At 66.7% G+C, this 57671-nt stretch carries 36 protein-coding genes and 4 pseudogenes (1 of these 40 only partly in view); 22 read left to right on the top strand and 18 right to left on the bottom strand.

What is annotated here, in order from left to right; genetic code table 11:
* Positions 1-52 precede the first annotated feature (52 nt).
* Positions 53-1270: an FAD-dependent monooxygenase gene (locus HD593_RS40595; protein WP_185107574.1), complete on the bottom strand. Its 1218-nt coding sequence runs from the start codon at positions 1268-1270 to the stop codon at positions 53-55.
* Between the two features lie 217 nt (positions 1271-1487).
* On the bottom strand, positions 1488-2633 hold the full coding sequence (locus HD593_RS40590) for an NDMA-dependent alcohol dehydrogenase (protein ID WP_185107572.1): 1146 nt from the start codon (positions 2631-2633) through the stop codon (positions 1488-1490).
* Between the two features lie 295 nt (positions 2634-2928).
* Here HD593_RS40590 and HD593_RS40585 point away from each other — a divergent pair, with 295 nt between their 5' ends.
* The 6 genes from HD593_RS40585 (at position 2929) to HD593_RS40560 (ending at position 11284) form a co-directional block, all read left to right on the top strand.
* Positions 2929-4509: an acyl-CoA synthetase gene (locus HD593_RS40585; RefSeq protein ID WP_185107570.1), complete on the top strand. Its 1581-nt coding sequence runs from the start codon at positions 2929-2931 to the stop codon at positions 4507-4509.
* Positions 4510-4521: 12 nt separating this feature from the next.
* The gene (gene mftG, locus HD593_RS40580; protein WP_185107568.1) at positions 4522-6111 is read left to right on the top strand and encodes a mycofactocin dehydrogenase MftG; all 1590 of its coding nucleotides are present in this window, start codon (positions 4522-4524) and stop codon (positions 6109-6111) included.
* 257 nt (positions 6112-6368) lie between these two features.
* Positions 6369-7730 (top strand): MFS transporter, encoded by a 1362-nt coding sequence (locus tag HD593_RS40575; protein WP_185107566.1) that lies wholly within the window; start codon positions 6369-6371, stop codon positions 7728-7730.
* Positions 7731-7753: 23 nt separating this feature from the next.
* Positions 7754-8629, top strand: a complete 876-nt coding sequence (locus HD593_RS40570) for an alpha/beta fold hydrolase (protein WP_185107564.1) — start codon at positions 7754-7756, stop codon at positions 8627-8629.
* Positions 8630-8666: 37 nt separating this feature from the next.
* Entirely contained in the window at positions 8667-10163 is a 1497-nt protein-coding gene (locus HD593_RS40565; protein WP_185107562.1) for a flavin-containing monooxygenase, read from the top strand.
* Positions 10164-10417: 254 nt separating this feature from the next.
* Complete coding sequence (locus tag HD593_RS40560) at positions 10418-11284, top strand: mycofactocin-coupled SDR family oxidoreductase (protein WP_185107560.1); 867 nt, start codon at positions 10418-10420, stop codon at positions 11282-11284.
* A 244-nt stretch (positions 11285-11528) separates the two neighbouring features.
* Here HD593_RS40560 and HD593_RS40555 read toward each other — a convergent pair whose 3' ends face one another.
* Both HD593_RS40555 and HD593_RS40550 read right to left on the bottom strand, forming a co-directional pair.
* Positions 11529-11765, bottom strand: a complete 237-nt coding sequence (locus HD593_RS40555) for a hypothetical protein (RefSeq protein ID WP_185107558.1) — start codon at positions 11763-11765, stop codon at positions 11529-11531.
* Positions 11766-12431: 666 nt separating this feature from the next.
* Positions 12432-13784 carry a flavin monoamine oxidase family protein gene (locus HD593_RS40550; protein WP_185107556.1) on the bottom strand — a complete coding sequence of 451 codons (1353 nt, stop codon included), beginning with the start codon at positions 13782-13784 and terminating at the stop codon, positions 12432-12434.
* A gap of 184 nt (positions 13785-13968) precedes the next feature.
* On the opposite strand from HD593_RS40550, the gene HD593_RS40545 reads away from it, so the two are divergent.
* Positions 13969-14205, top strand: coding sequence for a hypothetical protein (locus HD593_RS40545; protein WP_185107554.1), 237 nt, complete (start codon positions 13969-13971; stop codon positions 14203-14205).
* Here the strand turns inward: HD593_RS40545 and HD593_RS40540 are convergent.
* A complete protein-coding gene (locus tag HD593_RS40540; protein WP_185107552.1) occupies positions 14186-14740 on the bottom strand; it encodes a TetR/AcrR family transcriptional regulator in 555 nt (184 codons plus the stop codon). The genes HD593_RS40545 and HD593_RS40540 overlap by 20 nt on opposite strands.
* 959 nt (positions 14741-15699) lie before the next feature.
* Between HD593_RS40540 and HD593_RS40535 the strand changes: the two genes are divergently transcribed.
* Both HD593_RS40535 and HD593_RS40530 read left to right on the top strand, forming a co-directional pair.
* A complete protein-coding gene (locus HD593_RS40535) occupies positions 15700-16572 on the top strand; it encodes an NAD(P)-dependent oxidoreductase (protein WP_185107550.1) in 873 nt (290 codons plus the stop codon).
* A gap of 204 nt (positions 16573-16776) precedes the next feature.
* Positions 16777-17544, top strand: a complete 768-nt coding sequence (locus HD593_RS40530; RefSeq protein ID WP_221526407.1) for an IS30 family transposase — start codon at positions 16777-16779, stop codon at positions 17542-17544.
* A gap of 89 nt (positions 17545-17633) precedes the next feature.
* Here HD593_RS40530 and HD593_RS40525 read toward each other — a convergent pair whose 3' ends face one another.
* Genes HD593_RS40525 through HD593_RS40510 form a run of 4 tightly spaced genes read right to left on the bottom strand, consistent with a single transcriptional unit; the run spans position 17634 to position 23886 of the window.
* Positions 17634-19745, bottom strand: coding sequence for a dipeptide ABC transporter ATP-binding protein (locus HD593_RS40525; protein WP_221525224.1), 2112 nt, complete (start codon positions 19743-19745; stop codon positions 17634-17636).
* Positions 19746-19770: 25 nt separating this feature from the next.
* Positions 19771-20871, bottom strand: a complete 1101-nt coding sequence (locus HD593_RS40520) for an ABC transporter permease (protein WP_185107548.1) — start codon at positions 20869-20871, stop codon at positions 19771-19773.
* A 12-nt stretch (positions 20872-20883) separates the two neighbouring features.
* Positions 20884-21873 carry an ABC transporter permease gene (locus HD593_RS40515; RefSeq protein WP_185107546.1) on the bottom strand — a complete coding sequence of 330 codons (990 nt, stop codon included), beginning with the start codon at positions 21871-21873 and terminating at the stop codon, positions 20884-20886.
* Between the two features lie 12 nt (positions 21874-21885).
* Positions 21886-23886 (bottom strand): ABC transporter substrate-binding protein, encoded by a 2001-nt coding sequence (locus HD593_RS40510; protein WP_185107544.1) that lies wholly within the window; start codon positions 23884-23886, stop codon positions 21886-21888.
* 272 nt (positions 23887-24158) lie between these two features.
* On the opposite strand from HD593_RS40510, the gene HD593_RS40505 reads away from it, so the two are divergent.
* Genes HD593_RS40505 through HD593_RS40495 form a run of 3 tightly spaced genes read left to right on the top strand, consistent with a single transcriptional unit; the run spans position 24159 to position 28091 of the window.
* Positions 24159-26057, top strand: a complete 1899-nt coding sequence (locus HD593_RS40505) for a DUF2264 domain-containing protein (protein ID WP_185107542.1) — start codon at positions 24159-24161, stop codon at positions 26055-26057.
* Complete coding sequence (locus tag HD593_RS40500) at positions 26041-27102, top strand: LacI family DNA-binding transcriptional regulator (RefSeq protein WP_185107540.1); 1062 nt, start codon at positions 26041-26043, stop codon at positions 27100-27102. The genes HD593_RS40505 and HD593_RS40500 overlap by 17 nt, the downstream gene beginning before the upstream one ends.
* Positions 27099-28091, top strand: a complete 993-nt coding sequence (locus HD593_RS40495; protein ID WP_221525223.1) for a hydroxyacid dehydrogenase — start codon at positions 27099-27101, stop codon at positions 28089-28091. Before HD593_RS40500 ends, HD593_RS40495 begins: the two co-directional genes overlap by 4 nt.
* Before the next feature lie 416 nt (positions 28092-28507).
* Here the strand turns inward: HD593_RS40495 and HD593_RS65320 are convergent.
* Positions 28508-28726: pseudogene (locus tag HD593_RS65320) on the bottom strand (hypothetical protein); the annotation flags it as partial.
* A gap of 710 nt (positions 28727-29436) precedes the next feature.
* On the opposite strand from HD593_RS65320, the pseudogene HD593_RS40485 reads away from it, so the two are divergent.
* The 3 genes and pseudogenes from HD593_RS40485 to HD593_RS40475 form a co-directional block, all read left to right on the top strand.
* Positions 29437-30213: pseudogene (locus tag HD593_RS40485) on the top strand (IS256 family transposase); the annotation flags it as partial.
* A gap of 49 nt (positions 30214-30262) precedes the next feature.
* A complete protein-coding gene (locus tag HD593_RS40480; RefSeq protein ID WP_185101737.1) occupies positions 30263-32362 on the top strand; it encodes an ISAzo13 family transposase in 2100 nt (699 codons plus the stop codon).
* A gap of 7 nt (positions 32363-32369) precedes the next feature.
* Positions 32370-32849: pseudogene (locus HD593_RS40475) on the top strand (transposase); the annotation flags it as partial.
* Between the two features lie 225 nt (positions 32850-33074).
* Here the strand turns inward: HD593_RS40475 and HD593_RS60630 are convergent.
* A complete protein-coding gene (locus HD593_RS60630; protein WP_221525222.1) occupies positions 33075-33359 on the bottom strand; it encodes a carbohydrate-binding protein in 285 nt (94 codons plus the stop codon).
* A 33-nt stretch (positions 33360-33392) separates the two neighbouring features.
* Between HD593_RS60630 and HD593_RS40465 the strand changes: the two genes are divergently transcribed.
* The 5 genes and pseudogenes from HD593_RS40465 to HD593_RS40450 all read left to right on the top strand — a co-directional run bounded on the left by HD593_RS40465 (position 33393) and on the right by HD593_RS40450 (position 38192).
* Positions 33393-33725: a tyrosine-type recombinase/integrase gene (locus tag HD593_RS40465; protein WP_185107538.1), complete on the top strand. Its 333-nt coding sequence runs from the start codon at positions 33393-33395 to the stop codon at positions 33723-33725.
* A 643-nt stretch (positions 33726-34368) separates the two neighbouring features.
* Positions 34369-35220, top strand: coding sequence for a hypothetical protein (locus tag HD593_RS40460; RefSeq protein ID WP_185107537.1), 852 nt, complete (start codon positions 34369-34371; stop codon positions 35218-35220).
* A gap of 60 nt (positions 35221-35280) precedes the next feature.
* The gene (locus HD593_RS40455) at positions 35281-36816 is read left to right on the top strand and encodes an ISL3 family transposase (RefSeq protein WP_312904063.1); all 1536 of its coding nucleotides are present in this window, start codon (positions 35281-35283) and stop codon (positions 36814-36816) included.
* A gap of 78 nt (positions 36817-36894) precedes the next feature.
* Positions 36895-37377, top strand: a pseudogene (locus HD593_RS63795) (transposase); the annotation flags it as partial.
* Positions 37378-37412: 35 nt separating this feature from the next.
* Positions 37413-38192, top strand: a complete 780-nt coding sequence (locus HD593_RS40450) for an IS256 family transposase (RefSeq protein ID WP_281402497.1) — start codon at positions 37413-37415, stop codon at positions 38190-38192.
* 137 nt (positions 38193-38329) lie between these two features.
* Here HD593_RS40450 and HD593_RS40445 read toward each other — a convergent pair whose 3' ends face one another.
* Together HD593_RS40445 and HD593_RS40440 are read right to left on the bottom strand one after the other, a co-directional pair.
* Positions 38330-40072: an AIPR family protein gene (locus HD593_RS40445; protein ID WP_185107535.1), complete on the bottom strand. Its 1743-nt coding sequence runs from the start codon at positions 40070-40072 to the stop codon at positions 38330-38332.
* Positions 40073-41006: 934 nt separating this feature from the next.
* Positions 41007-41810 carry a transposase gene (locus HD593_RS40440; RefSeq protein ID WP_341850715.1) on the bottom strand — a complete coding sequence of 268 codons (804 nt, stop codon included), beginning with the start codon at positions 41808-41810 and terminating at the stop codon, positions 41007-41009.
* Positions 41811-42257: 447 nt separating this feature from the next.
* Here HD593_RS40440 and HD593_RS60625 point away from each other — a divergent pair, with 447 nt between their 5' ends.
* Complete coding sequence (locus HD593_RS60625) at positions 42258-42974, top strand: integrase core domain-containing protein (protein ID WP_221525221.1); 717 nt, start codon at positions 42258-42260, stop codon at positions 42972-42974.
* Between the two features lie 183 nt (positions 42975-43157).
* Here the strand turns inward: HD593_RS60625 and HD593_RS40430 are convergent, their stop codons facing one another.
* From HD593_RS40430 to HD593_RS40415, 4 genes are all read right to left on the bottom strand, one after another.
* Positions 43158-43700, bottom strand: a complete 543-nt coding sequence (locus HD593_RS40430; protein WP_185107533.1) for a hypothetical protein — start codon at positions 43698-43700, stop codon at positions 43158-43160.
* A 128-nt stretch (positions 43701-43828) separates the two neighbouring features.
* On the bottom strand, positions 43829-50749 hold the full coding sequence (locus HD593_RS40425) for a DNRLRE domain-containing protein (RefSeq protein ID WP_185107531.1): 6921 nt from the start codon (positions 50747-50749) through the stop codon (positions 43829-43831).
* A 1346-nt stretch (positions 50750-52095) separates the two neighbouring features.
* Positions 52096-52392 carry a hypothetical protein gene (locus HD593_RS40420; protein WP_185107529.1) on the bottom strand — a complete coding sequence of 99 codons (297 nt, stop codon included), beginning with the start codon at positions 52390-52392 and terminating at the stop codon, positions 52096-52098.
* Positions 52389-53759, bottom strand: a complete 1371-nt coding sequence (locus tag HD593_RS40415; RefSeq protein ID WP_185107527.1) for an ISL3 family transposase — start codon at positions 53757-53759, stop codon at positions 52389-52391. Before HD593_RS40415 ends, HD593_RS40420 begins: the two co-directional genes overlap by 4 nt.
* Before the next feature lie 300 nt (positions 53760-54059).
* Between HD593_RS40415 and HD593_RS40410 the strand changes: the two genes are divergently transcribed.
* Complete coding sequence (locus tag HD593_RS40410; protein ID WP_185107525.1) at positions 54060-56510, top strand: hypothetical protein; 2451 nt, start codon at positions 54060-54062, stop codon at positions 56508-56510.
* 179 nt (positions 56511-56689) lie between these two features.
* Here the strand turns inward: HD593_RS40410 and HD593_RS40405 are convergent, their stop codons facing one another.
* Positions 56690-57671: the 3' portion of a hypothetical protein gene (locus HD593_RS40405; protein WP_185107523.1), read on the bottom strand. 1463 nt of this gene lie beyond the right edge of the window; only the last 982 of its 2445 coding nucleotides appear in the window; the start codon falls outside the window, past its right edge; it ends in the stop codon at positions 56690-56692.

The raw sequence follows: 57671 nt of genomic DNA, 5'->3' as shown, positions 1-57671 counted from the left end.
CGGGCATTGAGCCTGAGCGCCGTCACGGTGTGTGCGAGTGCCAGCCCGCCGGTCAGGCCGCGGCGACGTCGAAATTCTTGTTCGCCATCTCATCGCCGTTGTCAATGGCCTTGCCCATGAAGGCCCCGAGCACCGGCGTGTGGATGAGACGCAGCCAGAGGCTGCGGTAAAGGTGTTCCTTGCGGTCGTGGGGAGTGAAGAGTGTGCGCAGTTCCAGAGCGCCCTTCTGCTCGTGCAGGACGAATGGCCGCATGCGCTCCTCCCACCTCATGAGAGCTTCCGCCATATCCCCCCGGTGACGGTCCAGCATGGTGCCGAGCAGTTCGCCGCCGGCGATGGCTGTGGAGGCGCCCATGCCCGAGTAGAGGGACAGGCACCACGCGGCGTCGCCCACCAGGACGATCCGGCCGCGATGCCAGCGTGGCATCTTGACCTGGTTCACCGAGTCGAACAGGAATTCCGTGGCCTCTCCGAACTCGACCAGCAGGTGCTCCAGCAGAGCGCCGGGAGGTTCAGGGCCGAAGGCCGCCCGGATGGACTCGATCGGCGGCCGGGTGAACTCGCGATCGACATCGGCGGTGCGATAGGAGAACATCAGGCCCGGTCCACGGTTGCTGAAGGGGAAGGTCCATACCGAACGTCCCGGCTCCGCCAGCACCAGCCCCTCGTTCAGGGAGAAGCCTTCGACCGGCTCGTTCAACGTGGTCGTACCGATCATGTACTTCAGCGGGCGCAGGTATTCGGGGTGCGGGCCGAAGACCAGTTGACGGATGGTGGAGCGGGTCCCGTCGGCGCCGATGACCAGGTCGAACCGATCCGTGGTCGTGGCGCCTGTGGCGGTGTTGCGCAGGGTGACCTCGACGCCCTGGTCGTCCTGAACCAGCTGCGCCGGCACGGTGGAATAGCGGATCTCCACATCGTCGGGCAGTGCGGAGAACAGCCCCCGCTCCACATCGCCGCGCAACAGGGTCCGTGGCCTGCCGGGCAGGTCGGCGAAACCCACGCCTGGGCGACGGCGTCCCGCGCGGTTCACCTCGTACGCGGCGAAATCCTGGTGGGTGCGATCCCCGATGGCGTCCAGCACGCCCAGCCGCCGCGCGGAAGCGGCGCCGGCACCGAACATCGCGATGAAATGGCCGCCGGAGCGACGCGCGGAGGCCCTTTCGACAAGAAGCGGTGTCCAGCCGATCTGTTGCAATCGCAGGGCGGTGGCGATTCCGGCGATGCCCAGTCCTACGACAAGTGCCCGGCGACGCGCCCGGTTCGACATATGCAGCCTCCTTCGGTGCGGTCCCGACGGGCCTGGGCCTCGTATCGGGGCTCACCGTGTTGCCTTCTCATGCGTTAGGTAGGCGTGGACGCACTTCACCCCTTGTCGTTGGAAGACGCCCCCGCCTCCGGAAGAGGCTGCCAGCCGGCGCCCGGTCCGCCATAGGACGAAAGCGTCGCCCAGTTGCACAAGGAGGCCGATGGCCGAAGGCGAACTGTCAGAAGGTGATGAGACCGCGGATGTTCTTGCCGTCCCGCATGTCCTGGTAGCCCTGGTTGATCTCGTCCAGCGTGTACGTCGCGGTGATCATCTCGTCGAGCTTGAGCCTGCCCTCCTGGTAGAGGCGCAGCAGGCGAGGGATGTCGCGGCGGGGATTGGCGTTGCCGAAGATGCAGCCGACGAGCTCCTTGCGCTGCATCGACAGATCGAACAGATTGAGCTTGACGTCCTCCTGGTGGATCGGGGCGACCGCGGTGACGACGCCCCGGCCACCCTTGGTGACCATGTTCATCATCGGCTGGATGAGGTCGCCGGTCGCGACGCCGGTGCACAGGATCGCCTTGTCGGCCATCGCGCCCCAGGTCAGCTCGCCGGCCTTGGCCGTGGCCTCCTCCATGGAGGCCGCCGTGTGGGTGGCGCCGAACTCGGCGGCCTTGTCCCGCTTCCAGCCGACCGGGTCCACGGCCAGCACGTGACGCGCGCCGGCGAGCGCGGCACCCTGCACCGCGCCCATGCCGATCCCGCCCAGCCCGATGACGACCACGGTCTCTCCCGCGCGTACGTCGGCCGCGTTGACCGCCGAACCCCAGCCGGTCGTGACGCCGCACCCGACGAGCGCGGCCTTGTCCAGCGGAACCCCGTCATCGATCTTGACGCAGGAGCTCTCGGCCACGACCGTGTACGGGGCGAACGTCCCCGCGCAGGCCATGATGCCCAGATCGACGCCGTCCGCCGTGTGGTGCCGGGCCGTCATGTCGGTGACCTGACGCCCGGCCAGCAGGAACGCGCCGAGGTCGCACAGATGCTGCCGGCCGCGCGCACAGGACGAGCATCGGCCGCACGCCGGAATGAAGGACAGCACGACGTGGTCGCCCTCCTTCAAGGTGGACACCCCGGGCCCCACCTCGACGACCTCGCCCGCGCCCTCGTGACCCCCGATGATGGGGAACTGCTTGACGCCCGTCAACGCCGCGACTTCCGGGCTGAGCACCATGTCACCCGTGAGGATGTGCTCGTCGGAGTGGCACAACCCGGAGGCCGCGAGCTTGATCTTCACCTCGCCGGCCTTCGGGTCGTCCAGCTCGATGTCCTCGACGTGCCAGGGCTTGTTCTGTTCCCACACGATCGCTGCCCGCGTCTGCATGCTCTCACCCTTGAGGTAGGACCATCGCGGCAGTCGCGCTCGTCCTCGAGACGGCCCCCCGATGGAGAGTTTGTCGTAGGTGATTCTGCGCGCGAGCAGAGCGATGCTTATTGGCTTACAGCGCCATCGGATCGCACGCATGCGACAAGTCGCGGCACCTTGGGAAGCGAATGACGCTGAGGTTCCACCGGTCGGCACGGACCGGCAAGTCAACTGCCGATGGTGACCGCGACGCTGTCCTCACACCACCTCGAACCCCACCGAAGCGGCCCGGAACGAAGACGAGGAGCCCCCCTTGACCGAGCGCACCTACAACCTGGCCGACCTCCTGGAGATCCTCGCGACAGCGGACCCGGACAGGCCGGCGCTGGTGGCCGGCGACGTGCGGCTGTCCTACGGCGACCTGAACGCGCGGGCGAGCAGGGTCGGCCATCACCTGGAGCGGGTGGGCATCGAGCCGGGCGATCACGTGGCGATCCTGGCGTACAACAGGGCCGAGTGGCTGGAGTCGATGTTCGGGACACACAAGATCAGAGCTGTGCCGATCCCCGTCAACTACCGCTACGTCGCGGCCGAGCTCCGGCACGTCCTGGCTGATTCCGACTCCGTCGCGATCATCGGGGAGCGCTCGCTGCTGGCCCGCGTCGAGGAGGTCCGCGGCGAACTGCCGAAGCTGCGCCACGTCATCGTCATCGAGGACGGGGGAGAGGAGACGATCCCCGGCGCGGTGCCCTACGAGGAGGCCCTCGCGGCGGCCTCGCCCGCCGACGATTTCCCGCCCCGCTCCAGCGATGACCGCTACATCATGTACACGGGCGGCACCACGGGTTACCCGAAGGGCGTGGAATGGCGCTGCGAGGACATCTTCTTCGGCGCGCTCGGAGGCGGCAGCTCCGGGAACACCCCGATATCCCGCCCCGCTGAGATCGCGGAAGCCGCGAACCAACCCGGCACCGTCATCCTGAACTGCGCGCCCGTGATGCACGGGGCCGGTCAGTGGATGACGCTCATGGGCCTGTTCATCGGGGCCAAGGTCGTGCTCTACACCGAGCGGGCGTTCGATCCCGAGCAGGCACTGGACCTGCTGTGCGCGGAGGGGGCGAACGTGGTGATGATCGTGGGTGACGCCATGGGCCGCCCGATCGCCTCGGAGCTGGCCAAGGGCCGGCATGACACCGGTTCGCTGTACGCGCTCTCGTCCGGTGGAGCGCCGCTGACCCCCGCCGTCCGCGACGCTCTTCGCGACCAGTTGCCCGACGTCCGTTTCGTCGACAACTACGGCGCTTCGGAGACCGGGGTCGGCGGCGCCTCCGCCGCGGGCAGGAGCACCGGGACCGCGAGGTTCACGATGGGCCCCGACTGCACCGTACTCGACGACGATCTGCGCGTCGTCGCACCCGGTCAGATCGGCAAGCTGGCGCGCAGCGGGCACATCCCCCTGGGCTACTACAACGACCCGGTCAAGACCGCGGCCACCTTCTTCACCGACAGCGCAGGCACCCGCTGGTCGATCCCCGGAGACTTCGCCACCCTCGAGCCTGACGGGACCATCGTGCTGCTCGGCCGCGGCTCCTTGGTGATCAACAGCGGCGGCGAGAAGATCTTTCCGGAGGAGGTCGAGGCGTCCCTCAAGGAGCATCCCGATGTCTGCGACGCGATCGTCATCGGTGTGCCCGACGAGCGGTTCGGCCAGAAGGTCGCGGCGGTGATCTCCTCTCATCCCGGCAAGGACATCCTCCTGGAGGATCTCCACGCGTTCCTGGCCGACAGGATCGCCGGTTTCAAGCTGCCTCGCGAGCTCAAGCTCGTCACCGAGGTCAAGCGCACGGCCGTCGGCAAACCCGACTACAAATGGGCCGCCTCCGTCTTCGGCTGATCCGGTTCTGCGATGTCGAACGCCTCGGGGGCCAAGGAAGGGAATGGCCTGCATGGGTCATCCCGCGAGCCCGGCAGCCGTCCCGACGTGCTGATCGTCGGCGCCGGCGGAGCCGGTGCGGTGCTCGCGGCGAGGCTCAGCGCCGATCCCAGCCGGTCGGTGCTGGTCCTCGAAGCAGGGCCGGTCCCGGCCGGCGGATTTCCCGCCGGCCTGCTCGACGCGCGGCTGGTGCCCGGCGCACGGCCTGACCTGCCTGCCACGAACGTCTATCCGGCAGAGCTCACGCCAGGACGGCCCTACCTCGCGGTACGCGGCAAGGTGCTCGGCGGCTCGACGACCGTCAACGGCGGCTACTTCATCCGGGCCCGGGAGGCCGACTTCACCCGCTGGGCGGCGGCGTCCGGAGATGCCCGCTGGTCCTACGCGGCGGCGCTGCCCTTGCTGCGCCGGCTGGAGAACGATCTCGACATGGGAGATCCGGACCTGCACGGCAGGACCGGGCCGATCAAGGTCCGGCGGACTTCCCTCACCCACCCCGCGGCACACGCCTTCGCGCAGGCCGCACGGGAACTGGGCCACGCCGCGGAAGCAGACAAGAACGCCCAGGGCCCGCCGGGGTTCGGGCCGGTCCCCGTCAACGCGGACGGCGGCGTCCGGATCAACACCGGGGCCGCCTACCTCCTGGGCGTCCTGGCCCGCCCGAACCTCACCGTGCACGGCGACTGCACCGTGCGCTCCATCGTGCTGCGGCGAGGACCGGGTGGCCTGCGCGCGGCGGGCGTTCTCGCGGTCCGGGACGGCCGTGCCGAGGTGATCGAGGCGGGCCGGGTCGTTCTGTGCGCCGGGGCGTTCGGCTCCGCGCACCTGCTCCAGGTGTCGGGGATCGGCCCGGCCGGCGTACTGGCCGCCGCCGGGATCGAGGTCGTCCATGAGCTCCCCGCCATCGGCGCAGCCTTCAGCGACCATCCGCAGGTCGTCGTGGACTGGACGCCGAGCCGTCCGCTGCCGGAGCCTGAGGAGAGCTGGCTGGGCGGTGCGCTCCATCTGAGTTCGGACGGAGGCGAGCCCGGCGACCTGGAGATCCTTCAGTCGCTCGTGCCTATGGCAGGCCTCGTCCGGGGTGAGACGGCGGTGCCGGGAGCGCCCCATGCGCTCCTCGTCTCAGTGCAGACTCCCCGGGCGCTCGGCCGGTTGTGCGCGACCTCGCCCGACCCGGACACCCCGCCTCGCATCCGCTACCGCTATCTCGCCGAGGCGGAGGATCGGCGGCGGATGCGAGAAGCGGTCAGGGCCGCCGTGGCGATCGTGGGATCGCACGCGTTCGCCGAGCTGACCGCCGGGCCGGCCGAGCCCGCGGGCCTGGACGACACCGCACTCGACGGGTGGGTCGCCACCCGGCTCGGCACGTCGCAGCACACCTGCGGGACGGTCCCGATGGGCCGCTCCGGCGATCCGGCGGCGGCCGTGGACGGCTGCGGCGCGGTGCACGGAGTGGCCGATCTGACCGTCGCGGACACCTCGATCCTGCCGACCGCCCCCCTGCGCGGCCCGGCGAACTCGGCCGTGCTGGTGGGAGAGGTGATCGCGGCAGCGCTGGCCTGAGAACTCGGGAACGGCGCACATCGCCGACACCGTGGCACGCAGACGCAATGCGTAGATCGCCGCAACAACCAGACTTTTCGGCGTATGTCGGGCGGTGCCGAGGTTCGCCCACGCCCGACAACGGAGGGGGACCGAGAGTGCTTGACGACAGCGGCGCCAGAGGAACGGATACGGAGGAGCCCGTCCCGGGTGGTGTCGTGCCCAGGCGTGGCAGGAAAGGCCCAGAAGACGGATCTCCTCGGCTGATCCTGCTGACCATGGCCAGCGCCGGGTTCCTCCTGTCGATGATCCAGAGCACCGTGGTACCGGCCCTGCCGCTGATGGCCGCCCAGCTGAACACCTCGCCCGCCACGGTGGCGTGGGCGACCACCGTCGTCCTGCTGAGTGCGTCCGCCATGACCCCCTTGATGGGCAGGCTGGGGGACGTCTACGGCCACAAGGTGGCCTTCGTCGGTGTGCTGACCGTGACCCTGGCCGGCAGCCTGCTCGGAGCCCTCACCCACAGCGTGGGACTGCTGATCCTGGCGCGGGCGCTCCAGGGCGTGAGCCTCGGTCTCTTCCCGCTCTCCATGAGCGTCCTCCACCGGGAGATGCCCTCGCACCGGCTGGCCGGCTCGATGGCCATCACCGCGTCCGCGATGAGCGTCGGCGGATGTCTCGCCCTCGTCGCGGGCGGGCTGCTGACACTGAACGGCGCGGACTACCGCCGCATCTTCTGGCTCAGCGTGGTGCTGTGCTGCCTCGTCCTGTTGCTCGCCACGCGGCTTCCACGACGGCGCGGGCCGGGCGGACGGGTGGACTACGCAGGCGCCGCACTGCTGGCGTCGGGCCTCTCGGCGCTGTTGCTGCCGATCTCCCAAGGAGAACGCTGGGGCTGGGCCTCGGCCCTCGTGCTCGGGCTCTTCGGCATCGCGGCGTTCGCACTCTGCGCCTTCGTATGGCGTCAGGCCCGATCGCCGCATCCCCTGGTCGCCATCGGCATGCTCAAGAAGGGCCCCGTGCTGGCGGCGAACGTCGCCGGCTTCTGCGTCGGCCTCGCCATGCTGATCCTCTACATGGGCGCCACCTACTTCGTACAGGCGCCGGCCGGCTCGGGATACGGCTTCGCCGCGGACGGCCTCAGGACGGCGTTCGTCTACATGCTGCCGGGCGCCATCGCCGCCATCCTGGCAGGTCCCGTCCTCGGCTCGCTGGTCCAGCGATTCGGCCCCAAGATCGTTCTGGTGTCGGGCGGCCTCGTCGGTCTCGGGGCGATGCTCATGTTCACGTTCCGGCATGACACGACCGCCGACGTCGTCATCGCCATCGTGATCGGCGACCTCGCCATCGCCGCCGCCTACGCCTCGATGCCGGTGCTGCTCGTCGCGCATGTGCGGCCCGAAGAGACCGGAGTCGCGAACTCGATCAACTCGATCACCCGCACCATCGGCGGAGCCGTCGGGGCGGCGGTCGTGGGGGCTCTGATGGTGAGCGACATCAAGACGGTCGTCACCGCTACAGGGCCGATCGAAGTGCCGCTCGAGGGCGTTTACAACGAGATCTTCCTGCTCGGAGCCGTCTTCTTCGCCGCAGCCGCCGTGGCGGCCGCACTCGTCAGGACCTCCCCTAACAGAACGTGACCATGAACCCGGTAAGGAGAGCCATGTCAACGGCCAACACGCTTGCGGCGACCGCCGGAGGCGTCAGCGAGAACCACGGTTCACTTCACATCGGTGACCTTGAGGTGAACTTCTTCGACTCGGTCGAGGAGCGCGGCGATTTTCCTCCGATCGTGCTGGTCCACGGGACCGGGGGCAGCACCCGCAGCCATTTCAGCTTCCTGTTCCCCATGCTGGCGGCCAGGCAGAGAGTGGTGGCGGTGGACCTGGCCACGCCGCAGGGCCCGCCGGAAGAGGGAACGGCCCGGATGGCGGAGCAGGTCCAGGCGGTGATCGAGAAGGTCCTGCCCGCCCGCCCCGTGACCCTCGCCGGCTATTCGCTCGGTGCGGTGGTCGCCGCCACGGCCGCCGGCGCCCGACCGGACCTGGTGGGCGGGCTGGTCCTGATGGCCGGCTGGTTGAAGACCGACGCGCAGCAGAGGCTGCGCAACGATGTCTGGCACGCCCTGCGGCAGTCGGACGCCGCAGCGCTCCGGCGTTACCAGGCCTTCTGCGCCTTCAGCGCACCTCTCCTGGCGATGTTGAGCGAGGGCGAGATCGAAGCTCTCGTCGCGAGCTTCCGTACGGACGACGTCATGGCGGCCCAGATGGAGATCAATCGGCACGTGGATCTCACGGAGATCGCGCCGAAGATCACCTGTCCCACCCTCATCGTGGCCGGCACGGACGACTTGATGACGCCGTTCAGGCAGTCCAAGCGGCTCTTCGGCGCCATCGCGGACGCCCGGTACACCGAGATCACCTCCGGCCACGCGATGGTCGTCGAGCGGCCCGCCGAACTGGTCCACCTGATCGCCGCGTTCAACGCCGACCCGAACGAGTATCCCGCGGGCGCGACCCTGCCGGCCCGTCGCCCCTGACCGCATCCCTCCGTACTTCTCCTCGAAGGAGCCTGACGTGCCCACCTCCACCCCAGACGCGTTGCGCGACGTTTCAGTGATCATCGTCGGCGCCGGCTTCTCCGGCCTCGGCCTCGGCATCCAGCTCCGCCGGCGCGGCGAGACCTCGTTCGTCATCCTGGAACGCGCCGATGACGTCGGCGGATCGTGGCGGGACAACACCTACCCGGGCGTCGCATGTGACGTTCCCTCGCCGCTCTACTCCTACTCCTTCCGGACCAACCCCGACTGGTCGCGGATGTTCGCGCCCGGCCAGGAGATCTGGGACTACCTGCGCACGGCCGCCCGGGAGGAAGGCCTGGAGCCGCACCTGCGCTTCGGCGCGGACATGCTCGAGGCCCGCTGGAGCGAGACCGACCACCGCTGGACGGTCCGGACTCCGCAGGGCGAGTTCCACGGTGACGTCCTGGTCGCCGCGACAGGACACCTGACGGACATCAAGCTTCCAGAGGTCCCGGGCCTCGACACCTTCACGGGCGAGCTGTTCCACTCCGCCCGCTGGAACCACGACTTCCCGCTGGACGGAAAGCGCATCGGCGTGGTGGGGACCGGAGCCTCGGCGATCCAGATCGTTCCACAGCTCGCGGAGATCGCCGAGCGGTTGGTCGTGTTCCAGCGTTCGGCGCCCTACATCCAGCCGCGCCGGGACCGCGACTTCTCCGAAGCGGAGAAGAATCTCTTCCGCCGTGATCAGCGCACGGTCGAGGAGATGCGGGAGATGCTGTTCTGGTACAACGACTCCCGGTTCGCCGCCCGTCGTCTCGTCGACGACTTCCTCGCCGAGGCCATGTGGCAGGCGTTGAGCCATCTGGAAAAGCAGGTCCCAGACCCTGAGCTGCGCGCGACGCTCACCCCCGACTACACGATCGGTTGCAAGCGGGTCCTGCTGTCCGACGACTACTATCCGGCCGTCCAAAAGCCCAACGTGCACCTCGAAGCGGCAGCCCTGGAACGGGTGGCGGGCTCGACGGCGTTCAGCGCCTCCGGACAGGGGTTCGAGCTCGACGTCCTGGTCGTCGCGACCGGCTTCGAGACCTACGACCTTCCGTCGTCGTACCGGATCTTCGGACGTGCAGGGCGGTCCCTCGCCGACCACTGGTCGAACGGGATGCAGGCCTACAACTCGATCGCCACGGCCGGGTTTCCCAATCTCTTCCTGCTGAACGGGCCGGGGACCAGCTTGGGGCACAACTCGGTCATCTACATGATCGAAGCCCAGGTCGACCACCTGCTCGCGGCGCTGGACTGGCGCTCCGCGCACGGCGGGCGGGTCCTGGAGGTCTCTTCCGAGATCGAGAACGCCTTCGCGAGGCGCCTGGACGAGGTGGCCGCAGAAACGGTGATCATCCGGGGCGGATGCAGCAGCTGGTACCTCGACCCCCGCAACGGGCGGGCGACGCTGTCCTGGCCGGACTTCGCCCACCGCTTCCGGGACGAGTGCGCGCCCTTCGACCCGGCCGCGTACGACGGGGACGAGCGGGCCTTGCGCGTCTGACGGAACACCGCACGGGAAGCCGGCTTTGGGCCCCTCCGAAACGTCGATCGGAGTCCGCAGCCTCCGATCGACCGCCTGCCGTCCGGGGCGCCGAGTTCAACGGCGCACTCCACGCTCCGAACGGCAGGCTTCAGCCGGCAGCTCTGGGTCGAGGTGGCGTCTCGCGGCGATGGCATGGCGCGGATTTCCTATGGGGCCGCGCTGATGGCCCAGGAAAGTAGGTGTGCCCCAACTTCACGTATAAGGAGACGCTCATGGGCCTGCTGGACGGCAAAGTGGTGTTCATCACCGGCGGAGGCCGCGGACAGGGCCGCGCCCACGCTCTCGCGTCGGCACAGGAGGGCGCGGACGTCATCCTCACGGACATCGACGCTCCCATCAGGACGGTGCCGTACGACCTGGCAGGCAAGGAAGACCTCGCCGAGACGGTTCGCCTCGTCGAGGATCTGGGCCGGCGTGCTCTGCCGTTCGTCGCGGACGTGCGTTCTCAGCAGGCGCTGGACGACGCCGTCGCCCAGGGCATCGCCGAGTTCGGCAGGATCGACTGCCTCATCGCCAACGCGGGCATCCTCACCGAGGGGAAAGTCTGGGAGCTGGACGACGAGACCTGGCAGGACATGATCGACGTCAACCTCACGGGGGTATGGCGCTCGGTCAAGGCGGTCCTGTCCCACATGATCGAACGGAAGAGCGGCTCCATCGTCATCACCGCCTCGTCCAACTCCGACGACCCCGACCCCGGCATCGCGCACTACACGGCGGCGAAGGCCGGCGTCATCGGCCTGATGAAGAACGTGGCGGTGGAGGTCGCGCCCTTCGGCATCCGCTGCAACGCGATCAAGCCCGGCTTCATCGCCAGCGAGATGACCTCGTGGCAGGGCATGCTGGACCGCTACGCCGGCCACGAGGGCGGGACCGTCGAGCACATGCACCAGGCCGGCTACTACTTCAACGCGCTGCCGATGCCCATGATGCAGCCGGAGTCGACCGCCAGGGTGGCGCTCTTCCTGAACTCGGACCTGGCCGCCTATGTCACCGGCCAGCACTTCTTCGTGGATGCAGGCCACTCCGTCCTCTCGCGGACCAACCTGGGCGCGGTCATACCGTCCGCCGAAGACTGACGTACGGACGGGTTCTCCCTTACGCGAGGCGCCAGCGTGGCACTTCAACAGCATCGCCCCGGTCGTCAGGCAGGCCCCAGCACCGTCGCGGGCCTGCCACGTCCTGTCGAAGTCCGCCCGCTCACGAGACGAGATCTGGGTGCGGTGGATGGCCTCGGGTCCGCACGGCGGCGTCGTCCTGCGCGAATCAGAACAGGCAGTGGGACATGCGGCCGGGTGCGGAGGCCCCCTTCCACAGGGAACCTCAATCCGCCAGTAGGTGGCGCAGGACGTAAGGCATGATGCAGCCGTGCCGGTAGCAGGCGGCTTCGCGGGCGGTGTCGAGGCGGAGGCGGGCCTGGAAGGTGATGGCGTCGGCGGCCACGGTGAGCGTGGGCGGGCGGTCCGGTCCGTCGAGCGCGGCCCGCCCGGAGACCGTGATGGTCTCACGGCCGGTCAGGCCGAGCCCGTCCGCGCCCTGACCGGGGAGCAGCGGGAGCACACCCCCGCTGGTCGAACCGCTGCAGCACCTATCGCCTGGCGTGGCCCGCGCCCAGGAGGCTGACCTCGCCCGTCAGCAGTGGCCGGGTCGTGATCAAGAAACGGTGGTGCGTCTTGGATGGCGGGGCAGCGGGACAGCAGGATGCGTTCGGCGTCGGGGGTGGCTGATGAAGATCGGCGGTAGTTGCGTGATATCCGGTATCTGTGCAGTGGCGGTCTCCTCGGCGGTCACACCGATGTGCCGCAATCGGCGCACTCGGGCTTCGGCCGGCTCCGGCCGGGTGGACGAAGGACTTCGCGGCTAAGGACCGCTTGGGGGCCGAATCACGGGGTGAGACGGTGTCAACCAAAGGATGTAGCTCGATTCCTCAGATGGCAGGAGGCCGTGCGGACAGCGCCTGAATGGGGTGTTTCGAAGACTTGGCCCGACCAAATCCCTCGAAAGGATTCTTCATGGCCTCAGCCCGTAAAACGCTTGTCACCGGCTCGATAACTCTTGTGGCAGGGCTGGCGCTCTGGCTGTTGGGATCAGGACTCGGATCGGAGTCAGGGTGAAGGGCATGATCGTGGCACCGGCCATCGCGAGCACGGCATGCGCCCCCGTCCGGCGAGGAAGAGCGGCAGGTAGGAGAGCGGGGCCGCCGCGGACCGATCCGAGTGGGCGTGGTCACTTCCCGGCGTCCAGACGGGCGGCCACCTCGGTTGCTGCCCGCCGGCCCGACAGGATCGCGCCGTTCATGGTTCCCGACGTCTCATCGGCTGTCTCGGTGCCGGCCCAGTGCGCCAGCCCGACCGGCTCGCGAAGGAACCGTCCGAATGTCGTCCATGCTTTCGGCCCGACCGCCGGATTCGGCCCGCCGGGGGCGAACGTGTCGTTGCCCCAGGAGAAGTCGGTGTAGTCGATGGCGTGGCGCGCGGGCTCACCGTACATGTGGGTGAGCTGCCTCACGACGCGGCGGTGTCGCTCGTCCTTGTCGTACGCGTCGAACCCGCGTGCGTCACAGAACACCATGAGGATGCCGGGGCTGCCGGCGGCGGGGGTGACGTCGAAGGTGAGGAAGACGGTCTCGTCGTCGGACATTCCCTCTCCCGACAGGCCTTCGTCTCGCCAGAAGGGGCGGTCGTAGGCGACGAAGGCCTTGCTGAGCGCTCCGAGCCGCCAACTGCGGGAGAGCCCGTAGTGGGGCTCCGGGAGGGCGGGCGTGAACTCGATGGTCGAGCGGTGTGCCGGCGACGCCGTCACGATGACGTACCGCGCCTCGATGGTGTGCTTGCTGGTCTCGACGGTGACGCGCTCACCGACTGTGGTGATGCGCTCTACGGGGGAGTCGACGAGCACGGGGGACTCCAGCGTGTCGGCGAGCCTGCTGACCAGCGTGTACGTCGTTCCCAGCACGCGGTCCTGCTGGTCACCGCCCTCGACGGAGAGCATGTGCTCGATGCCGCCCAGGGTCTTGATGTAGCGCATCACGTTGAACAGCGACACCTCGCCGACGGGCGCACCCCAATGCACCAGGCTGAGGACATTCAAGAACTTCCGGGTGTCCTTCAGGGCGTGCTCCGCGGTCAGCCACTCGCCGAGCGACATCGAGTCATGCCGCGCGGCATGGGGGTGCTCCCAAGGCGATGAGACGGGAAGGTCGTCGACCATCTTCTGCAGCTCTCTCAAGATGCGCCAGACGTCGAGCATCACCCAGGGCGCCAGGGCGGTGAGGCCGTCGATCTTGCGCCTGCCCCCGAAGGAGAGGACCCCCTTGCCAGGGCGGAACTGGGGCATGAACTCGCAGCCGAGCCGGCTCGCGAGATCGCGTACCGCTGCGTGGCCCGGAGCCACCCACGTCGCTCCGGCATCGACGGAGACACCCGCGATCTCGGCCTTGCGGATACGTCCGCCGACGCGATCGCGACCCTCGACGACGACGTCATGCCCGGCTCGGGCGAGCTGATCCGCCGCCGTGAGCCCTGCGAGTCCGGCACCGACCACGACGACGTCGGTGGATCGGGTACTGGCACTGTTCATGTTCGCGCTCCGTTCGTGTGTGGCCTGCCGGCCTCTGCCAGTTACTGTACTGACAAGTCAGTACAGTTCCAACTCGGTGAGTTCACTCGTCGGTACGGATGATGGGGAGAACCCATGGGGACAACCGGCCCGGTCGCCAGCCCCTCCACAGCGCAGACATGTCGCTCGGCCGACGGTGAGTGCCGTGGCCGTGCCGGGCGCGAGCCTGCTCAGGCGCACGATGGACATGACGATCCTGGGCCACGCGCTGCTGGACGCGGCGGCCGAACAGTGGCTCTTCCGCGCCCGCATCAACCGGTCACGGCCCGCCGTGCACGAGGTCATCGCCAGAGGAGCGAACAGGCCGGACCTCGCGGCACCGGCGGCGCCGAACGGAGGTCGTCGATGCGCCCGAAGCGGTGTTAGGAGCCGGGAGTGGTGAGGTTCTCCAGCTCGGTGCGCAGGGCGACGAGCTCCGCGCGGTCGGGCTTGAGCCCCCATCCCGTCATCAAACCGGCGCCGTCGACGGCGTTGAGGATGACGGTCCGTGCTCCCAGGGAGAGTCCGTCTTCGGCCATCTCCGCCTTCCAGCGGACCCCGTCCTCGGCGACGAGCTCGGGGACACCAGGGGCAGCCGCGAGGGCGGCCAGGAGGAACAACCGCTCGCCGACCGCGTCGATCTGGTCGCCCTCCAGCGACGCACGGATGAAGGCGCGTGCCAGACGGCCAGGCGCCCGGCCGTCCTCGACGCGGTCCTGCACTGCCTGGTGGAACTGGGCAATCGCGTCGCGGGCCAGCGCGATCCACAGCGCGTTCTTCGAGCTGTAGTGGTAGATCACCGCCCCGCGGGTCAGGCCGGCCGCGACTGCCACGTCGTCAAGGGTCGCCCGGGCTCCCTGCGACACGACGACGCCCCTTGCGGCGTCCAGGATCAAGCGCTTGGTGTCTTCGGGCCCTCGTCCTGCTGTGCGTCCCATCAGTCTCTCTCACGTGCAGTAGTGACATCTCTCGGGGCCAGTGTGCTCGGCCACCACGCGACCAGGCGAATGGCCCGCCTGCGGCTGTTGAACCTCGTCAGCGTCGCCGGGATGGTGGCGCTGCGTCCCCGGTGCTGAGCCCCGCGGTCCGCGCTGTGATGCTCTGTGCCGTTCTGGTGAAGGGCCGGACGCCGGACTCGAACCGTGCGAAGGCGGACGTGACGTCATCCGTCTCCCGCAGGGACTCGGCCGCCGTCTTCGCGCCCGGCAACGACGCATACGCCCCCACCCCGCACACCGGGTTGATGCAGTGCGTGGCGTCGCCCAGGAGCACGGCCCGGCGGGTGTGTCTGCGCGGCAGCCGCACGTGCGAGATCCGGGTGTCAGTTGGATGTCCTCTGGCTTCCGTGCTGCCACCGCAGCCCGTCAGTGAATGGGCCCATGGTCTCAGAAGCTCTGAACTGGCCTGACTGGTCAGTATAGTTACTGAGAAGGAAGATGATGTCAATCTCCTGTAGGTGTAGAGACGGGTCCTAACCCAGCGGCCTCAATCGGAGCCGATGACGCCTGCCTCGGCCCATGGTCGGGATGAAGATTCCGTCCACGGTCCCGCCCCCGTGTCACGCTCGACGGCTGCTGGCGAGTGTCATTGGCGATCTTGATCGCTAACCCCGGCAGAGCCCCTATACGGCCAGGCGCTGAGAGTACGAGAAGCCGGGTGCCGGTCCGGTGGAAACCTCCCAGAACTGGTGATCGATCGTCCTGGAACCTGGCTCACACCCCATTACCGGGGCCGGTGACGTTTCCTTCAGATCGCGTGGCACGTGGGATCAATCACGGCCTGGCTCACCGGGCGCAGGCTTACCTGGGAAGGCGCGGTCGGCCTGATGAGCTCATGACCGCTGATTCCGCTCATGCACGGGACCGATCGAGCAATTGACACACGAAGGGACACGCGGATGTCTGCTCAGCTCGATGTGGCCGTGCTCGGCTGCGGCTTCATGGGGTCTGCTCTGGCCAGGACGTTAGCGGCCAGGGGAGCGAACGTCACGGTGTGGAACAGGACTCCGGAGCGCGCACAGGCTCTGACGGCCTCGGGGTGCTCCGCCGTCGCGACCGTACAGGAGGCCGTGGGGCGCGCGCGGATCGTGGTGATCTGCCTCAGCACCTACGAGGTCGTCCAGGCCGTTCTCGGCGACGCCGGGACGCTGGCCGGCCGCGTCGTCGTCAACATGACCACGGGCAGTCCTGATCAGGCGCGGCCGATGCGGGATCGGGTCGCCGAGCAAGGCGGCGGCTACCTCGACGCTGTGATCGTCGGTTATCCGGAACAAGTCGGACGAGACGATTTCCTGCTCCTGGTCTCCGGCAGCGAACCGGAATGGGAGACCGCCCGGCAGCCACTGGCGCTTCTCGGCGGCATTTCTCGCCACGTCTCCGAGTCCCCGGAGGGCGCGAACGTCCTGGAGGCCGCCACGGTCGGCGCCTTCCACATGACCATCCTCGCCGCGTTCGCTGAGGCCGCCCGGTACGCCAAGGCGCAAGGGATCTCGCCGAAGGAGTTCATGCCACTGGCGGTGCGGGTGGCCAGCGTGCTGGAGTTCCAGCAGGAGGAGATAGCCCAGCGGCTCGCCGACGAGGACTTCAGCACCGACCAGGCGACCCTCGCCACCTATGAGAAGGCGGCCCGGACGTTCCAGCACGCGCTGTCCTCCTCCGGCACGCGGGCCCCGCTGTTCGACGCGGCCGTGGCCGAGTTCGGGCGCGGTGTCGCGCAGGGCCGGGGCGAGGACGCGGTCTGGACGCTCGCCGCGAACCGGGACGACGCCTGAGGACGGCCGTCCTGGCTGGTTGCCCAATCCGGCAACGCCTGAACTGCCGCAGCGAGCTGGTCTTCGTCATGGCCTCGCACTGTCGCGGGGCGGCTGCATGATCTCCGCCGTGGTGCCGTCGCTGATACTGGCCGCCGGGGTCGAATTGATGGCCGTGCAGGAGGCCCTCGGCCACGCCAGCGTCTGCCCTCGAGGTAGCACCCGCTGTCGCGGAATCGGGGGCTCACCGGGGCAGGGCCCATCGACCTGCTCGACAATGAGTGGTCCCCGGAGCAGATCGCGGGAGACCTGCGGCTGATGCACGCCGGCAACCCGCTCATGCGGATCAGCCACGAAAGCATCTACCGCGCGATCTGCACGACCCGCTGGAAGCTGATCCCGCGTGAGCTGTGCACCAAGCTGCGCACCCACCGTCCCATCCGCAAGAACAAGAGGAACACGGTCAAGGGCCAGTGGCGTTCCCAGATCACCGGGGCACGGCCGATCGAGGAACGGCCTGACACAGCCAACGCCCGGACCGAGCTCGGCCACCTCGAAGGCGATCTCATCGTCGGAGCCAGGAACAGCCAGATCGCGACGCTGGTCGACCGCAAGTCACGCTACCTGACCATGGTCGCGCTTCCCAGCCGTCACACCACGACGGTCATCCCCGCCCTGCAGCAGGCATTCTCACGGATGGATGCCCGCCTGCGCAGCACTCTGACCTGGGACCGCGGTATGGAACTCGCCGGCCACCGGCTGCTGACCGAAGCGACCGGCGTCGACGTCTATTTCGCGGCACCGCGCAGCCCATGGCAGCGGGGTACGAACGAGAACACGAACAAACTGATCCGGCAATGCCTGCCGATAGGCATCGATCTGAGCTTGTACAGCCAAGCCGACCTTGACGCACTGGCCGCCCGACTGAACAACCGCCCCCGCAAGTGCCTCGGCTACCGAACCCCGGCCCAATGTGTTGCCTTGAATCTTTGAATCTAAGCTAACCACTGCTGCGACCTCACGCACCGCCGGCCGGATCCATCCCATCACGCCGGCCCCGAACCGGTCGTGACCGTCACCGGCTACGCGTCGCGTCCCGCCGTGAGACCGCTCACCTCCACGTCATGAGCCGTCGATGCCATCCCGGCGAGGGTGAGATCGGCTGCGTGATGGCAGGCCGCCTGCCGCCACTCGCCGAATGCCCGCAGCTCGGGCACGACGGTGCGGCACAGTTCGTCGCGTACGTGCGTGCACCGGGTGTGGAACCGGCAGCCGGGCGGCGGCGCGGCCGGGTCGGGCAGGTCGTCGGCGATCTCGTACGCGTGCCGCTCCCGCCGCAGGCCTGGGTCGGGCACCGGCACGGCGTGCAAGAGCGCCTCGGTGTACGGATGGAGCGGCTGCCGGTAGAGGTTGGCCGTGTCGGCGTCCTCCGCGACCTTGCCGAGGTACATGACCGTGACGCGATCGCTGATGTGCTCGACCACGGAAAGGTCGTGCGAGATGAACAGGTAGGTGAGCCCGAGCTCGTCCTGCAGGTCGGTGAGCAGGTTCAGTATCTGGGCGCGGACGGACACGTCCAGCGCGGAGACTGGCTCGTCGGCGATCACCAGCCGGGGCTCGGTGATCAGGGCCCGCGCGATGTTGATGCGCTGCCGCTGCCCGCCGGAGAACGCGTGCGGATAGCGCTGCATGTACTCGGGCCGCAGTCCGACGCGGACGAGCATGTCCGCGACCCGGTCCTTCAGTTCGCTGCCGCCGGCGATGCCATGGGTCTTGAGCGGCTCGCCGACGATCTGCTGGAGCGTCATGCGGGGGTTCAGTGATGAGAACGGATCCTGAAATATCACCCGGATCTGCCGCCGGAACTCCTTCAGCCTGGCACCCGTGACCGTGACGAGATCGACCTCGTCTCCCTCGGCGGTGCGATAGAGGATCCGCCCCGAGGTCGGGTCGATCAGCCGGGCGACGCATCGGCCGAGCGTGGTCTTCCCGCATCCCGACTCCCCCACCAGGCCGAGCGTCCGCCCCGCCGGGATCGCCAGGTCCACCCCGTCCACGGCGCGGACGGCTCCCGACGGCCTGCGGAACAGGCCGCCGCCGCTCGGGTAGTGCTTGGTCAGTCCCTCGATTCTGAGCAGCGGCTCCGCCTCGCTCGCGGAGGCGCGCTCGGCGACCCTGGCCACGACCGGGGCGGAGCGCTCCGCAGGGACCTCGTCGAGGTGGCAGTAGGCCAGGTGCCCGTCGCCGCCGTACGTCCTGAGCGGGGGCGGCGCGGTGTCGCACAGGCCTTCGATCGCGTGGTCGCAGCGGGTGTGGAACGGGCAGCCGTCCGGCACCCGGCGCAGCGCCGGCACCATGCCGCGAATCGCGGTCAGCCGCTGCCTGGCCCCGCTCCCGCGCAGCTTCGGGATCGAGCGCAGCAGCGCCCGCGTGTACGGGTGGCGCGGGTCGGAGAAGATCTCGTCTACCGTGCCGTGCTCGACGACCTTGCCGAGATACATCACGGCGACCTCGTCGGCGATCTCCGCGACCACGCCGAGGTCGTGCGTAATGAACAAGATCGCCATGTCGTTCTGCGCGCGCAGGTCCATCATCAGGTCGAGGATGCGCGCCTGGGTGGTGACGTCGAGCGCGGTGGTGGGCTCGTCGGCGATCAACAGCGCCGGGTCGCAGCACAGCGCGATCGCGATCATCACACGCTGGCACATGCCGCCGGAGAGCTGGAACGGGTAGCTGTCGAAGCGCTGCTCGGCGTTGGGGATGCCGACCTTGCGCAGCAGCGCTATGCTCTCCTGCCTGGCCTCCTGCTTGGTGAGGTCGCGATGCAGGCGCAGCGCCTGAGAGAGCTGGGCGCCCACGGTGTACATGGGCGACAGCGAGGCCATCGGCTCCTGGAAGATCATGCCGATCTCGCCGCCGCGCACCCGCCGGATCTCCTCTCCCGCCGGGTGCAGCCGGGCCAGGTCGACCTTGCCGTTCCAGCGAATCGAGCCATCCACGATCTTGCCCGGCTTGTCCACGAGCTGGAGGATCGAGCGGGCGGTGACGGACTTGCCGCAGCCCGACTCGCCGACCAGGCAGACGGTCGTGCCGGCCGGCACCGAGAGGTCCATCCCGTCCACGGCCTTCAGCACGCCTTCCGAGGTGAAGAAGTGGGTGCGCAGCCCCTCGATCCTGAGCAGCGGTTCTTCCACGAGTTCCTCCGTGCGTCCGACAGGGTCAGTGTTTGTAGGGGTCGGCCGCGTCACGAAGACCGTCACCGAAGAAGTTCATGGCCAGGACGGTCACCACCACCGCGACGCCGGGGACCAGCATCCATGGCGCGGTGGACACCGCCCGGATGTTCTGCGCCTCCTGCAGCAGCACACCCCAGCTGATCATCGGCGTCTGCAGGCCGATCCCGATGAACGACAGTGCGGTCTCGGCCAGGATCACCGTCGGGATTGACAGTGACAGGTTGGCGATGATGTGGCTGGTGAAGGACGGCAGCATGTGCCGGAACATGATCCGGAAGCGGCCGGCACCGTCGGCGGTCGCGGCCATGACGTATTCCTCGCCCCGTACCGCGAAGAACTTGCCCCGCACCTCCCTGGCCATGCCGGTCCATCCGACCAGCGAGATCACGACGGTGAGCGCGAAGTAGCGTTCGAGCTGGCTCCACGAGGCCGGCACGGCCGCGAACAGCGCCATCCAGAGCGGGATCGTGGGGATCGACATGATGATCTCGATGATCCGCTGGATCACCGTGTCCGTCCGCCCGCCGACGTAGCCCGACACCCCGCCCAGGACGATGCCCAGCAGCAGCGAGAGCAGCACGCCGACCAGGCCGATCGACATGGAGACCGTGGTGCCTCTGATGATCCTGGACAGCAGGTCCCGGCCGACCGAGTCGGTGCCCAGCAGATACATGGGCGGGCCGTTCGGATCCTCGGGCCCGAAGAGGTGCCGGTCCCAGGGGATGAAGCCGAGCAGTTCGTACGGCTCACCCTTGACGAAGAACCCGACCGGCACCTTCTTGCTCTCGTCGGTGGTGAACGACAGGGCCAGCGTCTCCGGGTCCTGCTCGAAGGTGTACGGGTTGACGTACAGGCCGGTGTCGAAGTCGAAATGGAGCGACTGGGGCGGGGCGTAGGTGTAATCGGCGTTGGCCTTCTGGCCGGAGCCCGGGGCGAGGAACGGCGCGAAGACCGCCACCAGGTAGATCGCGATGGTGACGAACCCGCAGATCAGCGCGACCCGGTGGCGCTTGAAGCCCCACCAGACAAGCTTCCACTGCGACGCGACGGCGAGGGTCTCATCCTTGACTGACGAGTCGTTCATGGCGCGTCCCTCCTAATACCTCAGCCGGACGCGCGGATCCAGCCACCCGAGCGCGATGTCGGAGATCAGCGTGCCCACCACCACCAGCACCGCGCTGATCAGCAGGATCGCCCCGGCGAGATACATGTCCTGGGCCAGCAGCGCGCGCAGCATCAGAGGTCCCGTGGTCGGCAGGTTCAGCACCTTGGACGTGATCGCGTCGGCGGCGATCAGTCCGGGCAGGATCCAGCCGATGGTGGAGAAGAACGGGTTCATCGCCACCCGCACCGGATACATGATCGCCATCTTCCGCTCAGGCATGCCGCGCGCCCTGGCCGCGACCACGTACGGTTTGCGCAGCTCGTCCAGCAGGTTGGCACGCAGCACGCGGATGTTGCCCGCGGTGCCGGCCGTGCCCCAGATGACGATCGGGATCCACAGATGCGCCACGAGGTCGCCGAACTTGGCCAGGCTCCAGGGGGCGTCGCGGTATTCAGGCGACAGGATCCCTCCGGGGCTCAGGTCGAAGAACTGCAACCCGATCCACATCAGCACGAGCGCGATGAGGAAGTTGGGCACGGCCAGCCCGAGGTATCCGAGGAAGGTGAAGCTGTAGTCGCCCACGGAGTACTGCCGGATCGCGGAGTAGACGCCGATGGGGAACGACACCGCCCAGATGAAGAGCAGCGTCGCCACCGACAGCCCGATCGTCAGCGGCAGCCGCTCGCCGAGCAGCGCCACCACCGGCCGGCCATAGTCGAAGGACTCGCCGAAGTCGCCGTGGAACAGGATGTTGCTGATCCACTGCCAGTACTGCACGATCACCGGTTTGTCCAGACCGTAACGCTCGGTCAGCCGGGCCAGCTCGCCCGTCGGCAAGGCATCGCCCTGAGAGGCTCGCTGCGCGGTCAGCGTGGTCAGATAGTCACCCGGCGGAAGCTGAATCACCACAAACGTAATGACCGTGATCGCGGTCACCGTCGGGATGAGGATGAGCAGTCGCCTGCCGATGTAACGGAGCATGAGCCGGGTTCCTCAGGCTTCGAAGTACCAGGTCGGCACGTTGGCCGGGCCGGGTGCGAGGTGCAGGAACGCGTCCGGGTAGCTCTCCGGCACGTTCTTCAGCTTCTTGCTCGCGATCGCGTACCCGTCGGTGGGCAGGACGATACCGATGACGTAGAACTGCTCCTTGGCGATGGCCAGGATCTGCCGGAACAGCTCCTTGCGCTTGGCCTGGTCCGGCTCTCTGCCCATCTGCCAGTAGAGCTCCATCTGCTTGAGCGTCTCGGCGGGCGGCTTCTGAGCGTCATCGCCCTCGCCCCGGGTCTGGAAGTAGTTGCCCCAGGGGGTGGCGTAGTTGGACTCATCCCCGTTGGGGAACCACCAGCGGGCCTCCTCGATCTCGACGCGGTAGCCGCCGTCACCGGCCCAGATGTTGGCGTCGTGCTGGTTGTTCGCGACCGCCTTGCGGTCGTAGAAAAGGGTCCGCTCGATCGGATTGACCTTCATCTCGACGCCGACGGCTTCCCAGTTCTGGCGCACCAGCTCGGCTGCGTTGGCCCATTCGGGGAACAGCGTGGTCAGGTCGAGAGAAAAGCGCAGCCGCTCGCCGCTCGGCAGCAGGCGGAAGCCCTTGTCATCCTTCTTCGTCAGCCCCGCCTTGTCGAGGTGCTGGTTGGCCAGGTTCACGTCGAATTCCGTGTACTGCTTGGCCATCTGCTCGTCGAAGAACTCCGAGTTGCGGTGCGGGGCGGCCTGCCACGGCTCGCCCTGCCGCTGGTAGGCCGTGTTGATGATGTTCTGCCGGTCGATGGCGTGGGACAGGCCAATGCGGAAGTCCTTGTTCCTGAAGACGTCACGCAGGTCCTTGTCCTTGTGGCACAGGTTGAGCGAGATGATCATCCGGTTCATCGAGGTGGGCTCGACCTTGGTGAACCGGTAGCCGCCCTTCTGCCGCCCCTCGGCCAGCACCGGCTTGTTGGCGTCGGAGTTGATGTGCCGCGCGTGGAAGTCGAACTTGCCGTCCACCGCCTGGAGCACCATCACCTCGGCTTCCTGGATGATGGCGAACTCCATCTTGTCGATGTACGGCAGCTGCGCGCCGCCGGAGTCGACCTTCCAGTAGTACGGGTTGCGCTCGGCCACCACCCGGTCGCCGGTATTCAGCGGGTCGGTGATGATCCACGCGTGCAGGGTCGGCCGCTCAGGGTTGTTCCACCACTTGATCCGGTCCTCCCAGTAAGGAAGGAACTCACCGAACCCCCTCTCCTTCATGTCCTTCTTGTAGTCCTTGTTGTATTTCGGGTGAAAGTCCTTGAGGTAGTGCCTGGGGAAGAACCCGAAGTTGACCGACCACCAGATGGCGCCACGACAGTTGTCGAGGAAGTCGCCCTTGGGCTCGGCGAAGGTGATCTTCACGGTGAGGTCGTCCACCTTCTCGGCCTTGGCCGGCTTGCCGTTCGCGAGCAGCAGGGGCGGCGGCCCGGTCGCGGTGACCTCGTCGTTGAGGTAGACGTCCTCGATGGCGAACATCACGTCGTCCGCCGTGAACGGCTGGCCGTCCGACCAGCGCATGCCCTTGCGCATGTGGATGGTGTACTCGGTGCCGTCGGCGTTCGCGGCGATCTCCTTGAACGCGCCCGGCATGCTGGTCTTCATCGTGGGATCGACGCGCAGCATCGGCTCGTAGCCGATCAGGCGCTCCAGCCACGGGTCGTCGCCCTCGCCGAGGCAGCCGCCGCGGTAGGTACCGCCGTAGGTGCCCAGACCCTCGGGCCCGTCCACGACCAGGCGGTCGGCCACTTCCGGCAGGCGTCCGGCGAGTGGCGGTAGCTTCCCCGCCTTGACCTGCTCCGCGAGCATCGGCGATTCCAGCGGCCGGTTGGCCGGCGGCGCCGCGCTCTTCGACGCCTGGGCGGCGCCTGGTGATCCTTCACTGGTACACGCCGTGAGCGTCGCGGTGACGAGGAGGGCACCACTGCCGAGCCTGATCAGGTCGCGACGGCTGAAGCGCTGTGGGTCGATTCGATCTGCCATTCGAGACTCCAAGGGCAGCCGGAGGGGGGAGGTCGTCGTAGTAACCGGTTAACTCGACAAGTTGCGCTGAACGTTAAGAGCGGGTTACACCCGCGTCAACCCCGTCTGCCGGATGCGGATCCCCGCGCCGACGCGCTGAACAGCACGTCCAGCATGGAACGCGACAGAGTTGTTAGCTTTTTGTTATGTTGAGATTTGTTGGGCATTGACGGTAGTTGCGGGATATGTCTATCTTCGGCGTAATGTTTGGTAACCGATTACTAGGAGGTGCCGTGCGTAATGACCGTCCCCGCGAGCACTGGGTGAAGGTGGCGGACGGGCTGCTGGAGGCCGTGACGCCGTACGCCACGCCCGGCTCCGCGCAGTACCGCCTGCCGGGCCGGGCCGGCAGGGCGGGGCCCGCGTCCGACGGGCTCGAAGGGTTCGCGCGCACCTTCCTGCTCGCCGCCTTCCGCCTCGCGGGTGACCCGGCAGGCGCACCCGCCGCGCTGCTCGAGCGCTACGCCGACGGACTGGCGCACGGCACCGACCCCGGCCACGAGTACGCCTGGCAGCCCATCGCCGACGGGCACCAGACGATCGTGGAGGCCGCCTCGATCGCGATCGCGCTGCACGAAACCCGGCCTCTGCTGTTCGACCGGCTCGATCCCGGCGTCCAGGAGCGGGTGATGTCCTGGCTCGGCGGGATCGTGGGCAAACGTGCCTGGCCGTGCAACTGGGTGCTGTTCAAAGTGATCGTCGAGCAGTTCCTCGCCGGGGTCGGCGGGCCGTACGACAAGGACGAGATCGACGGGCACCTCGCGGACGTGGAGCGCTGGTACGTCGGTGACGGCTGGTACACCGACGGCGCCGGGCAGAACTACGACTACTACTGCGGCTGGGCGATCCACCTCTACACGCTGTGGTGGACCAGGATGTCAGGCGCCGACGCCACGGTCTACCGGAAACGGCTGCGCGCCTTCCTCGACGGCTACCGGCACTTCTTCGCCCCCGACGGCGCCCCCATGCACCAGGGGCGCTCGCTCACGTACCGGATGGCGAGCGTGGCCCCGCTCTGGCTGGGCACGATCTTCGACGCCTCCCCGATCGCGCCGGGGACCACGCGCCTGATGGCGGGCCGCACGCTGGACCACTTCGCCGCCCACGGCGTGCCCGACGAGCGAGGCCTGCTCAGTCTGGGGTGGCACCGGCCCTACCTGCCGGTCACCCAGGGATATTCCGGGCCGGCCTCGCCATACTGGGCCGCCAAGGGGTTCGCGGGCCTGCTGCTGGGCCCCGACCACCCGGTGTGGACGGCGCCGCCCGCCGAGCCCGACGAGGGCGACCTCACCGTGACCCTGCCCGCCCCCGGCTGGCTGCTGCACCGGACGGATGGCGTCACCCGCCTGGTCAACCACGGCAGCGACGGCAACGACCCGGACAGCGCCAGGGACGACCCCCACTACACCAAGCTCGGCTACTCCACCCACACCGCGCCCGAGACCGGCCCCGGCGGCCGGGCCGACAACGCCGACAACCACCTCACCGTGATCCTGCCCGACGGGCGGGCCATCCGGCGCCGCCGCATCGAGCGCATCGGGATCGCCCGCGACTTCGCCGCCTCCCGTTACGCCGACGGCGAGGTCGTCGTGGAGACCGCCTCCGTGCTCGACGGCCCGTGGGAAGTGCGCGTGCACCGCGTCACTGCTCCGGAGGACAGCATGGTCCGCGACGGCGCGCACGCCCTCGCCTCGGACCGGCCGTGCGACGTCACCCTGTCCGGGCACACCGCCTTGGTGAAGACCGCCCCGGCTCGGGCTTCCACGGAGACCGATGTGGCCCCGATTCCGGCGCTGGCTCCGGCTCCGGCGGAGATCGGGCTTGTGAGCGAGATCGTCGGGCTGCACGGCTGGCGCACCGTCCAGGCCGTGCTCCGCCAGGACGAGAACGCGATCGGCGCGCACTCCGCCACCCCGTGCCTCGTGGGCACCCACCCGGGCGGCCACGGAGTCTTCGTCTCGGCGGTGCGGCTGAGCCGCGGCTCCTTGATCCCGCCCCCCAACGTTCGCGTGAACGGTGATCACGTCTCGTGGGACGATACCGCCGGACTGCACGTCGAGGTCGCCCTGGGCCGCGAACCCGTCTACAGCCGACACGGATCCGTGGAGGAACGCGTTGTCTGGACCGGCTAAACGCGTCACCATCCGCGACGTCGCCAAGCACGCCGGGGTCTCGGTGGCGACCGTCTCACGCACGCTGGCCGGCGACTACCCGGTGCAGCCGGCCACCCGGCACAAGGTGCTCCAAGCCGTGGGCGAGCTGGATTATGTGCGCAACGCCCACGCCAGAGCCCTGTCCGTGGCCGCACCCGGCGCCGTGGCCATCGTCATCAACTCGGTCGCCACGGCTTACTACTCCTACATCGCCCAGGGCGTGGAGGAGCAGGCCACGGCCGAGGGACGGCTGTGCCTGATCTGCACCACCGGAGGCGACCCCCAACGCGAGCTCGCCGTCGTCCAGATGATGCGCGAGCAGCGGGCCGAGGCCGTGATCCTCGTGGGCAGCGTGATTCAGGACGACGACTACAAACGGCGCATGACCCGCTACGCCCACAGCCTGGCCGATTCGGGCTCGTGCCTGGCGCTGTGCGGCCGCCCGCCGCTCGGCGACGGGGTGCCGGCGTTCACGGTGGGCTTCGACAACACCGGTGGAGCGCACGCGATCACCACTCACCTGCTGTCCGCCGGGCATCGCCGCATCCTCTACCTGGGGCTCCGCCTCGGCCAGAGCACGTCGGACAGCCGGGTGGCGGGCTATCGCACGGCCCTGGCCGACTTCGGGGCGGTCTACGACCCCGAGCTCGAAGTGGGCTGCGGTTACGACCGGTCGAGCGGTTACGCGGCGATGAAGCATCGGCTCGCCGCCGGAGCCGGTGACTTCACGCGGGACTTCACCGCAGTCTTCGCCGCCACCGACGTGATCGCCGCCGGCGCTTTCCAGGCGATCCGCGAGCACGGGCTTCGCATTCCCGACGACATCTCCATCGTCGGCTATGACGACACGCCGCCAGCCGAGGACATCGGGCTGACCACCGTTCACCTGCCGCACGCCGAGCTGGGCCGGGCCGCGGTGCGTCTCGCCCTGTCCGGCAAGAACCCTCTGGTCGAGGCTCCGATCACGCTCGGTACCCACATCGTGGTCAGGAATTCAGTCAAACGAGTGGGGAACGTGCGTTGAGAGCCGCCTTCGCCATGCGCGGTGCGTTGTTCGGCGAGATCTTCCCCGATGACCTGCGCGTACGGCTCGCCGAGCTGGTCGACGTTCCCGGCACCGTCCTCAGCGGCCTTCGCGGAACGCTCGGCGACGTGGAGGTGCTCATCACCGGGTGGGGCTGTCCCCGGGTGGACGCGGCTGTGCTGGACGGTGCCCCCCGGCTGCGGGCGATCGTGCACGCGGCGGGCAGCGTCAAGGGGCATCTCACCCCAGAGGTGTTCGAGAGGGGGATCGTCGTGTCGTCAGCCGCCGATGCCAACGCGGCCCCCGTGGCCGACTACACGATGTCCATGCTGGTTCTGGCTGCCAAGTCGGTGCCGCGGCGGATCCACGCCTACGCCACCGGCGGCTGGCCTGCTGGCCCGTATCCCGGAGTGCCGAACGCCGGTGAAGCGGCCGGGCTCGGCGGCGCCACCGTCGGTGTCATCGGCGCCTCGCGCATCGGCCGCCTGGTCATCGAGCGGCTCACGTCATACCGCGTGACGCCGCTGCTCACCGACCCGTATGTGAACGCTCACCAGGCCCGCGAGCTCGGCTGCGAGCTGGTCGAGCTCGACAACCTGTGCCGCCGCGCGAACCTGGTGACCATTCACGCTCCCGCCCTCCCAGAGACGTACCAGATCCTGGACAAACGCCGACTCGGCCTGCTGCCGGACGGCGCCACACTGATCAACACCGCCCGCGGCACGCTCGTGGACACCGACGCGCTCACCCGTGAGTGCGCTTCCGGGAGGCTCAACGCGATCCTCGACGTCACCGACCCCGAGCCCCTGCCTGCCGGGCATCCGCTGCTGGCGGCGCCTGGCGTCTGGGTGACGCCACACATCAGCGGCGCCCGCGGTAGGGAGTTGCGCGCCCTAGGGGAATACGCGGTCGGCGAGATCGAGCGGTTCATCACCGGGCAGCCGCTGCGCGGGCAGGTGCGCTCCGCCGATCTGCTCAGGATCGCGTGAGCGTCAAGCTCGGCATCCTGTTGACTTGCTCCGACGGGAAGACGGCGGTGCGCACGCCCCAACCGCCGTTCGGAATGAGTGAATCCGCGATGCTGCCGCCGTGGACAGCTCGCCGGCTGGGCCGTACCGCGGAGCCGCGTCACGTCGAGACGGGCGTCGGACGGCCGTGCGCGACCAATGCTGGTTGCCGAGGGGAACGCGATGTGCAGCCAGACGTACTGCGAATCGTTCACCGGCCCGCCCCACGCACCGGCCCAGCGGTCACCCATGTACAGGTAGCTCGTGGTCGCCGAGCCCTGGACGGGCAGCACGAAAGCGGGCTGGGAGTTGTACGTCGTGCCGTCGCCGACGTTGGTCCAGCCCGTCCACGGGCCGGAGATGCTCGACGCGGTCGCGTACTTCGCCTGGTTCGGGTTCCACCCCGTCGCCCCGGACGTCAGCAGGAAGTAGATGTCGCCTCGCTTGAACATCGCCGGGGCCTCGCGGTGGGCGTCGTTCCAGAAGTTGCCCACCAGCGTGCTGACGTTCAGATAGTCCGCCGTCAGCCGGTAGATGTGCAGGTCGTGGGTCTCGTCCGCCGCCGAGATCATGTAGGCGGTGCCGTTGTCGTTGTAGAGCGTGATGTCGCGCGACATGTGGCCCAGCGGGCGGAAGCTGCCGTGATAGGTGTAGGGACCCGTCCACGGTCGCCGAGGAGGCCACGGCGGCGCGCGCCTCGCTGTAGTTCGAGCCGTTCTCCTTGTGCATCCACATGACGTAGCGGCCGGTCGCGCTGTTGTAGATGACCTTCGGCCGCTCGATGTTGGCGACGTTGAGCTCGGCGTGCGACGACTGGGTGAGGACGTTGTTGCGGAACTCCCAGGTCAGCAGGTCCGTGGATCGATAGACCGAGACGGCGCGGAAGGTGTTGTCGGGATTGCGGTGCTCGCCGAACCAGTAATAGTAGCCGCCCACCTTCAACACGCCACCGCCGTGCGCGTGTAGGACGTTCCCGGCGGTGTCGCGGAACTGCGTGCCGTTGGTGACGGTCACCGGAGCGGCGAGCACGCCGAGCAGTAAGAGAGCGAGGGCCGAAAGTTTCATGAGGAGGAAGGACACGGATGGCACCCCTTCTGGGCCGATCTCGCCACGATCCATACCAGACGTCGCGAGAATGGTTGAGCCGATGTGAAGAACGCGGAGGCGAACTCGGCGAAGTACGGCTCGCGCAGGTCAGGCATGCCGAGTGGGTTGCGTCCGCGGAAGTGGTGTACGAGTTTGACCTGGTCAGCAGGTGTGGCGTCGTGAAATGAGAACGGTCATCGCGTGATCCTTCGTAGCAACGATTCCAAGAAGGAGAACGGCGATGACCGCGGACAACAGTGTGTCGCCTGAGCGGTGGCTGGCGCAGCAGATCGAGACCGGTGACCCGGATCTGTTGCGATCCATGGTGAAGACCATGGCCGAGACGTTGATGTCGGCCGAGGCCGACAGCCTGTGCGGGGCCGCCTACGGGCAGCGCAGCGACGAGCGGACCAACTCCCGTAACGGCTACCGGGCGCGCGAGTGGGACACCCGGGCGGGCACGATCGAGCTGGCGATTCCGAAGCTGCGCTCGGGCTCGTACTACCCGGACTGGCTGCTGGAGCGACGGCGGCGGGCCGAGCAGGCGCTGATCAGCGTGGTGGCCACCAGCTACCTGCTCGGCGTCTCCACCCGGCGGGTGGACAAGCTGGTCGAGCAGCTCGGCATCAAGCACATCTCCAAGAGCCAGGTCTCGCAGATGGCCAAGGTGCTGGATGAGCAGGTCGAAGCCTTCCGCACACGCGCCCTGGACGCCGGCCCGTACACCTTCGTCTGGATCGACGCCTTGACCCAGAAGGTGCGTGAGGGCGGCCGCACGATCAACGTGCACGCGCTGGTGGCCACCGGCGTCAACGCCAACGGCCAGCGCGAGGTGCTCGGCCTGGAGGTCACCTCGGCCGAGGACGGCGCCGGTTGGCTGGCGTTCCTGCGCGGCCTGGTCGCCCGCGGCCTGTCCGGGGTGCAGCTGGTCATCTCCGACGCGCACCGCGGCCTGGTCGAGGCGATCGGCGCCGCCCTGCCGGGCGCGTGCTGGCAGCGCTGCCGCACCCACTGGAGCCGTCAAGAAATAAGGCGTTGCTTTTCGATCTTGAACTCGTTGGCCTGGTATGGGCATACCGGACGAAGTCCGCGATCAGCTTTCCTTGCGGTTCAGGGTGCTGTTTCCGCATTTGAACGAGCGGCAGCGGCGTCTGGTGATGGGCCAGGAGGCTCGGCTGCTCGGACATGGTGGGGTGCGGGCGGTGGCGGCAGTGGCCAGAGTGTCCGAAACGACGGTCCGTGCCGGCGTGTTCGAGCTGGAGGCCGGTGAGGATCCGCTGCCGGATGGCCGTGTCCGTCGTCGTGGTGGCGGTCGCAAGACGGCTGAAGCTCAGGACCCGGATCTGGTGCTGGCACTGCTGGCGCTGGTGGAGCCGGATGAGCGCGGGGATCCGGCCTCGCCGCTGCGCTGGACTACCAGGTCGCTGCGTGATCTGGCCCAGGAACTGACCCGGCAGGGCCGTCCGGTCTCGGCTCCGACGGTGGGCCGGCTGTTGAAGGACCAAGGCTTCAGTTTGCAGGCCAATGCCAAGACGCTGGAAGGCAAGCAGCATCCGGACCGGGACGCGCAATTTCGTTACATCAACGAGCAGGTCAAGGCTCATCAGGCGGACGGTGAGCCGGTGATCAGCGTGGACACGAAGAAGAAGGAGTATCTGGGCGATCTGCCGAACCCCGGCCGACAATGGAGGCCCAAGGGCGACCCGGTCCGGGTTGAGGACCACAGCTTCTTCTTCACCGGTCCGCACGTGCCGCACGCGATCCCGTACGGAATCTACGACATGGCCCGCAACACGGGCTGGGTGAACGTCGGGATCGACCACGACACCTCGGCGTTCGCGGTGGAATCGATCCGGCGCTGGTGGCGCGGCCGCGGCAGCCTGGACTACCCGAACGCGAACCGGCTGCTCATCACGGCGGACTGCGGAGGCTCCAACAGCTATCGCTTCCGGTTATGGAAGGCCGAGCTGGCTGGCTTCGCCGCCGAGACCGGGCTGACGGTGACCGTCTGCCACTTCCCGCCGAGCACCAGCAAGTGGAACAAGATAGAGCACCGGCTGTTCTCGCACATCACCATGAACTGGCGCGGCAGGCCGCTGACCAGCCACGAGGTCGTGGTCAACAGCATCGCCGCGACCCGCACCCACACCGGGCTGACCGTCACGGCCGAACTGGACACCAACGCCTACCCGCTGGGCGTGTCGGTGTCGGCCGAGCGGATGAGCATGCTGCCCATCGTCCCGCATACCGAGCGCGGCGCCTGGAACTACACAATCAGCCCGGCAGACGGCCACCCGCCCCTGTCCCCATGCGATGACCAGGCGCGCATCCGGTCCGAAAGCCTGCATGCTCTGGCCGATCCCCGGCTGACTGGGATGAGCCGCCAGGAGCTGAACGAGCTGGCCGCATGCCTGGCTCCGGGTCAGGCGGCCCTGGCCGAGCAGCGCAACTTCGAAATCCGTGGTGGCCCACGCCGGCAGGCCAAGGCTAACCACGGACGCCCCCTGCTCACCGACGCCGACAAGACCCTGATCGCCATTGTCTATCTCCGCCAGATCTGCTCCCAGCGCGTCCTGTCGGAGATGCTCGAGATCAGCCAGCCGCCGATCGGTCAGGCGATCACCGAGACCGGCAAGCTCCTGGCCGCCCGCAAACTCACGATCAAGCCCACCGTGCTGCGCTTCACCAGCGCCGGTGCGCTGCGCGACTTCCTGGACAGCAACACCGTCCCGGCACGGCCGAACCGGCTGGCGCTGCTCGCCGATCCGGCACTGACCGGGATGAGCCGCCCGGAACTGGCCGCGCTGACCGAGCGCCTGTCGCTGCGGCAGGCCGCCGAGGCCGAGCAGCGCAAGCATCGCCAGCGCGGCGGTGACCGGCAGGCCAGCGCTCGTGGAGGCATCTTCCAGGAGAAGATCACCGACGCCGAGCGCGTCCTGGCGGTCATCCTTGGCATGCGCAAGGTCTGCACCTGGCAAGTCGTGGCCGAGCTGTTTCAGGTGAGCCGGCGAACCATCGGAAACGCGCAGATCTGGGTCCGCCCGCTGCTGGAGGAGACCGACTACACCGTCACCCGAGCCGCAACCCGCTACTCCAGCGCCGACGCGCTCCTGAACGCCCTCACACCACACGACGACAACCCAGCAGTCACAGAATCGACACCTTGATTTTTTACGGCTCCACTACCTGCGCAATCTGCTCACCACCGTGCCCAAGTCGGCCCAGCCGTGGGTGGCCACCCTGGTGCGCACCATCTTCGACCAGCCTGCCGCCGAGCAAGTTCGCGCCCAGCACGCCTGGGTCATCGACGCCCTGGAGGCGAAGTATCCGGCCGCATGTGAACATCTGGACGCCGCCCGCGAGGACCTGCTCGCCTTCGCTGCCTTCCCGCGTGAGACCTGGCGGCAGATCTGGTCGAACAATCCGCAGGAACGGTTGAACAAAGAGATCCGCCGCCGCACCGACGTGGTGGGCATCTTCCCCGACCGGCCCTCGATCATCCGGCTGGTCGGCGCGGTGCTGGCCGAACAGACCGACGAATGGACCGAAGCCCGCCGCTACATGGGCCTGGACATCCTCGCCAAAGCCCGCGTCCGGCTGATCACCGGCGACACACCGACCCCAAATCCACTTCCGCACACACTTACCGCTTAACCTGCAGAAACAGGATCACGCGAAGATCGATTCATACACCACGTCCGTGGACGTGGCCTGCCGAGTGCGACCAATCCGCTGGAACCGGTACGCAGTTGCCGTGCGCTCCAGTGCCGGCCTGTAACCCAGCTCGTCGATCACTGACCGAAGGCGACCTCGGAGCACCGGTTCCATGCCAGACGGCGCAGGCAGAGCCGTACGGTCTGCCTGCGCCGGGTTGTGGGGTTATGCAGCGGCGCCGACGTCGAGATAGCCGACGAACCGGATCCCCAGCGTTGCCGTACCGGCCGCCGAGGCGTTCACCGTGAACTGCGCGTAAGCACCGGCCGCGTTGTTGCCGTTGCAGAACCCGCTGCCGGAGAATCCGGACCAGTTCGTGTCGATCGTGCCCTGACACACCGCCGGGGCGGTCTCCGCCTCGTAACGTCCCGGAGGCGGTGGCGTGTCGGGAGAGGTTTTGACGAGTGAGAGCTGGTCGGCGACAACACCGCCCGAACCCGACGCCCGCACGTGCCGGGGGAGCGGTGGTCATCGACCGGCCCGATGTTCACCCTGGGCGGCGGAGCGCCGGTGCAGCCGGGCCATCTCACGCACCGCTTCCACAAGCTGGTGAGTGCGAGCGGGCTGCCGCCGGTGCGGTTGCACGACCTGCGCCATGGAGCTGCGACGTTGGCGCTGGCGTCGGGGACGGAGTTGAAGGTGGTGCAGGGCACGCTGGGGCATGCCGGCATCGTGTTGACCGTCGATACCTACGTCTCGGTGCTGCCGCAGCTGTATCACGACAGCGCCCGCGCGACGGCGCGGCTGGTGCTGAAGGCGGTCCGGGCGACCAACCGGAAGATCGGCAAGCGTCGGGAGGGGCGTGACTCACCGTGACTCACGATCAGATGATGCGACTACGGATTCGGGTAAAGCCGCAGGTCGGCGTGGTAGGGCGGGTGGGACTTGAACCCACGACCCACGGATTATGAGAATCCTCGGTTGATGTCGCTCAGTGTCACCGAGTGCTGTTTTGTATCGTCGTGACCGGGATTATCCCCGTGGTCGTGTCGGTCTGTGCCGACGCGTGCCGTGCTGTATCGCCTACCCGCGAGCAACCGCCGAGCAACCATGCGTTCTTGACCATTCGGCATGATGCGCCATTTGTCCCTGTCTCGCGTGCGGCGGGTCGGTGCTGCCGGGGGTTACACATGTGGCATGGATGCCCGAAAGCCGCGGAAATCCAACACGTACGAGCAACTTGCGAGCAGCCACACGTCAGCGCATTCGGCAGTCAGGGGAAGGACGAGGGGGCGGAGCCGATTCATACCGTTCGGGCTTGATCGTTGAACTGCGGGCTCGGCCGGTTGCGTACAGCCCCGCGGAACCTCATCCGGGGTCGGGCAGGCGGGGTGATCACATGCCGGGTGGTTGGGAGACTCTCGGGCTGGCGGGCGATCCTGCTCCGGGGGATCCGGTCCAGGTGCGGGCGCTGGCGACGCGGCTGTTGGAGCAGGCGAAGACGTAGGCCGGTAGCGCGTTGCGGCAGGGGCAGGCGGCGGAGGAGCAGTATCAGGGCGCGCTGCGCGAGGTACGGGCGCAACTGCCGGCTTCGGCCGCGTCGGGCAGTCTGGCCAAGGTGGAGACGTCGGTCAGCGCCGCCGATCCGGCTGTCCAGGCGGCGGTACGGCCCGCCGTGGCGCGGACGCAGAACGCCGAGGCCGACCGGGGCCGGGCGCGGCGGATCGCCGACGAAGCCGCTGGGCTGCGGGGGGACGCGGAGTCGCGGGCGGTCGAGGAGATCGAGCGGGCGCTGGAAGGCAGCGGGATCCAGAACAAGTCGTGGCTGGATAAGGCGTGGGACACGGTCAGCACGCCGTTCCGGTCCTGGGACGACTTCGTGAACCTGGCCCGCAACGTGGCGATGGTGGCCGGGATCGCGGTGCTGATCATCGGCACCGGCGGGCTGGCGGGGGCGATCCTGCTCGGGGCGGCGGTGATGGCCGGGGCGGTGGTGTTCGCCGACACGCTGCACAAGTACCGGCAGGGCAAGGCGAGCCTGGGGCAGGTCGTCCTGGACGGGATCGGGGTGATCCCAGGCGGCCGTCAGGTCGGGTTGCTGGCCCAGGGCGGCAAGGCGGTCGCGGTGCTGGGCGGGCTGGCGGCGGGGGTGCGGGCCGGACGCGGCACCGCGATGGGGCTGTTCCGGGCCGGGATCCCGGCGGGCGCGACGGCGGTGCGGGGGGGCGGGGCTGCGCGGGGCGATGGCCGCAGGCGGGGACGGGTCTCCACGGCGGTGGGTACGGCGTGGCAGAAGGCCAAGCAGTTCTTCAGCAAGGACCCGGTGCACTTTCCGACCGGCACCGTGCTGCTGCCGCAGACGGGACTGTAAAACTAACGGCTCTGGCCCGTAATCGGTGGTGGCACTGAGTGATCCCTGCCAGGCTGGGCCGTGCTGAAGATCGACGATCTTGTGGGTGTGGTATTTGCGGGGCTGTCTGCCCTGGTCATCGAGGCAGTAGAGGACGAGGACGACCTCATTCGGGTCATGGCCCGTACTCGCGACGAGCCGGTGCCGTGCCCGGTGTGCGGGGCGCTGAGCGGTCGGGTGCACGGCTACGTGAGCCGGACGGTCACGGATGTCCCGGTCGACGGGCGGCGGGTGGTGGTGTCGCTACAGGTACGGCGTCTGGTCTGCCCGGCGTGGGGATGCCCTCGGCAGACGTTCCGTGAGCAGGTGCCCGGGCTGCTCGAGCGCTACCAGCGTCGAACGAGCAGGCTCACCGGCCAGCTGGGCGCGGTGGTGAAGGAACTGGCCGGTCGGGCGGGTGCGCGGCTGTCGGCGGTCCTGGCCGTCACGATTTCGAGGTCCACAGCGCTGCGCCTGCTGGCGCGGCTGCCGCTGCCGGCGCTGCGGATCCCGCGCGTGCTGGGTGTCGATGACTTCGCGCTCAAGCGCCGGCACCGTTATGCCACCATCCTGATCGACGCCGAGACCGGCGAGCGGATCGATGTCCTGCCCGGCCGCGGTGCCGATGTGCTGGAGACGTGGCTGCGATCCCACCCTGGGGTCGAGATCGTCTGCCGCGACGGGTCGGGCGCGTACGGTGAGGCGGTTCGACGCGCTCTGCCGGATGCAGTGCAGGTCGGGGACAGGTGGCACCTGTGGGCGAATTTCTGCGACAAGACCCTTGCTGAGGTTCGCTCCCACAGCGCCTGCTGGGCCACGGTTAACCCGTCGCGGCCCGCCGGCGTCCATGAACAGACTACCCGTGAGCGTTGGCAGAAGATCCACGACCTGCTGGAGCGGGGCGTCGGCCTCTTGGAGTGCGCCCGTCGGTTGAACTTGTCCCTCAACACCGTCAAGCGCTACGCCCGCACCCACAAGCCCGAGGCTTTGCGCCGCGCTCCGCGCTATCGACCCACTCTCGTCGATCCTTACCGCGATCACCTGCGAGAACGGCGCGCCGCCGATCCGGCCGTTGCCGTCCAGCAGCTGTTTCGAGAGATCAAAGTGCTCGGCTACACCGGCAGCCTCAACCTGCTCTACCGCTACATCACCCAGGGCCGAGCCGAAGGAGAGCGGCCCGTCATCACGCCGCGCCGCTTGGCCCGTCTCCTGCTCACCCACCCCGACCGGCTGCGTGATAGCGACACCCAGCTGGTGCAGGAGCTCACAGCCGCCTGCCCCGAACTGGCCGAACTCGCCCGCCATGTCCGCAGCTTCGCCGAGCTCCTCACCCCGGCCGACGGCAACGACGCCAAGCTCACCGCCTGGATCGCCACCCTCCGAGCCGCTGATCTGCCGCACCTGCACGGCTTCGCCAACGGCATCGAACTCGATCGCGACGCCGTGAACGCCGCCCTCACCCTCCCGCACCACAACGGCCGAACCGAAGGCGTCAACACCCGCACGAAGAGGATCATGCGCCAGATGCACGGCCGCGCCGGGTTCGACCTTCTGCGCCACCGCATCCTGCTGCCGTGAAGATCACTCAACGCCACCACCGATTACGGGCCAGAGCCAAACTAACGGCGGATCTGATGATCAAGGAAGAGACGCTTGATGTCCGAGACCGCCGTGGAGTCGCTGTCCATGAACGAACTGCCTGCCGAGCCGGACCGCTCGATGACGGACGAGCAGCTGATCTCGATGCTCGTGACCCGGGCCCGTAGTGAGGGGCTGCAGCTGACCGGTGAGGGTGGCCTGCTGCAGCAGCTGACCAAGCGGGTGCTGGAGTCGGCCCTGGAAGGCGAGATCACCGATCACCTCGGCTATGACCGGCACGATCCGGCCGGGAAGAACAGCGGCAACAGCCGCAACGCAGCCGCACCAAGACCGTGGTGACCGACGTCGGCCCCGTGGAGGTGCGGGTGCCGCGCGGTGGCGGGCACCTTCGAGCCCCAGCTGGTGCGCAAGCGGCAGCGCCGGCTGTCCGGCGTAGACGAGATGGTCCTGTCCCTGTCGGCCAAGGGGCTGACCCATGGGGAGATCTCCGCCCACCTGGCCGAGGTCTACGGGGCGAGCGTGTCCAAGCAGACCATCTCCACCATCACCGACAAGGTCATGGACGGCATGGCCGAATGGCAGAACCGGCCGCTCGATCGCGCCGCGTGTACCCGGTCCTGTTCGTGGACGCGATCAACGTCAAGATCCGGGACGGTCACGTCGCCAACCGGCCCATCTACCTGGTCATGGCCGTCACCGTCGAGGGGCACCGCGACATCCTGGGTATCTGGGCCGGCGACGGCGGTGAGGGCGCCAAGCACTGGCTGGCGGTGCTGACCGAGCTGAAGAACCGCGGCGTGGACGACGTGCTCATGCTGGTCTGCGACGGGCTCAAGGGACTGCCGCAGGCGGTGGAGACGGTCTGGCCCCGCACGATCGTGCAGACCTCATCCGTGATTCATCTGCTGCGCAACTCCTTCCGCTACGCCGCCCGCCAGGACTGGGACAAGATCGCACGTGCGCTCAAGCCCGTCTACACCGCACCGACCGAGGACGCGGCGCTGGAGCGGTTCTATGAGTTCTGCGAGACCTGGGGGAAGAAGTACCCGGCGATCGTGCGCCTGTGGGAGACCAGCTGGGCCGAGTTCGTGCCCTTCCTGGCCTTCGACGTCGAGACCCGCAAGGTGATCTGCTCCACCAACGCCATCGAAAGCGTCAACGCCCGCATCCGCAAGGCCGTGCGAGCCCGCGGCCACTTCCCGAACGAGACCGCCGCCCTGAAGTGCGTGTTCATGGCCCTGATGAGCCTCGATCCCACCGGACAGGGCCGCAAAAGATGGACCATGCGCTGGAAGGCACCGTTGAACGCCTTCCAGATCGCCTTCGAAGGCCGCCTCACCCCTGCCAACCTCTGAACACTTCAACAACCAAGATCAGCCGTTAAGTTGACACTCCCGCGTATGGCTGGGCTTCTGCTGGAGCGTATGGGGGGGCTGCATGTTTGGCCGGTGGAGTCGCTGATCGTGGGGATGGTGCGGCGCTGTAAGGACACCTACGACCGCGCGATCTCGAAACGTCGCTGCCCGATAATGGCCTGCCGGACGCGCTCACTGAAGTCGGCGCTGCGGGCAATGCGGTCGACGCCCCGGGCCTTGTTTACCCGCAGCACCGACCGGAACTCCTTGTCCAGCGCGCCGGTCATCTGCTCCAGAAGCTCATCTGACAGGTGCGCGAGGTCGATGTTGAGCAGGTCCCGCTCGTTCGGGTGACGCAGGCGAGTGAGAGTGAAGGAGGACATGTACGCGAGATGGTAGATCCAGTTCTCGATCGTCTCGCCCAGAAGTGGGGTGTCCTTGCTGTAGGCATGCAGGAACTTCCTGATGCGGCAGTGCACATCAAGGGTCAGCCGGTAGATATCTAGGTTGTGTGATGAGGAGAAGATTCTGCTGTAACGGCTTTCTTCCAGGAGTAGGGCTTCGGAATGCTGAAGTGCGGTGTGCGGCTCCTGGAGGCGGAACGCGGTCATCTCCCGGGCAAGCCGCGCCATGCTGACAACCTGGTCGATCGCGTAACCTTGGTTGCGATAGTAGTTGGCGCGGCGCTCGTAATAATAACCGCCCCGGTAGTTGAGGCTTTCCTCGATGTCCTTCTGGATCTGCTCGGTGGCACGCAGAGCGCCGGCGGGAAGAGCGGTCTGGCTGTTGGTGGCTCGGATGATGCGGTCACGGGTGGTGCCGGCCTGCGGTGCCACCACGATTTTCACCAGCAGCGCTCGGTCCAGGTCCTTGCCGCCGTTCTCGAAGTACTTGTAGATCTCGTGGCTGGTCTGCAAGCCATTGACTATTTGTGGATCCCTGATGACGATCTTCTTGCCTGAGATCTGGGCCGCTTCGGCGACTATGGTGACACCATTGTTGAACCACCAGAAGTCCTCACGTGTAGCCGTTTTCAACGTCTCGCCTATCGCGGTGTTGACAGCGGTGCTGCCGGCATAGTCGCGGACGTTGGACTCGAACAGTTCAAGGCGCAGCGCATTGTTGGACGACGTGATGAAATTGTAGTATTCGTCCAGTCGTACCAGGCACGCGTAGCCTTCGCCGATAGAGGTACTGATAGGGGTTTCCGAGAAGACCAGATGAGCCACCTCCTTCGCGCCTCGGCCGGCGCGCTCGCGAAGGTCGGCCGCGGTCAGGTATTCGACCACGCACTCCGTCTGACTGGTTATCTGCTCCATCTCCCGTCGCAGCCGATCTCCCTTGGCCTTCACGTTGGGATGCGGCCCGTCAGCCGCCCGGCATGCGTAGATGATGTGCACCTTCACCTGGGGGAAGGATGAGGCGGTCGACTCGAGAATATCCAGGAAACGTTGCGTCCGGTCCAGAAGCTTGGCGTTGGTGTGCTCGGCGAGCTCCTCTTCCGAACGATCCATCGACAGCAACTGCGGGAGATGGTAGTGAAGCTTCTCAAGTACGGATTCCTGATATCCAGTCGAGGTTTTGGCTTGGAGGATGACCAGATCTATCGTACGGGTCCGCGAGCCGAGGTAATGTTTGACGTCGGCGGTGATGTGTCGGCCGTCGATGAAAGACCAGATGCCATCGATGCCGCAGTCGTGCGCGCCGTCCACGATTCCGTCGCTGATTTCGTCAAGGTCGAGATCCCAATCCCAGAGCGCCTTGGCGGCAGCGAAGAAGTTGAAGAACTCTTCCGGCTTCGTGTCGGGAGCCAGGGCTTTCCGCTGATCTTCCAGGATTCGATCTAGCAGTCGCTGGTCGTTGCTGAGAGCGGTGGCCATAAGAGTCCTCCCGATCGCGGACCGCCACATTGTCTCAGTCAGATTGGCCTTCAACAAGCCAGTGTCATAGAGAACGATGATGTGGCCACATAAGCGTATTGTGGTGGGCTAAAATACCTCATTTCGGAACTGTCCTCCATATGGCGCACGCGCGAGGGAACACTTCGTACGACGACGGCCGTTCTCGGTACGCGGTGGCTCGGGTTCACGTCCAGCCCCGGTGCGGCGGAGCAGACTGCTGAGCTGGTCGAAGATGTCGTCTTCCTGCCAGTGGGCGTAGGCGGTTTGCACGGAGGGTATTCGGGAGGGCTGATGCGGTTGAGTAGGAGATGGCATTCATGATGGTGCGCAGTAGTGTTCGGGTGGCCGTCCGACGTTCAGGGCGTTGTCGCGGCGTTCTGCGCGCCAGGCGGTCGGCACAGGCTCGACGAGCGCGCTCCGGACGTCGGACAGGTCGCTGGGGTTGGGACGCGGTTCACTGTCTCTGGGGTACTACCGGGTGAAGTGGCTGGCCAGACCTCGGCAATTCAACCGGAATTTCGTCCTGGAGATCGTAATAGAGAAAGGTGCCTCCGACCTGCGATGATCGGATTGCCTAGATCACGAACTCGCAGAGAACGGATGCATCTTTCGCGTGAACGCTACGGCATGGGACCGCCGCTTGTCTGTCCGAGGGGACGGCAAGGGGCTCATCGGACATGCGGGAGCCGTGCTCCTGCGCAAATGCGCTGATCAGAGTGGGTTAACCTCGATGACTCACGGGGTGGCCGTCCCTCCTGATCAGATTCGGCTGATGGAGGTTTGTGCCTGATCGTCCCGTTCGCTGTGGGCGAGTGCCACGACGACCTTCCCGAGACGCTCGGACGGCGGTTCCACGAGCCGCGCTGGGATCGGGGCTACTCCTTTCGGATCGGCGTGGACGCGTTCGGGCTGGTCAGGTGGGTGCAGGCAGAGCGCACAGGCGCTGCCAGCAGGCCAGGAAGGCGTTCTTCCAGGGCCAGGTGGCGCGGATCCTCAGGATCCGGCGACGGGCATGGGAGATCAGCCGGGCCGGCAGGTGCCACAGGCAGTAACGCAGCCTCTGTGGCTCTGCCCGGGCAAGCTCGCGGTCGTCATGCAGGCCCAGCAGTCGTGTCCAGGCATCCAGATCCGCGGCGAGGTTGCAGGCCAGCACCCAGCCGAGGTTGACGTTCCAGGTCTTGGACGGCAGGTTGCGCAACCCCATCGCCTTGTTCGTGCGCACCCGATTCTCGACCTCGGCGTGATCACGATGCACGGCATCGATGAACTGGACGTGGTGACTGCCGGGGATGCCGCGCAGGCCACGGGATCCGAGGTTGGTGGCGATAATGACGTACTTGAAGCCGATGTGCTGCTCCAGCGCGGTGAACTGGCGCTGGTCACGGGCCGAGGGCCGGACCCGGCGCACCAGCAGCCGCACGCCCCAGACGGCGGCCCGCTCGTCCAGGTGCGTCAGCTCGGCCACACCGGCATGCGCGTGCAGCTGGCCGTCCTGGTGCAGGGCGGCCAGCCACGCCTTGTCCGGCTGCTTGGCGATCGCGGCCTCGTCGGTATCGGTGATCTTCCAGCCGATGGCGAACCTCACCGTGCGCCGGGTGGTGTTCAGCCCCTTCATATGCTCGACCCGTTCGTGAGTGGCGCCCGCGCCGTCGATCCTGATCCAGATTTTGGCCCGGAAGCGGTCGGGGATCTTGTACCGCGTCAAAAATGCAGCCACGACGGCTCTGACCTGTGGTTTGACGAGCTTCGTACCTGCAAACAAGATCGCGTCTTGTGCTTTTCCGCATGCTCTATCTGCTCACGCTTCGAGTGTTCGGCTGGCTGATGTTGCTGGGCCGCGGTCAGGCGTCGAAGGACGTTGAGATCATGGTGTTGCGTCATGCGGTGGCGGTGCTGCGGCGTCAGGTCGGGCGCCCGAAGCCGGACTGGGCCGATCGGGCCGTTCTCGCGGCGCTGGGCCGGTGGGTTGCCGGCGGTGCTGCGCGCTCATCGTCTGGTCACCCCGGCGACGTTGCTGGCGTGGCATCGTCGCCTCGTGCGACGGGCCTGGACCTACCCGCATCGGCCTGGGCGTCCAGGAACGACTCCGGAGCTTCGGGACCTGATCGTGCGCCTGGCGCGGGAGAACCCTGGGTGGGGCCATCGACGGGTGCACGGAGAGTTGGTGCGGCTTGGCTTCCAGGTCAGCGAGGCGACCGTGCGGCCCATCCTGCGCTCGCACCGTTTCGGTCCGGCACCCCGACATCTCGACACTTCCTGGCGGTCCTTCTTACGATCGCAAGCCGAAGGGCTCCTGGCCTGCGATTTCTTCCATGTTGACACGATCTTTCTGAAGCGCGTGTACGTGTTGTTCGTGATGGAGGTCCGCACGCGACAGGTGCATGTCCTGAGCGTGACCAGCCACCCGACCGGCGCATGGACCGCTCAGCAGGCCCGCAACCTCCTGATCGACCTCGGTGAGCGAGCAGAGTCGTTCCGCTTCCTCATCCGCGATCGGGACGCCAAATTCACCACCCTCTCCGACGAGGTGTTCGCCGCTGTAGGCATCACGGTGTTGAAGACACCACCGCGGACGCCAACGGCGAACTGCTACGCCGAGCGCTGGATCCGGACGGTACGCGGCGAGTGCACCGACAGAATGCTGATCTACGGTGAACGTCACCTGCGCGTGGTTCTGAACGAGTATCTCGATCACTACAACGCGCATCGGCCGCATCAGGGCCGTGGACAGCGACCACCCGATCACGATGAGCATGTAGTGGTGCCGATGGAAGGCCGGATCGAACGCCACGCGATACTCGGGGGAGTGATCAATGAGTATCGCCGAGCCGCATGGCTTGGTCGGAGAAACCCCAGCTCAAACCACGCACGCGAGTTATGACGCCCTACACGTGGGCGTCTTGGGCCTGTTGCAGGAGCTGACGGACAGGATTGAGCGAGCCGTCGACCGCGGCAGACGACACCCGAGCTTGTGCGCAGCTTCTTCCGCGATCGCGACCTGCTCTACATCACGTCGCCAGTAACTGAGCTACGGTCTAGTAGACCAGTTTCTGCTTAGTAAGGCCTATGGCACTCTGCATAGCAGCCCCTGTGATGAAGCCCAATCGCGGTCGAGGAATCTACCTGTGATTCTGCCGAGGAGGGTCAGAAACATCTCCATCTCTTCTTCTAGTGACGGCGGAAGAATTTCGAGACCTTCCCAATAACCTCTGTAGCGCTCCAATCCCAGACCCTCGGCATCGCCTTCCCCGTCCTCGGAGTAGTACGGCAAATCCACCTCGCCAACCGCCCCGAGAAAGTTGATTTCGAAAAGACGATGACCACCGATAGTAAGGTCCTCAGGGGGGGACGGCATCAGGCCGCCGAGACAAATAATATGAGACCAGCCAGGGGCAAGAGATGAAATCCAAACTCGCATTGTCTCCGGCCTGGCCGGTATCGATCTCACGGCGCTCTGCAAGTCGCATCTAGTTATTATCTCCGAGACCTGCAGTCGCCGGGCTACCTCGTTGACATCCTCAATGCTTATCCACCGAGCATTGAACCAATCCTGAAACCCGAGCTCCATCAGGAGGAGGTACTGGCTCTCGCTAGGAAAACTGTTCATTTTCATTCAAGGTACGTCCTGATTCCGGCATCGCGATCAAGCGGGGGAGAGAGGGGGGCCCGAGGGGTGATGTTGGAATTCTACCACCCCTCGGAGCCCATAAGATATGCTGCTATGCCCACTCCGGCCTAGGGGTCAATGAGCACCCAGAACTTGTTGCCTTCCCCAACGTGGAAGCGTGTGAAGAATTGGTTAAGTGCCGTGCCATGCGCTTTGTTGTGCGCGTATTTCACAGCTCTCAGAGAATAATGTCCGTTGGAATTGGCCGCGCCTTGGGTAGAAGCGGCGAAAGGATATTCGTCGCAAGCGACGGTTCTCGTATCCGCCCAGGGCAGCCCATCCGCATCGGTTTTTTTCGTATACTTCTCCGGCATATAATACTTGCAGTAATTGATGTGGTACCGACGGCTTGGCCAGGATGGCGGTGCCAGCCAATGCATTGCATGTGTCGTGCCCTCATCCATATGCATCTCCTCGAAGCCGGAGAACGCCGCCCTGTTCGCACTATTGATGACGCCTGGTTCTCCACGCGTCAGCGGCGAACCTGCAATGGTTGCGGCGGACGCGGCCCAGTTGCCGGGTATCATTTTCTTCTGCTCGGTACCTTTCTTATCGCGCGTGGGAGGGTAGCTGGTCTTCGTCCAGTCGTGGCCTGGCCTGAGCGGCGGCCAGGTTTGAGAGTTATTCGGGTTTAACGCATCTCCGATATGGTCTATGACCTCGCCGAATTCTTCCCCGTCCTCGGTCTTGGACATGACAAATACGCGTTTGGACCTTGTGTTAATACAGGCGCCAATGCTGTCCTCGACGTCCGGATCGGTGGCGCCGAAGACCTTACGGTCGCATCGGAAGTTCGGCTTCCATTTGAGACCCTCTGGGCCAGGATCATCACTGCCGTGGCGCCGTACGCCCATGGGCCGGGCTTCCCCCGCCGCGCTGTAGACCTTTTGGCTCCACAGGGGAATTTTAAGCGAGTAGATATCGTTTGAAATTCTGATGTACGGCATGAGGGAACAGATCATCGTACTGGAAGTTGATGCCTTGATGAGGTACTTCTCGTCAGACTTGGCATGCCATCCAGAGACGTCCTTGAATCTCGTCCAGTCTTCGGTATCGCAATCACCCCCATCGGCGCCCCAGCCGTAGGTGTGCAGGAGGAGATCCATGGGAAATCCTCGTAGCTTATCCGACGAAACTTTAACGCGCCCGCCGACACCGTCGACGACGGCGAGTTCATCGACGCGGACGAACATTTGCATTTCGGTTGGCTTGAGGTTGCTCTCTCCACCGTTCACCACCTTGTTGCCCGTCGCATCGCCCAGATAGCTGTGGATGGTCCAGGTGGCCCGGAAGCGAAGGACGTCGTCGTCGTCGAATGGCTCGGTTAGAACGTCTTTCAGCAGCTCCCAAAGTGTTTTGAGAATTGAGCTGTGCAGATTCGACTTCACCATCCGGCGGACGCCGTCGTCGTCCACCTCCTCTTCGTAGTCCATGATATAGAGGTAGGAAGACCAGCACGAGAGGTAGGGCTGCTCGCGGATACGCGCGTCACGCTCCGCATATCCGGTTTCCGCTGGGCTTACCTGGCATTGCTCCATAGATAGGTGCTGATAATCGAAACCTCCCGTTTGCGTTGCGGCCTGTGCTGATCCTGCTTCTCTCAGCGTTGTGGATACACCTGTGGTTGCCGGAGCGATGGCCGATGCGAACATGCCTGCGACATCGTCGGCGTTGAAGGCACGTTGGTAGATGCGGACTTCATCGAGATCACCCCTCATTTTGCTGCCCAACGTCATGGCAGTGTCCGCGTTCCAGGTCGGGAAGCTGACGGACGCCGTCTTGATGACGGTTCCGTTGAGGTACAGCGAGGCCGTCTTGACCGCCGTGTCGTAGACGCCAACTAGGTAGAACCACTCATTGACCGGCGCTTCGACCCCGGACAGCACGCCCTCGATCGTCGCGTCGGCAGTATCGGCGCTACTGAAGGTGAAGACCAGGCCGTGATCGGGGGAGTTGCCAAGGCGGAAGGGAGCCTGATGGATGCCTTTCTGCTCCGCGACGGTGTAGTCGCCGTCCTTGTCGCTCCAGCGCAGCCACGCGCCGATCGTGAAGCTTTGGTCGGTGCGGATCACCGGTCTGGCGGTCTGCGCCAGAGGCTCCTCGCCGGGCTGGGTGACGTCCACGGTGACCTGCTGCCAGTCCGACCAGGCAGAGGATGCGTCACCGGCGACTGCGCGCAGTCGCCAGCGCACCTTCCATCCGTCGGCCAGCTTCCCCTCGGGGACAATGAGGCTCGCCTGGGTGCCCGAGGCGATGTTGTCCACGCTGCCGGTCCAGATCTGGCCGGTGCCCTGCCCGTCGGGTGCGGCGGGGTCGTGCTCGATCTCGGCCTCGGCCCGCAGAGGCTGGTCGGCCGGGTGGGTGACGGTGGCCTGCAGCGTGGGGGTGAGCCTGGTGGTCACCGTGACGCCGTCCGTCACCTTCGACGGGGTGATGGTCTGGCCGGTCGCGGTGGGCTTGGGCAGGCTGACGGTGAACACCTGCCAGTCCGACCAGGCAGAGGAGGCAGTGGCCGAGACCGCACGGGCCCGCCAGCGCACCTTCCACTCATCGGCGAGCGTATCGGCCGGGACGGCGATGCTCGCCTGTGTGCCTGCCGGGACGTTGTCCGCGCTGCCGGTCCAGATCTGGCCGGTGCCCTGCCCGTCGGGTGCCGCGGGGTCGTGCTCAATCTCGGCCTCGGCGCGCAACGGCTTACCGGCCGGGTCGATCACTTGCGCCAGCAGCGCCGGGGTGAGCGTGGTGGTGACGGTGGCGCCGTCCACCTGCTCCGACGGGGTGATCTGGAGCGCGCCGACGGCCGGTTCGGAAACCGGGTCCGGTATGTCGACGCTCAGGGACTGCCAGTCGGTCCAGGGCGAGCCGACCGTGGTGGCCGTGTTGATCGCCCGGACGCGCCAGCGTACCTTCCACCCGTCGCTCAACTTCCCGTCCGGAACGGTCGCCGAGGTTTGGGCGCCGGAGGCGACATTGTCGACGGCACCGGCCCAGATCTGGCCTGTACCCTGACCGGTCGCGGCAGGGTCGTGCTCGACCTCGAACTCGGCCCGTACCGGCTGCGCGGCCGGATCGGTAACCGTGGCGCGCAAAGCCGGGGTCAGACTCGTGGCCACGGTGACGCCATTCACCACCTGAGAGGGGGTGACCTGGAAGGCACTTACTGTGGGGTTGGGCACATCCACGGTGGCGCTTTGCCAGTCCGACCATGCCGAGGCCGCCGAGGATGAGACCGCGCGGGCCCGCCAGCGGATCTTCCACCCGTCGGTCAGCTTCCCCGCTGAGACGCTGACGGTGGCCTGGCCGCCGGAGGCGACCGCCGCCGAGGCGCCGGCCCAGATCTGGCCGCTGCCCTGACCGGTCGCGGCAGGGTCGTGCTCGACCTCGAACTGGCCGGTGAGGTTGCCGCCGGCAATGTCGGCGACGGTCGCGGCCAGCTGCGGGGTGAGCGAACTGGTCACGGTGACGCCGTCCACGCTCTGCGCCGGGGTGATGGCCGGGGCGGAGATGGCCGGCTGCGAGGTCGGGCCGCTGGTGGTGACGGTCAGCTTGGGCGGCAGGTTGAAGTCGGTGTCTTCTGAGGAGGTGAACACCCGATAGTTGTTGATGTTCGCCTCACCGGGTGACTTGAGCACGAGACCGTGGTTGGCGGCGCCGGCGGCCCAGTCTTGGGCAATGCCGGTGACGTTCCAGTTCATGGTGTCCGGGTAGACGGCGCAGTCGGAGTTGACGCCCTTGAAGTTGGTGGAGGCGTCCTCGGTGGTGAGGGCGGGCTTGTTGGCCCAGTACAGGTTGTCCGGGTCCCATGCGCCGGTGAGGCGGGCGACCTGGATGCCGTTGGCGAGTGCAGCGCCGCAGTTGTGGCTGTCGATGGTGTTCATCGACAGCGTGGCGTCGGTCACCGTGCTGCCCTGCAGGCCCGCTGTATCGAACCGCAGGTGCACCCGGGCTTTGGTGCCGCCCGACACGGTGCCGGCCAGCATGTACTGGTTTCCCGGGTACGCGGGCGAGACGTCGGAGTCATTCGTGCTGACATCGACGTCGGCGCTGAGCGGCAGCGTGACCGCCGCGGCCACTCGTACCGGGTAGGTGGTGGCGGCATCGGCCAGGAACTTCTGGTCCGGCTTGACCACCAGCTCTGTGCGGCCGTCCTTGGTGACCACGTCGCCAGCGGCCTCACCGTGCTTGACCGCCGCGGGACGGTCCTTGCCGCCACCATCCAACACGATCGGCCGCGTCCCTGCGGCGACCAGCTTCTTGTCCTTGCCCTTCAGCAGCAGCCGACCGCCCTTGCCCTCGGTCAGGGTCAGGCCGTCGTCTTCGACACCGATCCGCAGCTCCATCTGCTTGGCGGGCCGCTGGCGCAGTACTACCTCGTGCCGGAACCCGGCCGGCAGCGCCGTCACCACCAAGTCGGCACCCACGCCGGCGGCGTCGGTGTAGGTGGCCACGCTGCCCTTGATCGTCGGCTTCGGCAGTGGCGTCGGCCAGCGCAGCGCGTACGACTTGCCGTCGGCGGCAATCTTCACGAACGGATCCGTGCCACCGGCGGAGATCTCCACTACGGCGCCCTCGGCGAGGGTCTTGGGCCGCAGCTTGCCACCCTGCTCGGCCAGGGTGGTGTCGATCGGCGCCCATGCGCCGCTCTGCCTGGCCCGTACTGGGCCGGCCGCGACCTCGGTCTTGAACGTCTTCCCATCCGGCTGCGCGTAAGTGATGCTGGTCGCGGTCGTCTCATCGGCGACCTCGACCTGCTTGCCCTGCTTGGCCGCCGCCAGGGAGGCGGCGATCCTCGCTTGCGACGGCGTGTTGGAGATCGCGTTCCCGTTCTTGCCGGCGATCCACGCCGCGGTGTCGTTCAGGTCGGCGTCATGGCCATTGCCCGAGGAGTCGGCGGCCGTGCGGCTATTCCCCTCGTCGAACGTCCACTGGCCCGCGGCCTGCTTCAGGGTAGTGAAAGACCAGGTGTAGGGTGTCATCACATTTTCCCACGAGTCGATCGCTTCCGACACGTCAACGGTGTATCTGGTGCCGGGGCGAAGCGCCTGTTGCGGGGTGAAGGTTGCGACCTTTTCAGTGCCATCTACGGCGATTGAGCCCTGAATGTCGTCACCGTGTGCACTTTTCACCGAGATCTCCGGTCTGGAGACCGGCTCACTGAATGTCACCCTGACCTGGGAGTTCAGGGGGACCTCCGTAGCCTCGTTGGTCGGTTCTGTCGCCAATACTCGTGGCGAGGACGCGTCCTCGCCTTCCGAGTTGCCGGTGTCGTCAGTGTCGCCGGGATACGGCAAGGCGGGAGGAAGGTTGTTGGTTCCGATGAAGGAGCCTTCACCGTCTCGATGCTTATCAAGGGCGGCTACCTGCTCCCCGGTCATTGCCGTCGAGTCGAATGTTGCCGGCACATGAACTGATCGGGTGAGTGCTTCCTCGTATTCGGGGATCGAGGTGAGTGGGTCGCTGGAGCTAATGACCACTGTTTCCCGGCGTGGTGGCACCGGCAGCTCGAAGTCGATGGTGAGGATGGGTGGGTGCAGCTCGAACTTGCAGTCTTCCAGCGGTGCCGTCATGCAGCCGCCGGCGTTGTGGGAGGTGTAGCGCCGCCAGTTCCGCACATCGGATTCGTTGCCGGCGGTGAGCTGGATCCCGTAGTTGGTGGCGCCGTCGACCCATGCCTGGGCGATCTCATCGAGCGAGTGGGTCAGGTTCCAGGCGTAGGAGCAGGTTTCGTCGTAGGCGCCCGGCTCATTGTCCGCTCCTGTGCTCGTGACAGACGGCTGGCGATCCCAGTGCAGCGTCAGGTCATCCCAGGTGGAAGTGATCCGGCGCGCCGTGATTCCGGAGCCGGGAGAGGTCCCGCAGTCATTGGACTCATAGTTCCACAGGTGCAGGTCGGCGTTCTGCACCTTGCTGCCCGCGAAGCCGGGGGAAATGTTGGGGAACTGGAGGTAGCCGCGCCAACGCTTGGCGATGCTGCTGGCGTAGGACTTGCCGGCCACGATCTGAGGCTGGGCTTGGGTGTCCCAACTGTCCTTGTAATCGACGTCGTTGATCCAGGTGTCCATGCCTCCCCTCTGCCAGCCGGTGTGTTCTTCGTACCAGTCATCCCTCGCGGCCGCCATCGTCACCGGGTAGGCCGTCGCCGGGTCGGCCAGAAACGCGGCGTCCGGAGTGAAGATGAGGGTCTTGCCGTCGTCGGCGAGGGCGACGGCGGCTTTGCCGGCTCTGCCCGTGTCGAGCGGGGCTTTGGGATCGGCGGCCTCGGCGTCCTGTATCAGGGTGGGCCGTACCTCGGTGAGCGTCTTGCCGTCCTTGCCCACGATCGTGGGCCGGCCCGCGGTGTTCTTCTTGAACGACAAGCCTGAGGGCAGCTCAACCGGCACCCGGAACGAGACCGGACCGGTGGGCCGTTCACGAATGATGATCTGCTGTTCAAAGCCGGTCGGGTTCGCGGCTACCAGCAGGTCGCGGCCCTTGCCGTAGGCGTCCGCGTAGGTTGCGGTGTTGCCCTTCAGCGTGGGCTCGGGCAACACCCACGGCGCGGTGATCTTCGCCGCGGCGTTGGCTGTCCGGCTCTTCAGCAGCGCCTTGTCCTGTCCGCCGGACAGGGTCAGGCTTCCCGCTATCGCCTTGGGCTTGATGGCGCCAGCCTCTTCCACCAAGGTGGTGTCGATCGGCGTGAAGCCTTTGCCGTCAGCGTTCTCGACCCGCACTGGCTGGGTGTTGAGCTCCAGCCGGAGCGTTTTGCCGTCGGGGTTGGCGTAAAGCGTGGTGCTCTCGGTGTTGCGTTCCGGAATTTCCACCCGCTTACCGGACTTGGCCGCCTTGCTCTTGGCGGCTTCAAGGACCTTATCGACGGCCCTATTTTCGCTCGAAGGCGGTGGGGCGGTCGGTTGGGGTGAGGATGGTTGGGGAGCTGGCGTGGGCTCCTCGGCCCACGATGGCACGGCGGCGAGGCCGACGACCACGGTGGTCGCGATGCTGACGGTCACGAAGCGGCCGAGTAAGCCGGCGCGTCGTGTGCGCGGCAGGGTGAGGGGTAAGCCTCGCTGCCCTGGGTCTGGTGTCACCTAGCGTTTCTCCTTCTTGCAGGCATGCCGGACAGCCCGCGCATAAGGTGCGCAGGCTACTATAAGTGGCATTTCGGACAGGAACGTATCAGTAAAGATCACTTATAGAAAGAGTAAGTTGACCATGTGATCCAACTCGTAGTACTGCCCGTATCCATACGCCGACTGGTGTGAGAGTGATCAACAGCGTTGGGCCGGGGGCTGCATGCCGCGGGCATCAGCGGCCTCGCGGTACTCCCATGTGCGGCTTGACGCGTGGGAACGGTTCGACGGCAAGCGCCGCCGCCTCAAGGCGGCGAGCCATTCCCCCCAATTTTTCCGTCAGGCGCGGGTTCCTGCCCTCGATCGTCTTGTATCGACCGTTCAACCTGCTGGGGACAGGGCTGTCCTCGTCGGCCTTGGCCAGCCCTGTCCCGATCGAGGACTTACATCAGAAACTTGTGGAGAAGGCCAGCGACGGCGACACCGGCCATCACGCCTGCAAGGGGCCCTGTCGCGAGCCCCAGAGCGACACCGGTGCCGACGCCGGCAAGCAGGATCACGCCCCAGCGCACAGGGAGCTGCGGGCCGTGGGAATTGTCGTCGTCGCGATTCCGAGCGCCGTTGGAGCCTGACGGGTTCCCACAGTTTCTCCCGGTCTCCTACTACAACCACGAACACCGCCACTCCGGCATCGGCCTGCACACCCCGGCCTCGGTGCATTTGGGCACCGCCGACCAGATCCGGGCCGAGCGTGCCCGGACTCTCCAAGCCGCCTACGCCGCCAATCCCGGCCGGTTCCGGCGCAAGCCCGCCCCGCCCAGCCTGCCCACCGCCGTCTGGGTCAACGAACCTGCCAAGGAGGAACCCAGCTCCGATACAGAACAAGTCGCCTGCAACGTCTCAAACGGTTTGACAGTTACCGCAGACCCTCCCGCCCGATTATCGGCCCCCGCTCCCTCTGCTGACCATCCATAGGTGCAGTGTGCTTGAGCGGTAGAGCAGACGTACGGCATCTTGATGTTCCACTGCCGTCTGGTCCGCGACTACAAACACCTGCCGGCCAGCTCCGAATCATGAGTGTATTGGGCGATGACCGATGTCATGTCCCGCCGCCTGACCGCGGTTCGGCCCCGCCTGAGCGGTGGACATGACCAGACCCGACGGGCGCCCGCCCGGGCTCTTGAGCACTCTCTGGGGAGTGGTCACGGTCGGTGACTCAGTTGTGGAGCGCCATCTTCCGGAGTAGGTCTAGGTTGGCGCTGCCGAACATGAGCCGCTTCCAGAACTTAATGATCTTCATATAGTGCCCTCGACAGCGCCTGATGAGTAGGGGAGGGTGAGCCCGGCCAGGACGGCGGCGTGGTCTCGCGTTCGATGCCGTTGGCCAGGGAATGGAGGGCGGGGAGCGGGTCGGCACGGACGGCGGTGAGCCAGCCGTCCAGGTGCTGCCGGCCGGTGCGTTCGGTGAGCATGGTGGCGAAGGCTCGGACATGGCCGGCGGTGGCGGCCAGTTCGGGGCTGCGATCCAAGATCTTGGCGAGGTGTTCGGCCTCGGCTTCCCTCAGATGGTCGGGGTGGGTCATGATCCAGCGGACGACCCGGCGAGGCTTGGGCGGAGCGGGCGTGGTGGGGGCTTGCCGGGGCCGCGACTGGTCGTCGGTGGGGTCGGGCCGATATTGCCGCAGGTAGGCGCGGACGGCTTCGGCGCTGCCCGTCCAGCCTCGGCTCTTGATCTCGGCGTGGAGGGCGATGGCGTTGGTGGCTCCTTGGTTCCATCGCTGATTGAGGTAGGGGCTTGAAGTCGTCCAGGATGCTGGCGCGGTGAGTGGCCTTGAACAGCACCTGCTCCAGACTCTCGGCGCGGGCGAACCGGGCCACGGTCTGCCGGTTCAACCCCAGTTCGCGGCCGATCGCCGAGAGCGACAGCCCCTTCCAGTAGGGCTTGGACCGCGTCATATCGCTCGGTGTGCCGGGCGATGAGCCGCCGCGGCTGTCCTGCACCGTCACGGTGTCCGTCCGGATCGGCGGGCGGCGGCGCGAGGTCTGCGCCGGGCGCGGCAGGGTGTGGCGGTGCCGTCGGCGCGGGCTCCCTGTACTCCGGTCCGGGGTCGGGGTCGTGCAGGGCGCCGTGGTGGGTGATGACGGTCTTCTCCACCGCCTTGCCCAGGTCCTGCAGCAGGTGAAACCTGTCGGCCACCTGCTGCGCATCGGGCGCGCCCTGCCGGGCTCCTAGTGCATAGGACCCTCCCCTGTCCCTGCAGATCACCTTGATCCCCGGGTGCGCACGCAGCCAGTCGGCGAAGGTATCCGCCTCCCGGCCGTCGAGCACGTCGATGACGTGGTGAGTGTCCATGTCCAACAAGACGGTCGCGTACGACGCCCCCTTGCGCTTGGCGAAATCGTCAATCCCGAGGACGGTGACCGGCCCGGCCTCGGGATCGGGCAGCGCCCGGATCGTCCGGATCAGCGTGAAGCGTGAGACAACCTGGCCCATCGCGAGCGCCAGACGGGAGCCCGCGCTACCGGCCAGTGCGAGCGCAACCCGCTCCAGCAGACCCCGAAGCCCTACCGTGCGGCGCTGGTGCTTGGCGGTCAGCCCGTCGACCTGCTCGGCGAATGTCGCGATCGGGCAGGAGCTGTTGCCGCAGACGAACCGGCGGACCTCTAACGCAACCTGGATCGGCCGCCCGCCGCACGACACATCCTGCAGACGCCGCTGGTACCGGTCATGCACCCGAGTAGTCGGTGTGGCGCAGCGCGGGCAGACAGCCAGCTCGGTTCCGGTACCTGCCGTGATCCGTACACTGCTGCTCATGTCCTCGATCCGCTCGAACTCCAACCCGTCCAGGTGCGGGAACAACACACGCTGCAGCCGGGCCTGGTCGTCGGTGACCGGAGACAGCACAACGACCCCCACGGCCGTTCTTGGTGATCGGATCTTGGTGGTCAAGATCGTCACAGACCGGCCGTTGCCATGTGCGGCGAGTTACAGAATCTCCACCCAGCCGGGCTCCACCTCGGGCCCTCATCTGCCCTCGACGTCACTCCAAGTGACTGCTCCCCAGAGAGTGCTCAAGAGCCCATGAACTCTGACGCGGAAGGGTGACCGACGCCGGTTGCCCCGAAAGCGTGATATGAAGCTGGCACAGCCTGCGCCATGACCGATAACTGCCTTTCATCAGGGGGATCGTTGGCGGATAGTTCGGGATATGCGACTCTTCGGATGTGCTTGCGGCCGCCGCGGGTCGCGGTGGTCTTCGACGGTGGGGAGCGCTGGCACTTCTGGGCGCGGCTCGCCCTCTATGCGTGTACGAAATTCTGGGGCGGCGCAGGGTTCATTCTCATCCCGCACAATAACGGCACGGTCCATCCGACCCTGCTCGCAGCGGCACGCGCGTACGATCCCGACTACGTTGTCACCCTGCAGCGGACCATCCGCTCGATTGAACAGGCGATGCCTGGCGCACTCAATCTTCTGGACTCTGAAGGAAAGCCGTCGGAGGGTACAGCTCGCGATCAACTCATCGAGCGAGCCGGAGACAGGCCGATCCCGTGGGGAGCAGACGAGCAGGCGCGAAAGCGGGTGGCCGAGGTCTGCTCATCGCACCGCCGCCGTCATATCAGTGACGAGACTGGGTGGGACGAACACGTCACCTGGCTGGCCGCTTACGGCGACACCGCCCATCTCACGAAGGCTGCGGACATCTCCGGCAACCTTACGGACGCCTGCCTCAGCGCTCCGCCGGAATGGGATGGCGTGTTCGGTGTTGCAGTCGCCGCTCGGTGTGGGGCGGTTGAGGAACCGCAGCTTGGCGGCGAGCCCCGTCTGGATGAGCCCGAGTCCCGGCGTCTGGGTTCCTGGCTGGTGGATCCTGCTGGAGGCCTTGGCACGCCGCCTCCTGACATCGTGTGGCATCCCGCTGCAGTGTCCAACGTCGACCCCGGGTCTCTGGCTACCGCGTTCGAGAGGACCAAGTTAGGCCTCACGGTGATTGGCCGAGGGATAAGATCACGGCGTCGCATCGTGGTGTCAATCGGCGACGCGGCGGAGGATTTCGCTCTCGCCTACGTATACGAGCGCCTCTACGGAGGTGGGCTCTGGTTGCCCACCGTGTGGCTGACGTTGAACGGCACGGGGGAGAGGGGCATAGATTTCGCCGTCCGAACGGCCATCTCTGACCACGTCCTGAAAGGTGACACCGTCACCGTCACCACCACCTCGGTGGACGAGTCCACGCTGGACTCGATCGTGACGGATCTTCGGCAGCCAATCCTGTGGACTCCCGGAGACGAGGAGAGCATGGTCCGGCAATACGAGGAGCGACTTACGCGCAGTTCCGTTGACTGGCCTGTGGAGGGAGTCCAATTCCTGGCAGTAGCCGACCAGTACAATCAGGACTACGCCATCCCCATCACCCGCAGCGACGCCGGTGACATCGAGATGGTCGTGCCCTGTCCGCCCCCAGCCATCAATCATCCGGTTCTTGCGGCGTCCACGGCGCTGCGATGGCAGGCGGACATCGAACTGATCGAGGCGATCATGCCTCACGGCCGAGGACTCGACGGTCATGCTGCCGTACTGGCCGAAGGCGCAGATCCCTACGTGACCTGGGTCCGCAGCGGGCGTGACGGCATCGTCTACGAGTCAGAGCGTTACGATTTCATCGCCGCAGGTACGCCGCCAATGTCCCGCCTGGCCCGTCCCCGTTTCAGGGTCCCGAGTCTGGCCACATGGGCCGACCTCATGGCCAGACAAGACGGCAAGCGGATGGAATTTTCCGGGGCCGGCCGGCGGGTGGAGGTCATGCGACGCCTTTGGGGAGACCGTGCCGCCCTGGCCGCACACTTCGCCGGACCAATGCTGTCGGTCCTGCGAACGTTTCGACCTACGGGTAAGAAGTCCGAGTCGGAATTCGAGGAGACCGATGGCTCCGTCCTCCCTACTGGCGCAGGTGAGCACCTCTGGGAGGGATACTTGACCTTTGCTGGCATCCTCAAGTACGGCAAGGCAGAAGCCGGGAAGGAAACCGATTTCCGCCGTCAGGTAGATGACCTGTTGGCGCGAGGCGTTCTCCGGCGAGGGCTCATCCTCGGTTGCGCGCAGTGCGGCAAGCCGGCCTTCACCACGATCGACAACCTTGCCCAGGTCAACCGGTGTCCTCGATGTTCGGCACTGAACGACCTGTCCCAACCTCGTTGGCGGAAGCCGGACACTGAGCCGCAGTGGTACTACGATCTGCACCCGACCGTCCGTGAGCATCTCAGCCAAGACGGTGACATCCCTCTTCTCCTGTCGCATTATTTGCGCACCAAGGCGCGCCGTTACGTCGATGTCGCCGAGCTTGAACTCAAAGACGCCGCCGGCAATCCGCTCGCAGAGGCAGATCTGATCGCGCTCAGCGATGGGCAACTGATCACCGCAGAAGCGAAACGACCTGGGTCGCTAGGAAAAGCGAAGCTCGCGCAGGCGGCTGCGAAACGAGCCCTGCTCGCCGAGCAGCTTCACGCCGACCAGATAATCCTTGCTACCGCTGACTCCCAGTGGCAGGAGGCCAGCATCAACGCTCTCTGTAAGCAGGTCAGGACTCGCCCATGGGCCATCCCCGCCCCGTGTATACGCCTCGTCTGTGGACTGGGGACGGATAGGATTGTCGATCTCTGTGTCGATATTGAAACTGGGCAGACTTCACCATGGCGATAATTTGAAAGCCCGAGGGGGTCACCGAAAGGGCGCATCGTCTGCTAGGAGCTGAACTCGGAAGCTTGTTACTGCAATGTGTCAACCTTTCCCGCGCTCGCGACAGATACAAGCTTGTCTACCGCATACCAAGCTGGTGCCTATGTCGGTGGGGAATTTTCGGCACCGCAGGGTGGCCTCGTTTACCGACGGGTAGTCGCAACTTCGGCAGCGGGCCGCATCTGCAACGTCGCGACGAGTTGGTCGAGCTCGGGGTCGTCGGTCCACGGCTCGTCAAGTTGCACAAGGACAGCAACCTTACCCGGCCTATTGGCTATAACCCCGATGCCAGTCCAGGAAGCGGTGCGCTCCAGGTGTTTGCGGGCACGGCACCAGGTGAGCAGTCTCTCGCGGAGTCGATCAACTGTGTATCCCTTTCCGACGGACATACCGGTAACGCCAAACGAGGAGTGCGAGTCAGCGAACAGGCGGGTCTCGTCGTGCGGGCGTCCATCAAGTCGGGTGCGGCGGGCCAATCTGCGGACCATCGTGGCAACCTCATTCCGGACGTTGCGGTCGCCCTGGTGCAGGTTGAGAGCAGCGGTGGTCCATCCGTCGGGGCGTTCACACTCGAGTTGGGTGGTCAGCTCACGGAACGCTTTTGGTGACCATTCCTGCCGCGGTTTCGGTGCCGGCGTCCGGCGCTGGCCTGTTTGGTGCAGGTAGTAGGCATCCAAGGGGTCGGTCATGGAAAGCGTGAAGAGCTCGGTGGTGGGGTTGCCGTCTTGGTCGACGTGATCACCCAAGTACAGGCCCTGGTCGAGGAACATCATGAACAGGTCGAGTTCCTCGGATGCGGTGATCATATTGAGGTTGATCGCCTGCTCGTGCTGTTGCAGGTAGTGCAGCAGCTGCGCCGGCCCCTCCGCGATCTCGCAGATGACCCAGAGGTCGAACAGGCTCACGATCCACGGCAATTCGCGTCGTGACGGCAGGATGCCGGCGTCAACGAACGCGGATGCGCTGCCAGTGACGCTGGTGACGTCTTCCAGGGTGACGGCGATGGGGAAGACCCGTCGCACGTGGGCGAAGTCGAATTCGGCCTGGTTTCGATCGCGGACGCGCAGTCGGCCGTCACGGGCCAGCGTGGTGCGCAGCCGGTCAGCCTGTTGGACGGTGTCAGCG

It is taken from the genome of Nonomuraea rubra (assembly GCF_014207985.1).
Classification (GTDB): Bacteria; Actinomycetota; Actinomycetes; order Streptosporangiales; family Streptosporangiaceae; genus Nonomuraea; species Nonomuraea rubra.
The sequence above is the reverse complement of the archived record's forward strand: the minus strand, read 5'-3'. Positions and strand labels throughout refer to the sequence as shown.

Coding starts and splice junctions, on each gene's coding strand:
- HD593_RS40595 (WP_185107574.1), bottom strand. CDS start 1,270: ATGTCGAACCGGGCGCGTCGCCGGGCACTTGTCGTAGGACTGGGCATC.
- HD593_RS40590 (WP_185107572.1), bottom strand. CDS start 2,633: ATGCAGACGCGGGCAGCGATCGTGTGGGAACAGAACAAGCCCTGGCAC.
- mftG (WP_185107568.1), top strand. CDS start 4,522: ATGTCGAACGCCTCGGGGGCCAAGGAAGGGAATGGCCTGCATGGGTCA.
- HD593_RS40575 (WP_185107566.1), top strand. CDS start 6,369: ATGGCCAGCGCCGGGTTCCTCCTGTCGATGATCCAGAGCACCGTGGTA.
- HD593_RS40570 (WP_185107564.1), top strand. CDS start 7,754: ATGTCAACGGCCAACACGCTTGCGGCGACCGCCGGAGGCGTCAGCGAG.
- HD593_RS40560 (WP_185107560.1), top strand. CDS start 10,418: ATGGGCCTGCTGGACGGCAAAGTGGTGTTCATCACCGGCGGAGGCCGC.
- HD593_RS40550 (WP_185107556.1), bottom strand. CDS start 13,784: ATGAACAGTGCCAGTACCCGATCCACCGACGTCGTCGTGGTCGGTGCC.
- HD593_RS40540 (WP_185107552.1), bottom strand. CDS start 14,740: ATGGGACGCACAGCAGGACGAGGGCCCGAAGACACCAAGCGCTTGATC.
- HD593_RS40535 (WP_185107550.1), top strand. CDS start 15,700: ATGTCTGCTCAGCTCGATGTGGCCGTGCTCGGCTGCGGCTTCATGGGG.
- HD593_RS40520 (WP_185107548.1), bottom strand. CDS start 20,871: ATGAACGACTCGTCAGTCAAGGATGAGACCCTCGCCGTCGCGTCGCAG.
- HD593_RS40515 (WP_185107546.1), bottom strand. CDS start 21,873: ATGCTCCGTTACATCGGCAGGCGACTGCTCATCCTCATCCCGACGGTG.
- HD593_RS40510 (WP_185107544.1), bottom strand. CDS start 23,886: ATGGCAGATCGAATCGACCCACAGCGCTTCAGCCGTCGCGACCTGATC.
- HD593_RS40480 (WP_185101737.1), top strand. CDS start 30,263: ATGGGCATACCGGACGAAGTCCGCGATCAGCTTTCCTTGCGGTTCAGG.
- HD593_RS40465 (WP_185107538.1), top strand. CDS start 33,393: ATGTTCACCCTGGGCGGCGGAGCGCCGGTGCAGCCGGGCCATCTCACG.
- HD593_RS40450 (WP_281402497.1), top strand. CDS start 37,413: ATGGCAGAACCGGCCGCTCGATCGCGCCGCGTGTACCCGGTCCTGTTC.
- HD593_RS40445 (WP_185107535.1), bottom strand. CDS start 40,072: ATGGCCACCGCTCTCAGCAACGACCAGCGACTGCTAGATCGAATCCTG.
- HD593_RS40430 (WP_185107533.1), bottom strand. CDS start 43,700: ATGAACAGTTTTCCTAGCGAGAGCCAGTACCTCCTCCTGATGGAGCTC.
- HD593_RS40420 (WP_185107529.1), bottom strand. CDS start 52,392: ATGACCCACCCCGACCATCTGAGGGAAGCCGAGGCCGAACACCTCGCC.